This window comes from Streptomyces sp. WMMB303 (assembly GCF_029351045.1).
GTDB lineage: Bacteria > Actinomycetota > Actinomycetes > Streptomycetales > Streptomycetaceae > Streptomyces.
In genome coordinates, this window is record NZ_JARKIN010000001.1 from 5,345,687 (window position 1) to 5,403,357 (window position 57,671).

At 73.1% G+C, this 57,671-nt stretch carries 39 protein-coding genes, 1 pseudogene and 1 riboswitch (2 of these 41 running past the window's edge); of the genes and pseudogenes, 11 read left to right on the forward strand and 29 right to left on the reverse strand.

All coding sequences use genetic code 11. The features are described from left to right. On the forward strand, positions 1-493 hold the 3' portion of the coding sequence (locus tag P2424_RS23425) for a peptidoglycan recognition family protein (RefSeq protein WP_276477701.1). The gene continues 308 nt to the left of window position 1, outside the view; only the last 493 of its 801 coding nucleotides appear in the window; its start codon lies beyond the left edge, outside the window; its stop codon occupies positions 491-493. 43 nt (positions 494-536) lie between these two features. Here the strand turns inward: P2424_RS23425 and P2424_RS23430 are convergent, their stop codons facing one another. Further along, positions 537-1,724: a cysteine desulfurase family protein gene (locus tag P2424_RS23430; RefSeq protein WP_276477702.1), complete on the reverse strand. Its 1,188-nt coding sequence runs from the start codon at positions 1,722-1,724 to the stop codon at positions 537-539. A gap of 1,064 nt (positions 1,725-2,788) precedes the next feature. On the opposite strand from P2424_RS23430, the gene P2424_RS23435 reads away from it, so the two are divergent. Continuing rightward, positions 2,789-3,448 carry a hypothetical protein gene (locus tag P2424_RS23435; RefSeq protein WP_276477703.1) on the forward strand — a complete coding sequence of 220 codons (660 nt, stop codon included), beginning with the start codon at positions 2,789-2,791 and terminating at the stop codon, positions 3,446-3,448. A 49-nt stretch (positions 3,449-3,497) separates the two neighbouring features. Here the strand turns inward: P2424_RS23435 and P2424_RS23440 are convergent, their stop codons facing one another. From P2424_RS23440 to P2424_RS23485, 10 genes are all read right to left on the reverse strand, one after another. Next, a complete protein-coding gene (locus P2424_RS23440; RefSeq protein WP_276477704.1) occupies positions 3,498-3,974 on the reverse strand; it encodes a DNA starvation/stationary phase protection protein in 477 nt (158 codons plus the stop codon). A 122-nt stretch (positions 3,975-4,096) separates the two neighbouring features. Next, entirely contained in the window at positions 4,097-4,951 is an 855-nt protein-coding gene (locus P2424_RS23445) for a thioesterase family protein (protein WP_276477705.1), read from the reverse strand. A 23-nt stretch (positions 4,952-4,974) separates the two neighbouring features. Then, positions 4,975-5,682 (reverse strand): trimeric intracellular cation channel family protein, encoded by a 708-nt coding sequence (locus P2424_RS23450; protein ID WP_276477706.1) that lies wholly within the window; start codon positions 5,680-5,682, stop codon positions 4,975-4,977. A 116-nt stretch (positions 5,683-5,798) separates the two neighbouring features. After that, on the reverse strand, positions 5,799-6,905 hold the full coding sequence (locus tag P2424_RS23455; protein WP_276477707.1) for a dipeptide ABC transporter ATP-binding protein: 1,107 nt from the start codon (positions 6,903-6,905) through the stop codon (positions 5,799-5,801). Positions 6,906-6,931: 26 nt separating this feature from the next. Continuing rightward, a complete protein-coding gene (locus P2424_RS23460; protein ID WP_276477708.1) occupies positions 6,932-8,155 on the reverse strand; it encodes an ABC transporter ATP-binding protein in 1,224 nt (407 codons plus the stop codon). Beyond that, complete coding sequence (locus P2424_RS23465; RefSeq protein ID WP_276477709.1) at positions 8,152-9,150, reverse strand: ABC transporter permease; 999 nt, start codon at positions 9,148-9,150, stop codon at positions 8,152-8,154. Before P2424_RS23465 ends, P2424_RS23460 begins: the two co-directional genes overlap by 4 nt. A gap of 160 nt (positions 9,151-9,310) precedes the next feature. Continuing rightward, on the reverse strand, positions 9,311-11,062 hold the full coding sequence (locus tag P2424_RS23470) for an ABC transporter substrate-binding protein (protein ID WP_276477710.1): 1,752 nt from the start codon (positions 11,060-11,062) through the stop codon (positions 9,311-9,313). Between the two features lie 68 nt (positions 11,063-11,130). Next, positions 11,131-12,129, reverse strand: a complete 999-nt coding sequence (locus P2424_RS23475; protein ID WP_276477711.1) for an ABC transporter permease — start codon at positions 12,127-12,129, stop codon at positions 11,131-11,133. Between the two features lie 316 nt (positions 12,130-12,445). Beyond that, the gene (locus tag P2424_RS23480) at positions 12,446-13,246 is read right to left on the reverse strand and encodes an enhanced serine sensitivity protein SseB C-terminal domain-containing protein (protein WP_276477712.1); all 801 of its coding nucleotides are present in this window, start codon (positions 13,244-13,246) and stop codon (positions 12,446-12,448) included. Positions 13,247-13,440: 194 nt separating this feature from the next. Next, positions 13,441-14,238 (reverse strand): enhanced serine sensitivity protein SseB, encoded by a 798-nt coding sequence (locus tag P2424_RS23485; protein WP_276477713.1) that lies wholly within the window; start codon positions 14,236-14,238, stop codon positions 13,441-13,443. A gap of 179 nt (positions 14,239-14,417) precedes the next feature. Between P2424_RS23485 and P2424_RS23490 the strand changes: the two genes are divergently transcribed. Further along, entirely contained in the window at positions 14,418-14,966 is a 549-nt protein-coding gene (locus P2424_RS23490) for a hypothetical protein (protein WP_276477714.1), read from the forward strand. A 184-nt stretch (positions 14,967-15,150) separates the two neighbouring features. On the opposite strand, the pseudogene P2424_RS23495 reads toward P2424_RS23490, so the two are convergent. After that, positions 15,151-15,786, reverse strand: a pseudogene (locus tag P2424_RS23495) (AAA family ATPase); the annotation flags it as partial. 152 nt (positions 15,787-15,938) lie between these two features. Continuing rightward, positions 15,939-16,050, forward strand: a riboswitch (glycine riboswitch). A gap of 182 nt (positions 16,051-16,232) precedes the next feature. Here P2424_RS23495 and gcvT point away from each other — a divergent pair. The 4 genes from gcvT to P2424_RS23515 all read left to right on the forward strand — a co-directional run bounded on the left by gcvT (position 16,233) and on the right by P2424_RS23515 (position 20,691). After that, the gene (gene gcvT / locus P2424_RS23500) at positions 16,233-17,360 is read left to right on the forward strand and encodes a glycine cleavage system aminomethyltransferase GcvT (protein WP_276477715.1); all 1,128 of its coding nucleotides are present in this window, start codon (positions 16,233-16,235) and stop codon (positions 17,358-17,360) included. A gap of 92 nt (positions 17,361-17,452) precedes the next feature. Beyond that, positions 17,453-17,833: a glycine cleavage system protein GcvH gene (gcvH, locus tag P2424_RS23505; protein ID WP_075001868.1), complete on the forward strand. Its 381-nt coding sequence runs from the start codon at positions 17,453-17,455 to the stop codon at positions 17,831-17,833. A gap of 67 nt (positions 17,834-17,900) precedes the next feature. Next, on the forward strand, positions 17,901-19,175 hold the full coding sequence (gene glyA, locus P2424_RS23510) for a serine hydroxymethyltransferase (RefSeq protein WP_276477716.1): 1,275 nt from the start codon (positions 17,901-17,903) through the stop codon (positions 19,173-19,175). Between the two features lie 133 nt (positions 19,176-19,308). Next, entirely contained in the window at positions 19,309-20,691 is a 1,383-nt protein-coding gene (locus P2424_RS23515; protein WP_276477717.1) for an L-serine ammonia-lyase, read from the forward strand. Between the two features lie 162 nt (positions 20,692-20,853). On the opposite strand, the gene P2424_RS23520 is transcribed toward P2424_RS23515, so the two are convergent. Together P2424_RS23520 and P2424_RS23525 are read right to left on the reverse strand one after the other, a co-directional pair. Then, entirely contained in the window at positions 20,854-21,666 is an 813-nt protein-coding gene (locus P2424_RS23520; RefSeq protein WP_276477718.1) for a hypothetical protein, read from the reverse strand. A 48-nt stretch (positions 21,667-21,714) separates the two neighbouring features. Beyond that, positions 21,715-22,242, reverse strand: a complete 528-nt coding sequence (locus P2424_RS23525) for a hypothetical protein (protein WP_276477719.1) — start codon at positions 22,240-22,242, stop codon at positions 21,715-21,717. A gap of 386 nt (positions 22,243-22,628) precedes the next feature. Between P2424_RS23525 and P2424_RS23530 the strand changes: the two genes are divergently transcribed. After that, complete coding sequence (locus P2424_RS23530) at positions 22,629-22,901, forward strand: hypothetical protein (RefSeq protein ID WP_276477720.1); 273 nt, start codon at positions 22,629-22,631, stop codon at positions 22,899-22,901. Continuing rightward, complete coding sequence (locus P2424_RS23535; RefSeq protein WP_276477721.1) at positions 22,898-23,290, forward strand: PIN domain-containing protein; 393 nt, start codon at positions 22,898-22,900, stop codon at positions 23,288-23,290. Before P2424_RS23530 ends, P2424_RS23535 begins: the two co-directional genes overlap by 4 nt. A gap of 230 nt (positions 23,291-23,520) precedes the next feature. Here the strand turns inward: P2424_RS23535 and P2424_RS23540 are convergent, their stop codons facing one another. The 3 genes from P2424_RS23540 to P2424_RS23550 form a co-directional block, all read right to left on the reverse strand. Further along, on the reverse strand, positions 23,521-25,101 hold the full coding sequence (locus P2424_RS23540; protein WP_276477722.1) for a sigma-70 family RNA polymerase sigma factor: 1,581 nt from the start codon (positions 25,099-25,101) through the stop codon (positions 23,521-23,523). Positions 25,102-25,279: 178 nt separating this feature from the next. Further along, entirely contained in the window at positions 25,280-25,954 is a 675-nt protein-coding gene (locus P2424_RS23545) for an NAD(P)H-binding protein (RefSeq protein ID WP_276477723.1), read from the reverse strand. Beyond that, the gene (locus P2424_RS23550; RefSeq protein WP_276477724.1) at positions 25,951-26,985 is read right to left on the reverse strand and encodes an EamA family transporter; all 1,035 of its coding nucleotides are present in this window, start codon (positions 26,983-26,985) and stop codon (positions 25,951-25,953) included. The genes P2424_RS23545 and P2424_RS23550 overlap by 4 nt, the downstream gene beginning before the upstream one ends. Positions 26,986-27,063: 78 nt before the next feature. Here P2424_RS23550 and P2424_RS23555 point away from each other — a divergent pair, with 78 nt between their 5' ends. After that, on the forward strand, positions 27,064-27,954 hold the full coding sequence (locus tag P2424_RS23555; protein ID WP_276479095.1) for a LysR family transcriptional regulator: 891 nt from the start codon (positions 27,064-27,066) through the stop codon (positions 27,952-27,954). An 84-nt stretch (positions 27,955-28,038) separates the two neighbouring features. On the opposite strand, the gene P2424_RS23560 is transcribed toward P2424_RS23555, so the two are convergent. Next, positions 28,039-29,019 carry a cation diffusion facilitator family transporter gene (locus P2424_RS23560; protein ID WP_276477725.1) on the reverse strand — a complete coding sequence of 327 codons (981 nt, stop codon included), beginning with the start codon at positions 29,017-29,019 and terminating at the stop codon, positions 28,039-28,041. 328 nt (positions 29,020-29,347) lie between these two features. Then, positions 29,348-30,199 (reverse strand): potassium channel family protein, encoded by an 852-nt coding sequence (locus P2424_RS23565; RefSeq protein WP_276477726.1) that lies wholly within the window; start codon positions 30,197-30,199, stop codon positions 29,348-29,350. Positions 30,200-30,444: 245 nt separating this feature from the next. Between P2424_RS23565 and P2424_RS23570 the strand changes: the two genes are divergently transcribed. Then, on the forward strand, positions 30,445-31,113 hold the full coding sequence (locus P2424_RS23570) for a class I SAM-dependent methyltransferase (RefSeq protein ID WP_276477727.1): 669 nt from the start codon (positions 30,445-30,447) through the stop codon (positions 31,111-31,113). Between the two features lie 117 nt (positions 31,114-31,230). On the opposite strand, the gene P2424_RS23575 is transcribed toward P2424_RS23570, so the two are convergent. The 10 genes from P2424_RS23575 to P2424_RS23620 all read right to left on the reverse strand — a co-directional run. Further along, the gene (locus tag P2424_RS23575) at positions 31,231-32,328 is read right to left on the reverse strand and encodes an HAD-IIIC family phosphatase (protein ID WP_276477728.1); all 1,098 of its coding nucleotides are present in this window, start codon (positions 32,326-32,328) and stop codon (positions 31,231-31,233) included. A gap of 42 nt (positions 32,329-32,370) precedes the next feature. Then, positions 32,371-33,522, reverse strand: coding sequence for an acyl-CoA dehydrogenase family protein (locus tag P2424_RS23580; protein WP_276477729.1), 1,152 nt, complete (start codon positions 33,520-33,522; stop codon positions 32,371-32,373). After that, entirely contained in the window at positions 33,515-33,820 is a 306-nt protein-coding gene (locus P2424_RS23585; protein ID WP_276477730.1) for an acyl carrier protein, read from the reverse strand. Before P2424_RS23585 ends, P2424_RS23580 begins: the two co-directional genes overlap by 8 nt. Next, on the reverse strand, positions 33,817-34,653 hold the full coding sequence (locus P2424_RS23590) for a 3-hydroxyacyl-CoA dehydrogenase family protein (protein ID WP_276479096.1): 837 nt from the start codon (positions 34,651-34,653) through the stop codon (positions 33,817-33,819). Before P2424_RS23590 ends, P2424_RS23585 begins: the two co-directional genes overlap by 4 nt. A gap of 62 nt (positions 34,654-34,715) precedes the next feature. After that, positions 34,716-36,773 carry an acyltransferase domain-containing protein gene (locus P2424_RS23595; RefSeq protein WP_276477731.1) on the reverse strand — a complete coding sequence of 686 codons (2,058 nt, stop codon included), beginning with the start codon at positions 36,771-36,773 and terminating at the stop codon, positions 34,716-34,718. A gap of 51 nt (positions 36,774-36,824) precedes the next feature. Further along, positions 36,825-40,265 (reverse strand): ACP S-malonyltransferase, encoded by a 3,441-nt coding sequence (gene fabD, locus P2424_RS23600; RefSeq protein ID WP_276477732.1) that lies wholly within the window; start codon positions 40,263-40,265, stop codon positions 36,825-36,827. Then, positions 40,262-46,276 carry a non-ribosomal peptide synthetase gene (locus tag P2424_RS23605; protein ID WP_276477733.1) on the reverse strand — a complete coding sequence of 2,005 codons (6,015 nt, stop codon included), beginning with the start codon at positions 46,274-46,276 and terminating at the stop codon, positions 40,262-40,264. Before P2424_RS23605 ends, fabD begins: the two co-directional genes overlap by 4 nt. A 51-nt stretch (positions 46,277-46,327) precedes the next feature. Further along, positions 46,328-49,888, reverse strand: coding sequence for a beta-ketoacyl synthase N-terminal-like domain-containing protein (locus P2424_RS23610; protein WP_276477734.1), 3,561 nt, complete (start codon positions 49,886-49,888; stop codon positions 46,328-46,330). A gap of 17 nt (positions 49,889-49,905) precedes the next feature. Next, the gene (locus P2424_RS23615; protein ID WP_276477735.1) at positions 49,906-57,411 is read right to left on the reverse strand and encodes an SDR family NAD(P)-dependent oxidoreductase; all 7,506 of its coding nucleotides are present in this window, start codon (positions 57,409-57,411) and stop codon (positions 49,906-49,908) included. Next, a protein-coding gene (locus tag P2424_RS23620) for a beta-ketoacyl synthase N-terminal-like domain-containing protein (protein ID WP_276477736.1) crosses the window boundary here: on the reverse strand, positions 57,411-57,671 show its 3' end. The gene runs 3,930 nt beyond the window's last position; the window shows 261 of its 4,191 coding nt (coding positions 3,931-4,191); its start codon lies beyond the right edge, outside the window; it ends in the stop codon at positions 57,411-57,413. Before P2424_RS23620 ends, P2424_RS23615 begins: the two co-directional genes overlap by 1 nt.

Here is a 57,671-nt window from a genome sequence, read left to right on the forward strand (position 1 = left end):
GTGGGTCGCCGCCGCCGACGCGAACATGCGCCGCAGCGACCGGCCCGCCGACTACGGCATCGACCGGGTGATCGTGCATGTCACGCAGGGCAGCGCGGCAGCGGCCGTGAAGGTCTTCCGGGACCCCGAGCACCAGGCGGCGGCACACTACATCGTCTGCCAGGACGGGCAGATCATCCAGATGATCCGCGAGCTGGACGTCGCCTTCCACGCGGCGAACAAGGAGTACAACGAGCGCAGCATCGGCGTGGAGCACGAGGGCTGGATAGACCGCCCGCAGGACTTCACGGACGCCATGTACCGCTCCTCGGCCAGGCTGACGGCGGGGATCTGCTCCCGGTACGGCTTCCCCGCCGACCGGCGGCACATCATCGGCCACAACGAGGTCCCGGGGGCCGACCACACCGATCCGGGGCGGCACTGGGACTGGGACAAGTACCTGCGGATGGTCCGCACCGAGATGCGGGTGGAGAGCACGCTCCGGGACAAGTGACCGCCGGGGTGAGTGGCCCGGCGTGCGGCGTCGTCCGGTGCGCTCAGCTCAGCCCCGCCGTGCGGGCCCGTTCGACGACCGGGCCGATCGCCTGCGCCAGCGCGTCCACGTCCGCCTTGGTGGTGGTGTGGCCCAGCGAGAAGCGGAGGGTGCCCCGGGCGAGGTCGGGATCGGTGCCGGTGGCCAGCAGCACATGGCTGGGCTGGGCGACGCCCGCCGTGCAGGCCGAACCGGTCGAACAGGCGATCCCCTGCGCGTCCAGGAGCAGCAGCAGCGAGTCCCCCTCGCAGCCCGGGAAGGAGAAGTGCGCGTTGGCCGCGAGCCGCCCGGCCGGGTCCGGGTCGCCGTTGAGCACCGCGTCCGGTACGGCGTGGCGGACCGCCGCCACCAGCGCGTCCCGCAGCCCGCCCACCTCGCGGACGAAGTCGGCCCGCCGCTCGACGGCGACCTCGCCGGCCGTGGCGAACGCGGCGATGGCGGGGGTGTCCAGCGTGCCGGAGCGCACGTGCCGCTCCTGGCCCCCGCCGTGCAGCAGCGGCACCGGCGCGTACTCCCGGCCCAGCAGCAGCGCGCCGACTCCGTAGGGGCCGCCGGTCTTGTGGCCGGTGACGGCCGTCGAGGCGAGCCCGGACCCGCTGAAGGAGAGCTCGAGCTGGCCGAACGCCTGCACCGCGTCCGAGTGCAGCGGCACGTCGAACTCGGCGGCGACCTCGGCGAGTTCCGGTATCCGGGTGACCGTGCCGATCTCGTTGTTCGCCCACATGACGGTGGCCAGCGCGACGTCGGAGGGGTCGCGTGCGATGGCCTCGCGCAGCGCCTCGGGGTGCACCCGGCCGTACGCGTCCACCGGCAGCCATTCCAGGCGGGCGCCCTCGTGCTCGGCCAGCCACTCGACGGCGTCCAGCACGGCGTGGTGCTCCACCGGCCCGGCCAACACCCGGGTGCGCCGGGCGTCCTGGTCCCGGCGGGCCCAGTAGAGCCCCTTGACGGCGAGGTTGTCCGCCTCGGTCCCGCCCGCGGTGAAGACCACCTCGCTGGGGCGCGCTCCGAGCGAGGCCGCGAGCGACTCGCGGGCCTCCTCCACCGTGCGCCGGGCCCGCCGTCCCGCGCCGTGCAGCGAGGAGGCGTTGCCGACGACCGCGAGCTGTTCGGTCATCGTCCGCACCGCTTCGGGCCACATGGGCGTGGTGGCGGCGTGGTCGAGATAGACGGGGTGGGCGGAGTCAGCCATGGTTCCCCAATCCTACGGTTCCCCACGGGGCGCACGACCGGCGCGTGGCAGCGCACCCAGCGGCCGGGCGTCCGCGGGCGCGGGAGGGGTGCGGCGCGTGCCGTTCTGCTGATGGGATCGGCACATGGACGAGACGACACCGCCATGGGACCAGTGCGGAACGGGCGCGGATCAGCAGGATCCGGTCGGCTGCCGGGGCATCCGCGTCGGCACGTACAGCGCGTGCCTGACACATCTGGAGGCGGAGGAGAGGGACGCCGCGCTGGCGGACCTGCGCCCGGGCGCCGACCTGGACCTGCGCGGCACGGACCTCGGCGCGCCGTTGCTGAACCGGATATCCGCAGCCCTGCGGCCGGACGCCGGCGCGGGCCCCCGGTTCGGCGCGGTCTCCTTCGCGGGGGCGCGGTTGGCCCCCGGCGCCGGCTTCCGCTCCGCCGTCTTCGAGGGCGACGCCGATTTCATTCGGCCACCTTCACCGGCTACGGCGACTTCAGCTCGAGCACCTTCACCGGCGGCGCGGACTTCAGCTCGGCCGCCTTCACCGCGGGCGCCGTCTTCGGTTCGGCGGCGTTCCACGGCAGAGTCCATCTCATCGACGCGCACTTCGCCGGCAGTGTGTCCTTCCGCAGGGTGTCGTTCCACTCGCCGGTGCAGCTCGGCCCCCTGGTCTGCGCCGAGGCGGTCTTCCTGGACGACGCGGTGTTCCGGGGCAGGGCCGACCTGTGGTTCTCCGCCGCCCGGGTGTCCTGCCGGGTCGTGCGCTTCGAGGGACCCGCGGAGCTGCAGTTGCGCTATGCCTCCCTGGACCTGACCGGAGCGGCCTTCCAGCACCCGTGCACCGTGACCGGTGACCTGAACCGGAGCCACGCGCTGCGCGGCGAGGACGAGCTGGCCTCGCGTACGGACCCCGGCGCCTCCGTCGGCTCGCTGCGCGGGGTGGACGCCTCGATGCTGCTGCTGTCGGACATGGATCTGAGCGAGTGCGCCTTCGTGGGCACCCACCATCTGGACCAGCTCCGGCTGGAGGGGCGCTGGGACCTGGGCACGACTCCGCGGGGTGTGCGGTGGCAGCGCGGCGTACCCCGCTGGTGCACCAGGCGGCAGGTGCTCCAGGAGAAGCGACGCTGGCGCACCCTGCCGGGCCGCCGGCCCGCGCGGCACGACTGGGCCCGCCACCGGCCTTTCCCGACGCGGTACCGGGTCTCGCCGCGCTCACGACCACCTACCGGCAGCTGCGCAAGTCCCGGGAGGACGCGAAGGACGAACAGGGAGCCGCGGACTTCTACTACGGCGAGATGGAGATGCGCCGCTACAGCCGCAGCCGACGGCATGCCGAGCGCTGGCTGCTCACGCTCTACTGGGCCGTTTCCGGCTACGGGCTGCGGGCGTCCCGCGCGGTGGCCTGGCTCGGCGCGACGATGCTGGCGACCGTACTGCTGACGATGGCCTTCGGTCTGCCCGACACCCCCGCCCACGCCTATCGTGCCGCGTCCGGCCTGACCGGGACGCGTGCGCCGGAACTCCGCCGCCCGCTGCCGGACCGGTTCACCGCGGAACGCGCGGAGCGGGCGGTGGACGTGGTGCTCAGCTCGGTCGTCCTGCGTTCCGGCGAACCCGAGCTGACCCGCGCGGGCAGCTACCTCAACATGACCGCCCGCCTCACGGAGCCCGCGCTGCTGGGTCTGGCCGTGCTCGCGGTGCGCGGCCGGATCAAACGCGGCTGACACCCGGCGGACCCCGCCCCCGGAGGGCGGCCCCGGGGGCGGCCCGCTCTCAGCCCCGGTTCTCCGCCTGGAACATCCAGTGCTCCTTCTCCAGGACGGCGGTGAGCTGGATGAAGACGTCCTCGGTGACCGGGTCGACCGGGCCGACGGCCTTCATCCGCTCCCGGGCCTTGGTGATGACGGCGCCGAGGGCTTCGACCATCAGGCGGACCGCGTCGTTGTCGGGGAGCCAGCCCTCCTTGACGGTGTTGACGGCGCTGCCGGCGGCGACGGTGGTGGAGCGGCCGTCGGGGCTGATGCCGAGCGCGGAGGCCCGCTCGGCGACGGTGTCGGAGTACTGGCGGGCCGTGTCGACGACCTCGTCGAGCTGGAGGTGGATGGAGCGGAAGCGCGGCCCCACCACGTTCCAGTGGATCTGCTTGGCGGCGAGGGAGAGGTCGATGAGGTCCAACAGCGTGCCCTGCAGCGCCTCTGCGACGGTCTTGAGGTCCGACTCCGGAAGCGTGCTCTTCACTGTGTAGGTCACGTGCGTCGCTTTCTCTCGGGCAGGCAAACGTTCCCGACCTACGTAAGCACATCACACCAAAAGGGGCATCGAGGCGCCCGTGCCGGTCACCCGGGCCGCCTCCGTCGCCCGCCCCGCCGGCGCTATGCGCGCGCCAGTTGCCGGGACTGGGCGACCAGGCGGTCGGCGGAGTCCCACACCTCGGCGTCCTCCTCCAGGAATCCGCCCGCCAGGTTGCGGGTGGTGATGGCGATGCGGAGCGGACCGGGCGCCGGGCGGGCGCGCACGTGGACGGTGAGCTCGACGGTGGGCACCCAGCCGGTGAGCCCCAGGTCGAAGCCGGTGGGCGGCAGCGCGTCGACCGCCATCAGCAGCGAGAGCGGGTCCGGGTCACGCCCGTCGGCGAGGCCGAGCCAACCGCGGATCTCACCGCGCATACTGGGCGCGCCCAGCGCCCAGCCGCAGGTCTCCGGGTCGAGGCGCAGGTCGAGCCGGCGCCCCATCTCGGGCACGGCGGCGTCGCCGCCGGGATGGTCGGTGGCCCGGAAGCACTGCTCCTGCGGTGGGACGGCGGGCGGCTTGGCGCTGGTGCGCACCTCGCCGCGGAGCGCGTCCAGTTCGCCGTAGGTGGCCAGGACCCGGATGCGCTCGACCTCGGTACCGCTCTCGTCCAGCTGGAAGAGCCCGGCCGAGGCGGTGGAGACGGTGCGCCCGCCGCGGGCCACCGAGGTGCGGACGGTGGCGGGGCCCGCGGTGGTGGCGGTGAGGTAGTGGGCCGTGACCGTGAACGGGTCCGGGTGCGGCAGGGCCTGGCGCAGGGCGCGGCCCACCACGGCCAGCAGGTAGCCGCCGTTCAGGGCGGTGCCGATGGCCCAGCCCGGGGAGAGCTGCGCCTCGTGGACGCCGGGCCGCAGGGTGCGGACCGCGGTGTCGCGGTCGAACTCGCTGCTGTCGGCAGGGGCGGCGGATACGGCGGTGCAGGACGGTGCGTCGGACATGGGGCGACGGTACACCGAATTTGTTACTGCTCGGTAGGGGGTTCGGTGGGGGGCGGTTCCGAGGTGCCCCCCGCCGCCTCCGCGTCCACCGTCGCACTGCTGCGCTTCCATGCCCGCGGCGCCCGCCAGTTGTAGTGCAGGGCCAGCAGCCGCAGCACGAAGGCCAGCAGCGCCGCGCCCAGCGCCGTACTGGGGCGTACCGCGTCCAGGTGGATCAGCAGCGCCACGGCGCTGGAACCGATGACCGCGGGGACCGCGTAGACCTCCCGGTCCCAGCGCAGCAGCGAGGGCACCTCGTTCGCCAGCACGTCGCGCAGCACGCCGCCACCCGCCGCGGTGGCCAGCCCCATCACGACCGAGGAGGTCAGACTGAGCCCGTACTCGTCGGCCTTGAGCGTGCCCGTCACGCAGAAGAGTCCCAGCCCCGCCGCGTCGAAGACGTTGACCGCCTTGTTGATCCGCTCCACTTCCGGATGGAGGAAGAAGACCAGCACCGCCGAGACGAGCGGGGTGAGGAAGTAGCCGAGATCGGTGAAGGCCGCCGGGGGTACGGCACCGATGACCACGTCCCGGAAGAGGCCGCCGCCCAGGCCCGTGACCTCGGCGAGGACGGCGATACCGAAGACGTCGAAGTTGCGGCGGACGGCCAGCAGCGCCCCGGAGACGGCGAAGACGAAGATGCCGGCGATGTCCAGCCAGTGTTGGAGCGGAGGACTGAAGAGGGATTCCACCGCTCCTTTGTATCCGGACCGTCCACGGCACCGCGCCCCGGCTCCCGCCGGGCGCCGCCCCGAAGGCCGCGGAGGCCGGCGCCGGAGGGGCTGTGGAACCAGCCCCTCCGGTGGGCTCAGCGCTTGGCGGTGGTCGCCCCGCTCAGCAGCGCGGTGTCTCCCGGCTCCTGGTCCGGCGCGTTCTCCGGGTGGTGGCAGGCCACATTGTGGCCCGTCGCCAGCGGGATCAGCGGCGGCTCCTTGGTCTTGCAGACCTCCGTGGCCTTCCAGCAGCGGGTGTGGAAGCGGCAGCCGGACGGCGGGTTCATCGGCGAGGGCACATCGCCCTGCAGCAGGATCCGCTCCCGGCTGTCCGCCGCCTTGCGCCGCGGGTCGGGCACCGGGACCGCCGACATCAGCGCCTTGGTGTAGGGGTGCATCGGCGTGTTGTAGAGCGACTGCCGGTCGGTCAGCTCCACGATCTTGCCGAGGTACATCACCGCGATCCGGTCCGAGACGTGCCGGATGACGGACAGGTCGTGCGCGATGATCACGTAGGTGAGGCCGAGCTCCTCCTGCAGATCGTCCAGGAGATTGACGACCTGCGCCTGGATGGAGACGTCCAGCGCCGAGACCGGCTCGTCGGCCACCACCAGCTTCGGGCTGAGTGCCAGGGCCCGGGCGATGCCGATGCGCTGCCGCTGCCCGCCGGAGAATTCGTGCGGGTAGCGGTTGTAGTGCTCGGGGCTGAGCCCCACCACTCCCAGCAGCCGCTGGACCTCCTTCTTGACACCGCCCTCCGGCTGCACCCCCTGGAGCTTGAACGGCGCGCTGACGATGGCGCCGACCGTGTGCCGGGGGTTCAGCGAGGAGTACGGGTCCTGGAAGATCATCTGCACGTCGCGCCGCAGCGGACGCATTCCGCTGACGCCCAGATGGGTGATGTCGCGGCCCTCGAACTCGATGGAGCCGGCGGTGGGCTCCAGCAGCCGGGTGATGAGCCGGCCCATGGTCGACTTGCCGCAGCCCGACTCGCCCACGACGCCGAGGGTTTCCCCGGCGCGGACCTCGAAGTCGATGCCGTCGACCGCCTGCACCGCACCCACCTGCCGCTTGAAGAGGCCCTTGTGGATGGGGAAGTGCTTCTTGAGGCCGCTGACCTTCAGCAGCGTCTCGCCCTGGCCCGGCGCCGCCGCGGAGTCGGCCGTCGGCTCGGAGCCCGGGGACTTCACGGGTTTCGTCATCGGCTCGTCGTCCTCACTCACGCCGCTCACAGCTTCGGGGCAATCTCTTCGTTCCAGATCCGCTCCCGGTCCTCCTGCGCCATGTGGCAGGCGGCCAGGTGCCCGTCCTTGACCTCGCGCAGCTCCGGCCGGACGGTGCGGGTGATGTCGTCCCCGGGGACGTCCGCGTACGGGCAGCGCGGGTTGAAGGCGCAGCCGGACGGGACGTTGATGAGGCTGGGCGGCGAGCCCTTGACGGGGATGAGCCGGTCGGCCCGGTCCCGGTCGATGCGCGGCATGGAGCCCAGCAGGCCCCACGTGTAGGGGTGCTGCGGCTCGTAGAAGACCTGCTCGGCGGTGCCGTACTCGACACAGCGCCCGCCGTACATCACCAGGATGTCGTCCGAGAGCTCGGCGACGACGCCCAGGTCGTGGGTGATGATGATGACGGCCGAGCCGAACTCCTGCTGCAGATCCCGGATCAGGTCCAGGATCTGCGCCTGGACCGTCACGTCCAGCGCCGTGGTGGGCTCGTCGGCGATCAGCAGTTCGGGGTTGTTGACCAGCGACATCGCGATCATCGCCCGCTGCCGCATCCCGCCGGAGAACTCGTGCGGGAAGCTGTCGACCCGCTTGCCGGGCTCGGGGATGCCCACCCGGTCCAGCAGCTCGATCGCGCGCCTGCGCGCCGTCTTCTTGTCGACGTCGTGGTGGACGCGGTACGCCTCCACGATCTGGTGGCCGACCGTGAAGAAGGGGTGCAGCGCGGAGAGCGGGTCCTGGAAGATCATGGAGATCTCGCGGCCGCGCAGCTTGCGCACCGTCTCCGCGTCGGCGGTGAGCAGTTCCTGGCCGTCCAGCCAGATCTCGCCCGAGAGCCGTGGGCGCTGCCTGCCGTACTGGCCGACCGTGTGCAGGCCCATGATGCCGAGCGAGGTGACGGACTTCCCGGAGCCCGACTCGCCGACGATGCCGAGGGTCTTGCCCTTCTCCAGCGAGAAGGTGAGCCCGTCGACGGACTTGACCAGGCCGTCCTGGGTGGGGAAGTGCACCCGCAGGTCCCGCACCTCCAGGAAGGAGGACGGGGGCCGCTGGTCCAGCTCGGGCTCGCCGGGCGCGGTGCCGGAACCGGTCAGGTCCGCTGCCGTGCCCTGCTCGGGGATCGCGGCCCCGGCGGCGCCGGAGACGGCGGCCGCCTGCGGCGCGTCGGCGCGGGTGGCGTCCGTGCCGGACTCGGTTTCCTTGTGGGACGTGTGCTCGTGGTCGGTCATCCCAGCCTCACTCGTGGGTCGATCACGCCGTACAGCAGGTCCACGATGAGATTCGCGATGACGACGGCGGTTGCGGTGATGAGGGTGACGCCCAGGATCAGCGGGAGGTCGCGATCGGTGATCGCCTTGAGCACGGCCTGCCCGAGTCCGGGGATGCTGAAGGTGGTCTCGGTGAGGATCGCGCCGCCCATCAGGGCGCCGATGTCGATGCCGAGGAGCGTGAGAACGGGCGTCATGGTGGAGCGCATGGCGTGCTTGCCGATGACGACCGGTTCCTTGAGCCCCTTGGCGCGGGCGGTACGGATGTAGTCCTCGCCCATCACCTCCAGCATGGTCGCCCGGGTCAGCCGGGCGTACATGGCGCCGAAGAGGAAGGCGAGGGTGACCCAGGGCAGGATCATGCCGCTGAACCACTTGACGGGATCGTCCCCGAACGCGGTGAAGGTGTTGCTCACCAGGTCGAGCTGGTAGGCGAACACGGCCAGCGAGATCAGACCGGTGAAGTAGACGGGCAGCGAGACGCCGGCCAGCGCGCCGGTCATGGCGAGCCGGTCCCAGAGGCTGCCCCGCTTGAGTGCGGAGAGCACGCCGACGGCCAGGCCGATGATCAGCCAGATGACGGCAGCGCCCAGCGCCAGGGAGAGGGTGACCGGAAGCCGGTCGGTCAGCACCGGCCAGATCTCCTGCTCGGTACGGAAGGAGTATCCGAAGCAGGGGGCGGAGCAGTGCGTCGTGTCGCCACCGGAGGTGTAGTCCCGGCCGACGAGAATGCCCTTGAAGAACTCGAAGAGCTGGACCAGGACCGGATCGTCCAGCTGGAGCTTCTCGCGAACGGCTTCGACGCTCTCCTTGTCGGCCTGCTTACCGACGAACATGGTGGCCGGGTCGATCCCCGACCACTTGGGGATCAGAAAGAAGATGCAGAAGACCGCCAGGATGATGACGACCAGCATCACTGTGACGGCGAACAGCCGCCTGATGAGGTATGTGAGCACTGCTCTCCGGCCGCCCGGCGGCGGCCCGGCCGCTCCCCGGTCGGGAGTCGGCGGCCGGGCCGCCCGTAGCGGCCTTCACCTGCCCTTCGTGCCAGCGGCGGGTGGCGCCGTCAGATGGTGATGTCGGTGGCGAACTCCGGGGGTCCTAGGACCCCCGGGGTCACTTGACGCCGAGGGACGCGAAGTCGTACCAGCCGCTGAAGGAGTCGGCCGCGTAGACGTTCGTGAGCCGGTCCGAGCGCCACTGGACGACCTTCAGGTAGGTGAGCGGCAGGTAGTAGCCACCCTCCATCACCCGGTGGTTGACCTCGGCGTACTTCTCGGCTGCCTTCGCCGGGTCGAGCTCGGCGATGGCGTCCTCGAGACCCTTGTCGATCTTCGGGTCGTCGATCAGCGCGTAGTTGTTGTTGCCGTTGTCACGGATCTTGGAGCTGTGCCACAGCTCGATGCCGTAGCCCTGGCCGCTGGGGAAGTCGGGGCCCCAGCCGTAGAGGATCATGCCGTAGCCCTTGCGCTTGACCGTGGCCTGGTTGCCGACGATCGAAGAGCCCTGCGAGCCGTCGAACTCGTCCAGCTCGACCTTGATGCCGACCTTCTTCAGCGAAGCCTGGATGGCCTCGGCGGACTTCACATCGGCCTTGTCGGTGTTGCGCACGGCCAGGGTGGTCTTGAAGCCGTTCGGCTTACCGCACTTCTTGAGCTCTTCCTTGGCCTTCGCGACGTCGGCGGCTCCGCCGTTCTTGCGGATGCCGTACTGGTCGTCGTTCTGGTCGGCGCCCGGAACGGTGGGCGGCAGCATGTTGACGGCCAGCTCGCCACCGGCGGTCGGACCACCGCGGGCGGTCTGCACCGACTTGTGGTTGGTGCCGTAGATGGCGGCCTTGCGGCAGTGGATGTTGTCGAAGGGCTTCACGCTCTGCGGGAAGGCCACGTACGAGATGAACCCGGTCTGCGGGTTGTCCACGTTGCCCTTGTGCTGCTTGAGGGCGGTCTGCCGGCCCTGGACCTCCATACCGCGCTGGTTGAGGTCGAGGTCCGCGTCACCGTTGATCAGGCGCTTGTCGCGCTCGTCCGGGTTGGTGAGCAGCGTGACCTTGACCTTGTCCGGAAGCGCCTTGCGCAGCGTGTCGCTGTTGCGGTCCCAGTGCTTGTTGCGGACGAGGAGCAGCGACTTGTTCGGGGTGTACGACTTGAACTTGTACGGACCCGAGGAGAAGGGGCGCAGCGTGTACTTGGACTTGGTGTCCTTGTCCTCGCGCACCGGCGAGTTGGTCGGCATCGCCAGCATCTGCTCGAAGTCGCCGTTGGCCTTCGGCAGGTGGAACTCGATGGTCTTGTCGTCGGGCGTCTTGATGGCGTCGAAGCCGCCCTTGTCCTCGTAGGGACCCTTCCACTTGCCGTCCGGGTCGAGGACGTCCTTGATGTAGGTCGGGCCGCCGGAGAGGGTCTTCTGGGCCCACTGGCGCTCGATGCCGTACTTGACGTCCTGGGAGGTGATCGGCTTGCCGTCCTCCCACTTCAGGCCGTTCTTCAGGGTGTACTTGTAGACCTTGCCGTCCTCGGATATCTGCGCGTTGTCCGTGGCCAGGTCGGGCTTGAGGTCCAGGCTCTTCTTGCCCGGCTTGGGGGTGTAGCTCACGAGCTGGCGGCTGTAGAACCGCGAGAAGTCGAAGACGAAGCCGTAGTACATGCGGGTGGTGTCCCAGGAGTCGGCGTCCTGGACACCCACGAACTTCAGGGTCCCGCCCTTTTTGCTGGAGGCGTTGGCGACCTTGTTGACGCCCGCGTTGTACTCGCCGCCGCCCTCCTTGTCGCTGTCGCCCCCGCCGCAGGCCGAGGTGGCCAGCAGCGTGGCGGCGGCAACAGCCGAGAGCGCGGCCAACCGGCGCCTCGATGTGCGTAGGGGTTTCACGTCTCGCAACCTCCGTGATAGGTCACGGCCCGCACGGGCTGGGCGGGGCCGGGGTCTGGGATGGGGGATCAACGGGTGCCCTTCGGGTCCAGTGCGTCGCGTACGCCGTCACCGAAGAGGTTGAAGGCGAGCACCGTGATGAAGATGGCGACGCCGGGAATGATCATGTACATCGGGTCGGACTCGTAGTACGTCACCGCGTCCGAGAGCATCGAGCCCCACGAGGCGGTCGGCGGCTTGACGCCCACACCCAGGAAGCTGAGCGCCGCCTCGGTGAGGATGTTGGTCGGGATCATCAGCGTCATGTAGACGGTGATCGGCGCGACCAGGTTGGGCAGCAGTTCCTTGCCGATGATGTAGCCGCGGCCGGCGCCCAGGCTGCGGGCGGCCTCGATGTACTCCCGCTCGCGCAGCGAGAGCACCTGGCCGCGCACGATCCGGCCGATGTAGGGCCAGCCGAAGAATCCGATCACCAGGATCATCACCAGCAGCCGTACGCCCGTGCCGGTCAGACCGAGCAGGTCGTTGGGCATGACGGAGATCAGGGAGATGATGAACAGCAGCTGCGGGAAGGCCAGCAGCATGTCCATCACCCGGCTGATCAGCGCGTCCAGCCAGCCGCCGAAGTAGCCGGCGAGGGTGCCCAGGATGGTGCCGAAGATGACGGCGACGAAGGCCGAGAGGAAGCCGACCAGGATCGAGACGCGCGCTCCGTAGACGATCCGGGTGAGGATGTCGCGACCGCTGACCGGCTCCACACCGAGCAGATGATCGGCGGACATCCCGCCCAGCGCGCCGTTGGGGGTGCTGAAGAGCGGATCGATCAGGTCTTCGTGGCGCTCGTTCGGCGACTGTCCGGTCAGCGCGGCGAGCACCGGGGCGAAGATCGCGAGCAGCACCAGCAGCAGCACGATCGTGCCGCCGAGCAGCGCCACCTTGTCCCGCTTGAGCCGCTCCCAGGCGATCCGGCCGAGGGAGCGACCCTCGATCGCCTTCTCGGCCTCGCCGGGTGCCGGCTCCACGGCCGCGGTTTCCGCGATCGTTTCCTCGTGCAGTGGTGCCGTCATCGTGTTGGGGACCCCTTCTCGACCGGCAGTTGACCAGTCCACGCACACCGCTGTAGCGGTCAGAGTTCAGAAGACTTTCGAAAGCCGTTGTGGTCGGGAGGCCGGCTGTGGCCTTCCGGTGGCTTATGGCTCGGGAGTCTTCATCGCGCTCAGGATCAGTCGCCAGACCTGCCGGGGAATGGATGCGCAACTGTGATGTGACGCGTCATGTTCCGTTATGCGGACGGATATTGACGTTGAGCGGTGTGGGGGCCGGAATTTTGTCCTGATCTGGACCATCTGCGGATCCGGAAATACGTCCGGATTCCGCCCCCGCTCAGAAGGCGCGGGGGTAGCCGTAGCCGGCACCGGGAGCCGGTGACCCGGAGGCGTCGTATCCGGCCGGAGCGTGTGCGTCCCGGTCGAAGAACGGCCGGGACTGGCTGCGCATCCACATCGCCACGGGGTCGTAGTCGTCCGCCATCGCGACGCTGGAGACGGGGAGCCCGTCGGGTGCCGCGAGCACCGACTGGGCCATCATCCGGCGGGCCGCCTCGATCGAGGCGGGGGCGCTGTCGTACAGGTCGAGGCCGATGGCCAGGTACGGGACGCCCAGCGCGGGCCGCACCCAGGCGCGGCGCAGCGAGCGGACGACGGGTGTCCGGTGGGCGTTCTGCGTCAGCAGCGCATAGAGCTGCGGGATCTCCAGGGTCGGCTCGCTGATCCGCAGCGGCCCGGCGGGAAGCTGGTCGAGGCCGACGGCGATCCGCCGCAGATCCAGCCAGGGGATGCCGACGCCGCCGCCGGGAGCGTGCGGATTCAGCCAGATCCCCCAGCGATCGGCGAAGAGGGCCGCGGCGATCTCCCGTCCGGCGACGACCTCGTGTGCGCGGTTCCAGCCGGAGGCCGCCAACTCCTGGGCCGAGGTGACACAGGGCGCGTAGCCGTACCCGGCGACGTCCATGTTGCCGTACTGCGCGTCGGGGGATCCGGCCTGCCCGTTCCACAGCAGCATCCACACCTGGCTGCCGGCGAGCGCCTGGAGCAAGGACTCGTAGTCTTCGTAGGTCTGGTAGGTGCCGTGCCCGCCGGGCGCCACCCGCCGCAGCAGCGTCTCGACGCTCTCACCCGCGCTCACCTGGGCCGCCTTTCCACCTCTGCCGCCGTTCCTGGCTCGTCGCCCCGCACCGCCATCCAACCAGCTTACGAGCGGACCGGGACATCGGTACTCGTACTCAGCTCGGGCCCGGCAACCGGTGCGCGCCGCTCCGCGTCCGGGCCGCGGGGCGGCACCTCACCGGCAGCGCGCCCCACCACCGCCCCCTGCCGCGCTCAGCGGTGGGTCTCCCGGTCGTAGAACGGGCGTACGCACTGCCGCAGCCAGTCCACGACCGGGTCGTCGGCCGCGTCGAGCAGCACCATCTGGACCGGCCAGCGCACCGGCGCCACGTGCAGCGCTCTGCCGAGCGCGTCGTGGGCCGCCTGCCGGGCCTCCGGATCGAGGAGGTCGAGTTCCATCCCCACGAACAGACCGGGCGGATCGCCCTCGGTGCTGGCGAGGCCCCGGCGCGCGGTGCGTACGGACGGGAGCGCGGCGAACTCCGCCGAGACCGCGGCGAGGAAGGCGAGCGGATCGTCCTGCCAGTCCGGCTCGAACAGCCGTACCCGGGCGCCCCGCACCGCTCCGGTGGCGGCCTGCTCGGCGGGGGTGTTCGCGCACAGTTCCGCGACGGCCTCGGCGTTCAGCGGAACCCCCACCGTCCCCTCCGGGTTCACGGCGATGCCCACCCCCGCGGGGAGGCCGCGCGCGAACTCCCTGACCGGTGCGACGGTGAAGGACACATGGGCGCCGACGACGCTCAGGAACTGCTGTTCGGAGCTGAAGACCGGCACATGAACCGCGCCGTCCAGCTCGATGGTCGGCAGATCCAGTTCCCGGCTCTCCCGGCCGCCGCCTTCCGGAAGCGGGATCCAGACGCTGCTGCGGCCCAGCACCTCCAGCAGCCGGGCGCCCGCGTGCGGCACCTGGAGTGAGGCGGCCAGGGCTTCCTCCAGCTCGTTGCCGGGCCAGCCGCCCCCGTGCCCGGGCCCGAAGTGCTGCGGCTGCGAGGGCTGCGAGGGAACTGTCATAGGGCAAGCCTATCCATGATCCCCGCCCGCCCGGAGGGGCCCCGGAGTACCGGTCGGACCCCCTGGACGAACCGGGACGAACACGAACAGCGACCCTCCGGTTGCGTTCCGCATCTGATGCTCGAAAGGTGGTTTGCGTCCCATACGTGCCAACCGGCACGCCCATCGGAGGAGTACACATGCGTGTGAACAGGATCGCCGTCACCGCCACCCTGGCCGGCTCGCTCGCCCTCGGCGCGGCGGGCGCGGCCGCAGCCGCGCCGGTGGCGGGCCACGCCCCGGGGCAGCGGCCCGGCATCCAGCAGCCCGCCGGACCGGAATCCGGGACGGAGCAAGCCAAGCCGAAGCCGTCGGACGACCAGGGGATGGGGCAGTCGGCACCGCAGCAGAAGCCCGCAGCTCCCCAGCAGGACCCGATGGCGCAGCACAAGCTCCCGAAGCCGCCCGCGCCCGGCGAGAAGCCGTCCGGCCAGCAGAAGCCGACCGAACAGCAGAAGCCCGCGAAGCCTGCCAAGCCGTCGAAGCCGTCGGAGTCTTCGGGGTCGGCCGAGGACCAGCAGCAGTCCGCGAAGCCCGCCGAGCCCGGGAAGCCCGCCGAACCGACGAAGCCCGCCGCTCAGCAGCCGCCGCGGCCGCAGGCGCCCGGCAAGCCCGCTCTGGGCCAGGGAGGGCAGCAGTCCCCCGCGCAGCAGCTCGTCAAGCCGGTCACCCCGGCAGCGGGCCGCTGACTCCGGTCACCCCCTGAACCCGGTCACCGGTGTCCCCGTCCGCGGCCCCGGCGCCCCTCGCGGGTGCCGGGGCCGCGGGCGTCCGCTCGGCTCCCGGTGCCGGCACGGAGGGCGGCGCGGTCGGCCTCGGACCCGACCCCGGCCACGGGGAGAGCGCCATCGGTACCGCCGTCGGCAGCGGCTCGAAGAGCACGGACCGCACGCCCCGGGCCGCCTCCCGGTCCAGCAGCACCGAGGAGACGCAGCCGCGCGGCAGCCGTCCGGCCTCGGCGGCGGCCCGCAGCGCTCCGACGGCACGCAGATGCCGCCGGAAGGCGTACCCGGTCACCCGTCTGCCCCGCACGGTCTGCCCGGCCAGCGCGTCCCCGGCGGGGACGTCGAGCAGCAGCAGATGGAGCGAGCGCCCGCGCCGTACCGCGTCCCGTGCCAGCCAGCGGCGGACCCAGCTCTGCGTGCCGCAGTCGTGCACCACGACGGCCGCACCCGAGCCCAGCGCCGAGCGCAGCGCCGCGTAGTGCGCGATCCGCACCAGGGGCCGGTAGGCGCCGTACGGCAGCCAGTGCGGCATCCGCGCCTCCCAGCGCTCGCGGGCGTCCTGCGAGTCGATGCGCACCACGTCGGGCCGGGCCGGGACCGCGCGCCGCATCAGGGTGGACTTGCCGCCGCCCGGCAGCCCGGAGACCACCACCACGTCCCCCGCCGGATAGCGCAGCGTCCACGGCCCGGCGCTGCGGCGCAGATCGTGGCGGACCTGGGCACGGGCTGCGGGGCCCGCTCGCGCGCCCCTCGGTACGGCTCCTGCACGGCACGGGCTGCCCACTGGATCTCCCTCCCCTGGCGGCTGTTCGGCCGCCGCCCCAAGTATGTAAAGAAGGAGTAATGCGGTTCAAGGCGAACAGCTGCTCCGCGGGGGCAGCCACAGCCCGCCCACCCGTGCCATGATGTGCGCATCCAAACTGCATACCGGCCGTTCGAACCCGCGCGGGAGAGTCCCCGGCATGCGTGTGCAGTACGCGCAGGCCAGGGCGCCGAAGGAGCAAGATCCTCCCTTGAATCTCTCAGGCCCCGTTACCGCGCAGGCTAGGCAGATCTGAAAAGCGGACCGTCGCGCTCCCGCCCGGCGCGGACCGGCGGTCCCACCCAAGGTGCAAGCCGGGCTCCAGCCGTTCGGGAGCTGTCGGCGAACCTCTCAGGTTCCGATGACAGATGGGGAGGACATCCACGTCATATCCCCTATGGGGACCCATCGGGACTCTGGGAGCCTGCATGACTGAGCCACCGGCCATCCGCAAGACCGCGCTGGACGCCACGCACCGCGCGCTGGGCGCCACCATGACCGACTTCGCGGGCTGGGACATGCCGCTGCGCTACGGCAGCGAGCGCGAGGAGCATCTGGCCGTGCGCTCGACCGCCGGCCTCTTCGACCTCTCGCACATGGGCGAGATCACCCTGACCGGGCCGCAGGCCGCCGAGCTGCTGGACCACGCGCTGGTCGGCAATCTGTCCAAGCTGGCGGTCGGCCGCGCCCGCTACACCATGATCTGCGACGAGGACGGCGGCATCCTCGACGATCTGATCGTCTACCGGCTGGACGACCAGGAGTACCTGGTCGTGGCCAACGCCGCCAACGCGCAGACGGTGCTGGACGCGCTGATCGCGCGGCAGGACGGCTTCGGTGCCGAGGTGCGGGACGACCGTGACGGCTACGCGCTCATCGCGGTGCAGGGCCCCGCGGCCGCGGGCATCCTCAAGCAGCTGACCGGCTTCGACGTGGACGGACTGCGCTACTACGCCGGTGAGCGCGACATGGTCGCCGGCAAGTCGGCGCTGATCGCCCGCACGGGATACACCGGCGAGGACGGCTTCGAACTGTTCGTCTCGCCCGACGACGCCGTCGCGGTCTGGGAGGCGCTGACCGAGGCGGGCCGGGAGGCCGGGCTGACCCCCTGCGGGCTGAGCTGCCGCGACACGCTCCGCCTGGAGGCCGGCATGCCGCTGTACGGGCACGAGCTGTCCACCGCGCTGACTCCGTTCGACGCGGGGCTGGGCCGGATCGTCAAGTTCGAGAAGACCTCGAACGAGGGACGCTTCGTGGGCCGGGACGCGCTGGCGGCGGCCGCCGAGAAGGCCGCGACCGCGCCGCCGCGCAAGCTGGTCGGGCTGGTGTCCGAGGGGCGCCGGGTGCCGCGCGCCGGTTACCCGGTGGTCGCCGACGGCGCGGTTGTGGGCGAAGTCACCTCCGGGGCGCCGTCGCCGACGCTGGGCAAGCCGATCGCCATGGCGTACGTGGACGCGGCACACGCCGAGCCCGGCACGGAGGGGGTCGCGGTCGACATCCGGGGCTCCCACGAGCCGTACGAGGTCGTGGCGCTGCCCTTCTACAAGCGGGCCTGAGCACCCGCCGTCGCCGAAGAGCGCTCCGCACCCCCGTCCCACCTGCCAAGACCGTGTTCACCGCAGCTTTCGCATCCGGGAGAATCAGACTCATGAGCAACCCCCAGCAGCTCCGCTACAGCAAGGAGCACGAGTGGCTGTCGGCCGCCGATGACGGCGTCGCGACGGTCGGTATCACCGAGCACGCCGCCAACGCCCTCGGCGACGTCGTCTTCGTCCAGCTCCCCGAGGTCGGTGACACCGTGACCGCGGGCGAGACCTGCGGCGAGTTGGAGTCCACCAAGTCCGTCAGCGACCTCTACTCCCCCGCCTCCGGTGAGATCACCGAGATCAACCAGGACGTGGTGGACGATCCGGCGCTGGTCAACTCCGCCCCGCTGGAGGGCGGCTGGCTGTTCAAGGTGAAGGTCGACGCGCTGCCGGACGACCTGCTCTCGGCCGACGAGTACGCCGCATTCGCCTCGGGCAACTGAGGCGTCCGCCTCGGGGGACCGAGGCTGCTTGCCCACCCCGCCGCCACTTCCCAGGGACGGTTCTTCCATGTCGCTTCTGAACGGCTCTCTCCACGAGGTCGACCCCGACGTCGCCGCCGCCGTCGACGCCGAGCTCCACCGCCAGCAGTCCACCCTCGAGATGATCGCCTCGGAGAACTTCGCTCCGGTCGCCTCCATGGAGGCCCAGGGCTCGGTCCTCACGAACAAGTACGCCGAGGGCTACCCCGGCCGCCGCTACTACGGCGGCTGCGAGTACGTCGACGTGGTCGAGGACCTGGCCCGCGACCGGATCAAGGCGCTGTTCGGCGCCGAGGCCGCCAACGTGCAGCCGCACTCCGGCGCCCAGGCGAACGCCGCCGCGATGTTCGCGCTGCTCAAGCCGGGCGACACCATCCTGGGCCTGGATCTGGCGCACGGTGGGCACCTCACCCACGGCATGAAGATCAACTTCTCCGGCAAGCTGTACAACGTCGCCGCCTACAAGGTCGACGAGCAGACCGGCCGGGTCGACATGGACGAGGTCGAGCGGCTGGCCGAGGAGCACCGCCCGCAGCTGATCATCGCGGGCTGGTCCGCCTACCCGCGCCAGCTCGACTTCGCCGCCTTCCGCCGGATCGCCGACAAGGTCGGCGCGCTGCTGATGGTGGACATGGCGCACTTCGCCGGCCTCGTCGCCGCCGGGCTGCACCCGTCCCCGGTGCCGTACGCGGACATCGTCACGACCACCACGCACAAGACCCTCGGCGGTCCGCGCGGCGGGGTGATCCTGTCGAAGAAGGAGTACGCCAAGAAGATCAACTCCGCGGTCTTCCCGGGCCAGCAGGGCGGCCCGCTGGAGCATGTGATCGCCGCGAAGGCCGTCGCCTTCAAGATCGCCGCCGGCGACGACTTCAAGGACCGCCAGCGGCGCACCCTCTCCGGCGCACGGATCCTCGCCGAGCGCCTGCTGCGCGAGGACACCGTCGGCGCCGGCGTCTCGGTGCTCTCCGGCGGCACGGACGTCCACCTGGTCCTGGTCGACCTGCGCAACAGCGAGCTGGACGGGCAGCAGGCCGAGGACCGGCTCCACGACGTCGGCATCACCGTCAACCGCAACGCCGTCCCCAACGACCCGCGGCCCCCCATGGTGACTTCCGGCCTGCGCATCGGGACGCCCGCGCTGGCGACCCGCGGCTTCGGGGACGAGGACTTCGCCGAGGTCGCCGACATCATCGCCGAGGCCCTGCTGCCGGGCTTCGACGACACCAAGGGCAAGGCACTCGCCGCGCGGGTCACCGCCCTCGCGGAGAAGCACCCGCTGTACCCCACGCTGGGCAAGTAGTCCTCCGCAGGACTCCCGGAGCCCCCGGCGGGGCTCCTTCCCCGCCGGAGGGGCCGCACCCCGGCCCCTCCGGCACCCACCGCTCCGCACCAGAACACAACCCGCTGGCCCGCCAAGGGCTTGGAGCCGCACCATGGCAATCTCGGTCTTCGACCTGTTCTCGATCGGCATCGGCCCCTCCAGTTCCCACACCGTGGGCCCGATGCGCGCCGCCCGCATGTTCGTGCGCCGGCTGAAGAACGAGGGCGCGCTGGCGCACACCGCCTCCGTGCGCGCCGAACTGTTCGGCTCCCTCGGCGCGACCGGCCACGGCCACGGCACCCCCAAGGCCGTCCTCCTGGGGCTGGAGGGCGAATCCCCGCGCACGGTCGACGTGGAGAGCGCCGACGACCGCGTGGCGCGGATCCGCACGGAGGGCCGGCTGCGGCTGCTGGGCGCCGAGATAGGCGACACGCACGAGATCCCGTTCGACGAGCGCGCCCAACTGGTGCTGCACCGGCGCCGCTCCCTCCCGTACCACGCCAACGGCATGACGCTGTTCGCCTACGACGAGGCCGGCACACCGCTGCTGGAGAAGACCTACTACTCGGTGGGCGGCGGCTTCGTCGTGGACGAGGACGCCGTCGGCGAGGACCGCATCAAACTGGACGACACCGTCCTGCGGCACCCCTTCCGCACCGGCGACGAACTGCTGCGCCTCACCCGGGAGACCGGCCTGTCGGTCTCCCGCCTCATGCTGGAGAACGAGAAGGCCTGGCGCACCGAGGAAGAGATCCGCGCCGGGCTGCTGGAGATCTGGCAGGTGATGCGGGACTGCGTGGCCCGCGGTCTGAGCCAGGAGGGCATCCTGCCCGGCGGCCTCAAGGTGCGCCGCCGCGCCGCCACCTCGGCCCGTCAACTGCGCGCCGAGGGCCAGGTCGAGGCGCACGCCATGGAGTGGACCACCCTCTACGCCATGGCCGTGAACGAGGAGAACGCGGCGGGCGGCCGGGTCGTCACCGCGCCGACCAACGGCGCCGCCGGCATCATCCCCGCCGTCCTGCACTACGCCCACCACTTCGTCCCCGGCACCGACGACGACGCCGTGGTCCGCTTCCTGCTGGCCGCCGGCGCCATCGGCATGCTCTTCAAGCAGAACGCCTCCATCTCCGGAGCCGAGGTCGGCTGCCAGGGCGAGGTCGGCTCGGCCTGCTCCATGGCCGCCGGCGGCCTCGCCGAGATCCTCGGCGGCAGCCCGGAGCAGGTGGAGAACGCCGCCGAGATCGGCATCGAGCACAACCTCGGCCTCACCTGCGACCCGGTCGGCGGGCTGGTCCAGATCCCCTGCATCGAGCGCAACGGCATGGCCGCGGTCAAGGCCGTCACCGCGGCCCGGATGTCCCTGCGCGGCGACGGCCGCCACCACGTCTCCCTCGACAAGGCCATCAAGACCATGCGCGACACCGGCGCCGACATGAAGGTCAAGTACAAGGAGACAGCCCGCGGCGGCCTCGCGGTGAACGTCATCGAGTGCTGAGGGCACCACTTCCGAGCAGGTGATCCGCGTCTTTCAGCGCTGTCACGGGCGCACTCTTCCGTACGGCGGAACGTTCCTCGGAAGTTCCTGGGACGGGATTCCTCCTGCTGGCCTGTCCACTTCGCACGACAGCGCTTCCACCGGTCGCCGCCCTGTCTCAGCTCAAGAGGAAGGAGCGGTACCGCGAAGCGAGACCGCAGCCAATGATGCGGTGACCTCGAATGGAGCCGAGTGTCCGGTCGCTCGCAGCGCGTCCCCGGTGACTTCGGTGAGCCACACCGCCACGTCCGGTGTCCACTCCCGTACGTGGAAGACGAACCCTGCGGCCCTTCGCGCGCCCTCGATCAGTGCGCGGGTCCTCGCCCTTCCCGGCAGGGGGGAGGAGTCCGCCGAGGGGAGGATCTCCACTGCCGCCGCCCCGCCCAGCCGTTCCTGGACGGCCCTGTGCACACGGGCGGTCTCCGCGGAGGAATCCCACGTCACGGGCGGGGCCGCGGAGACCGTCACGTTGATGGCGATGGACGTCGACGGTGAGGCCAAGGAAAACCATTCCCGCATGTCGTCCAGGTCGTCGGAAGCGTCCCCCGAGGTGATCTGCAAGGGGAGATACGAATGCAGCGCGGTGAAAGTCACCGCCCCCACCCGTGTGAGGGCGTCGACAAGCGTGCGCGTCATGGCGAGGACGGGAAGACGCGGGTAGCGGGCATCCTCGTCGGGAATATCGGCCCGCGCCCACGCGAGTTCCCTGATCTCGTCACCGCCGGACCAGTCGCCGCCCTTGTCGCAGTCGAGCCAGCGGTCGGGAACGTGAAAGAGTTTCTTCCCGCTCGCGGTCCGCCAGCCGTATGGGGCGTACCATCCGTATGCGTCCGCCCGTACCAGCGCGAGATCCAGCACTTTCTCGCGGAACGCATCCTGATGACCGTCCTCGAGCCAGGGATGCCGGTCGAGGGTTCCGTGTACTCCGACAGTCATTCCACTGTGCATGAAGATTTCCCCCAACCGGCTTTCCAACGGGTCAGCTCAGACGCCACAACGCAGCTTCACGGTCTTGGTGTATGCCTTTTCGGGCGAGTCCCCCACGCCGATGATGTCGACGTCGATCAGGCTACGCCACTGGCGGGTCTTATGGTTGTTACAGCCCTTGCGGGCGGTTGTGCTCGGCTTTCGACTCCTGGACTTCGCGGACTTGATGTTCTTCACGCCCTTGGCAACGGTGTGCCATTTCTTGCCGCTTTTTGTCCTCACCTGCAACCAGACGGTGACTTTGGCCTTGCTTCCCGGACCGCTGAACTTCCGCCACCAGCCGTGCGCGGACGCGGTTCGGGGCTTCGAGCTCGAGACATGAACCTTGTCACCATAGGTGCGGAAGATCCCTGCTCCGGCGGCATTCACTCCACCGGCTTCACTCTCGGACCCTGCCTCAGACGTATCCGGCGCGGAGGTGCGGCCGGCCCTGGAACTGTCTGATTCGGCACAGGCCGGGACCGTCGCTCCCACCGTCAGCAGTGCCGCCACGGCAACGGATAACGCCGCTGTTCGAACGCGCATGGAATCCCCCTTTGTCGGCTGTACGTTCCCCGCCCGGGATCCAACTGCACTGCCCCCGCCCTCGCAACCGTTTAAAACTGAATATGCGCTCTGCTCCTGGAGCGACGAGTCGAGGTGAATCCCGCTGCGGCGCGGCGTCGTCCTGCACCCGAGCCGGCAGCACCCGGCGGATTTCGGACCCTGGAGTGCCCCGGAGCCGTGCGGGGGCGGGTCTCGTCCGGCCAGGAGGTGCCTCCCGGGGCCGAGGAGCCCGGCGATGTCGTGGGGCTGGTAGCACTCGGCGGGGTCGAAGGAGTCCTGCCGGTCCGCGGTGAGGTCGCGGGGCTGCGCTGCTGCGAGTCGGACATCCCCGTGGCCATTAACAAGTTTTTTGTTAAACTCGGCTCATGGATACTTCCTCCGCTCCCGGCGAAGGCCCCGTCCGTCCGGTCTCCGTCTCCCTCCACGAGGGCACCATCGCCGCGCTCAGGGCACGTACCGGCAAGGGGGGCATGTCCGCCTACGTCGAAGCGATCATCCAGCGGCAGCTGGAGCGGGACCGCGTACGCGAGCTCATCGAGGATGCCGAGACCGAGCACGGCCCGGTGGACCACGCGGCGGTCGAGAGCAAGCGGGCCATCCTGCGTGGTGACTCGCCCGACGCGGCGGACGCCGCGTGAGCGGGACCCTCGTCCTGGACTGCGAGGGGCTCTCCGAGCTCGTACAACGCTCGCCTGAAGTCACCGAATGGCTGGCTGCGGCAGAGGCCGAGGACATCCGCGTGGTCTCCAGCTCCGTCACGCTGGTCGAAGCCCGTCACCCCAAGATCCACCAGGCCCGCTTCGACTTCGCCGTCTCCCGCGTCAACGTCGTTCCACCCACTGAGCGCATCGCCCGGCACGCCAGCAGACTCCTGGCCGCTGCCAACCTGCACGGCCACAAGTACGCCCTCGACGCCATCGTGGCCGCCACCGCGCTCGCCTCCCCCACCCCCGTGACCGCCTTGACGTCGGACCCCGAGGACCTTCGCATGCTGTGCGGCACCGGCGTCCGGATCGTCAAGGTCTGACTTCCCCGGCAGCGCCTCCCCACACGGCACGGCCCTCCGGTCGTAGTCGCCATCTCGCGCGGCCCGCGGTCGGTCGGCGGAGGATTCCACCATGGCACCGGCCCCGCCCACGAGGAGACGCCAGGACGTGACCGGCACGAGAGGCCCAGGCCCCGCAACGGCCTCGGCCTGTGCCGGGCCCGGTTTCGCGGCGGACTCGGCAGTCCGGCCGGCGTGCCGTGGCGTCGGGCTCAGCCCTTCGCCGCGAAGGCCTGGGTCCACCAGGGGCCGCCCTGTGCGTCGTGGTAGCCGACGCCGATCTCCTTGTAGGAACAGTTGAGGATGTTGGCCCGGTGTCCGGGGCTGTTCATCCAGCCCTCCATCACCTGGGCCGGGGTGCGCTGGCCGCGGGCTATGTTCTCGCCGACGGTGCTCCAGCGGTAGCCGGCCGCGGTGATGCGGTCGCCCGGGCCCTTGCCGTCGGGGCTCTGGTGGGAGAAGTAGTCGCGGGCGTCCATGTCGCGGGAGTGCCCGAGCGCGGCCTTGTCCAGGGTCGCGTTGCTGCTGACGGGGCCGCATCCCTTCTTGGCCCGTTCCGCGTTGACCAGGCTGGTCACCTGCTGCGCGTAGCCCCCGCCGGCCGGGTCGGCGGGCGGGGGCGCCGGGGTGGCGGGTTCACGGCGCGGGGTGCGGCGGGGCGCGGTGCGGGACGGCGAGGGGTCGGCCGACGTGGTCCGGGGGGAGGCGGAGGGCGAGGGGGAGGCGGACGAGGAGCTCGGGGACGGGCTCGCCGACGGGCTGGGCCGGGAGAGGGACCGTATCCCGTCCTCGGAGCGGGTCGGCGAAGCGGTGTCGCGGTCCTCGGGCGGGTCGGGGATCAGCAGGAAGGCTCCGGTGCCGCCCGCCGTCGCCAGCACGGCGGCGACGGCGAGGGCCGTGCGCCGTCGGGCGCGCCGCCCGCGCTGCTGCGCCCGGCGTGCTGACGCCCGGCCGGGCGCGGAGCCCAGGGAGTGTCCGGCCGCGGTCGGCTCGGCCGCCACCTCCGGGTGTTCCAGCCCCCAGCGGGCGCACAGCGCGGCCGACGCGGGGACCAGTGCGAGCCCGACGAGCAGCCGTTCGGCGGGGACGAGGCCGGACGAGTGGCCGGAGCAGACGGTGCACTCGCGGGCGTGCCGGGCGATCCGCTTGCGCCACAGCCCGGACGGTTCGCCGTCCCACCCTTCGAGGAGCGACTGGAGGAGCACGCACGAGGATTCGGCCGCCAGGGCCCGGACGACGACCCGGCCCACCTCCAGCTGCGCCTTCATCCGCTGGACGCGTACGGCGGTGTGCTGGGGGGTGATCTCCAGCGCGGCCGCGACGTCCGCCCTGGTGAGTTCCCCGGTGCTCTCCAGCCACCACAGGGACAGCAGTGTCCGGTCGTCCGGCTCGAGCCACCGGGTGGCCTCGGCCACCTCCCGGCACTGGCCGGAGAGTCCGAGCCGGGTGATGGTCGCGTCGACGAAGTCGGCGCGGGGGTCGGGGAGGCCGCGGATCTCGTCGGTGTCCTGCAGCACCCCCGGGTCCTTCCGCCGGTGGCCGCGTATCTGGTTCATGGTGATGGCGGCCAGCCAGGACCTGAAGCGGCCGGGATCCCGCAGGGTGTGCAGCTTGGCGAGCGCGTGCAGCATGGTCTCCTGCGTGACGTCGTCCACGTCGGCATCTCCGGGCAGGCTCCGGCCGACGATGTTGTGGACCAGCGGCAGGGACTTCGCAGCGACCAGTTCCCGTGCCCGTTCGTCCCCGGCCTGCGCCGCCTCGATCACGGCGGCGTCTATGACACTGCTGCTCACGTTCTCTCCACTCTCCCTCTCGGCTCGGACATCTGTCCCCACCTCTATGGAGACGAGCGGATCGGACTTCTATAACAGAAATCTCTGCGCCGAGGCCCGGAGAGGACGGGCGGAAGGGGAGGGAGCGGCCGCGCGGACGGGTCCGGACCGGGGAGCGTCGTCCCCGGTCCGGTGGTGGTCAGTCCGCTTCGCGGTGGACGACCGTGATGTGCCGGTCGGGTCCGGGGGACTCCAACTCGTCGAGCACGGCCACCGCCAGGTCCTCGGCGCTGATCCACGGGCGGCCGTCGTCGGCGGCCAGCATGGTGTCGGTGCCGCGCCGGTAGCGGCCGGTGCGGTCGCCGGGCTCCAGCAGGCCCGGCGGGCTCAGGTAGACCCAGTCGGCGTGGGTGCTCTCCTGGCAGGCCCGCAGCTGGGCCACTCCGGCGGTGGCGACGGGCCGCAGTTCGGCCGGCACGTACCGGGGGTTGTCGGCCACCAGCAGTTCGGCGTCCTCCGGGCTGCGCAGCGCCCCGGCGCCGCCGACGACGAGGACGCGGATGCCGCGCCGCGCGGCGATCTCCAGCACCGTGCGCGTGGTGCCGACCAGGAAGTCCCGGTCGGCCGGCTCGGTCCGTACGGTCAGTACGACGGCGTCCGGTGCGCCGGGTCCTGGCGGGTCGGTCAGCACCTCGCCCAGGGCGTGCGCGTCGCTCACGTCCACCGCGACGGGTGTCACGTCCGGGTCGTCGCCCGCGGGTTTCCGGGAGACGGCGAGCACCCGGTGTCCGCGGTCCGCGGCCTCCCGGACCGCTCTGCTGCCGACCATTCCGGTGGCGCCGAGCACGGCGATCGTCATCGTCTTCGTCGTCATCGGGGTTGTCCTTCCGGTTGCCGGTCTTCCCGGGCTGCTTGCAGGGGATCTGGGGCGGTGTGCACCGGGGCGGCCCGGGGCCGGTCCTCCCGGACCGGGACCGCGGCGGGCGAGCCGCGGGTGCGGCGGCGGCCGAACAGGTCGGCGGGCGCGAACTGGGCGGCGAGCATGGCGATCAGGGCGAGGACGAAGCCGCCGGTCTGCGGCAGGCTCAGCGACTCGCCCATCGCGAAGCCGATGACGGTCGCGACCAGCGGGGAGAGCAGCACCAGCGGCGCCGACGCGCTCACCGGCAGGGTGGCGATGCCGCGGAACCACAGCGCGTAGGCGATCAGTCCGCCCATGCTGCCGAGCCACAGGTAGCCGGCGACGGCTCCGGCGTCGATCCGCTCGGGCACCCCTTCGACGGCGAGCGTGAGCGGGAGCAGCAGCAGGCCGCCGACCGCCAGCTGCCAGCCGGCCAGCGTCATGGGGCCGACGCCGGGGGGCCGCCCCCAGCGTTTGGTGAGGACGACGCCGCCGGCCATGGCGGTGGTGTGCCCGAGCCCGGAGAGCACTCCGACGGGGTCCAGCCGGGCCTGCGGGCCGAGTACCACGAGGCCGACACCGAGCACCCCGAGCAGGCCCCAGGCAAGGCGCCACAGCGTCGGCCGTTCGCTGAGCACCGCGATTCCCGCCGCGGCGACGAGCAGCGGCTGGGCGGCGCCGAGCGTGGCGGCCACGCCGCCGGGGAGGCGTTCGGCCGCCACGAACAGCAGCGGCAGGGCCCCGATGTTGAGCGTGCCGAGGACGACGGCCTTCCACCACCAGTGCCCGCGCGGGAGCACCCGGGTGAGGGCCAGTGCGAGCAGCCCGGCGGGCAGGGCGCGCAGCAGCCCGGCGAACAACGGGTGGCCGGGCGGCAGCAGTTCCGTCGTCACGACGTAGGTGGTGCCCCAGGAAGCGGGGGCGAGCGCGGTCAGCGCGACGGTTGCCGCCCGCTGCGCGGACGAGGGCGGCGCCCCCGGCGGCACCTCGGCAGGAGTGTTCATACGGGGAGTGTCGACCCGGCCTGGTCATGCATCCAAAGCATGGTTGCGATAACAACTATGAAGCGAAACGATTGCCATATGGATCTCCAGCAGCTCCGGTACGTCGTCGCTCTCGCCGAGACCCGCAACTTCACCCGCGCCGCCGAGCGGTGCCGGGTGGTGCAGTCCTCGCTCAGCCACCGGATCGCCGGGCTCGAACGGGAGCTGGGCGTCACGCTGTTCGCCCGGTCCAGCCGCCGTACCGAACTGACCGGTGCCGGGGCGGCGTTCCTCGTCGGCGCGCGCGAGTGCCTGGCGGCGGCCGACCGCGCGGTCGCCGACGCCGCCGCGGCGGGCGGATCGGTCCGCGGCCGGCTCGCGGTCGGCATGATCCGGACCACCGCCGCCGTCGACGTGCCCGAACTGCTCCAGCGCTACCGGGCCCGCTACCCGGAGGTGCGGGTGAGCCTGGAGGCGGGCAGCAGCGACGAGTTGGCGTCCGCGGTGCGGAAGGGCGAGCTGGACATCGTCTTCCTCGGCCTGCCGGAGGGCGAACAGCCGGCCGGTGTGGAGACCCTCGTCCTGGACCGCGACGCGCACGTGCTGGTGGTGCCGGCCGGACACCGGCTGGCGGGTGCGCCCCGCGTCACCCTGCACGAGGTCGCGGACGAGACGTTCGTGGACTTCCGGGACGGGTCGCCCGGCCGTGCCCAGACCGATCAGGCGTTCGCCGCCGCGGGGCTGGCCCGGGACATCGCCTACGAGGCGGGCGTGGCCGAGCTGATCACCCAGCTGATCGCCCGCGGGCTCGGCATCGCGCTGCTGCCGTCGGCGTTCGTGCGGCCGCTGGCCGCCGACGACCCGCAACTGGCGCTGGTCCCCGTGGTCGAGGGGCCGCGCCGCGTCGAGTATCTGGCGTGGAGCCGCTTCAACCCCAGCCCGGCCACCCGCGCACTGCTCGACGTCCTGGGGGTCGGGCCGCGGAGCTGAGGGACCGCCGAGGACGGTGCCGGCCGGCTCGGGAGACCGGAGCCGCTGGGTACGGGAGCCGCCGGGTGCCCAAGGGCGCGGGGTTCACTGCGGGGGTTCGCCGGGCCGGTGGGTGGGCCCGTGGGTGTCCTCGGTGCCGCGCCCGCCCTCGCTGCCGCACCCGCCCTCGCGCGGAGCCTCGGGACGGTCGTCGATCTGGAGGAGGGCACCGCTGTCGTCCTCGCCCAGGTGATCGACCTGCAGGGTGGTGTGCGTGATGCCCCAGTCCTGGCGGAGCTGCCGCTGGAGGGCGCGGCGCACCCCGTGGCAGTCCCCGTCCGGGACGACCAGGACGTGCGCGGAGAGGGCCGGGCGGTTGGAGGTGATCTGCCAGATGTGCAGGTCGTGCACCCCGGCGACCTGGTCGGCCGCCGCCATGCGGTCGCCGACCGTGTCCGGGTCGATGCCCGCGGGGGCCGCTTCCAGGAAGATCCTCCCGGAGGCGCGGATGAGCCCGCTGCCCGCCCGGAGCATCAGCGCGACCACCGCGAGGGAGGCCAGCGCGTCCGCGCGGGCGAACCCGGTGGTCAGGACGATCAGCCCGGCCACCGCGGTGCCGAGGAACGCGTAGAGGTCGTTGAGGAGGTGCTGGAAGGCCCCTTCGACGTTGAGCGAGGTCCGGTTGGCGCGCGAGACGCACCACGTCGCGGCGACGTTGACCGCGATCCCGGCCAGCGCCGTCACCAGGACCCAGCCGCCCTCGACCTCCGGCGGGCGGATCAGCCGGCGGACCGCCTCGTAGCCGAGCCAGACCGCCAGCAGCACCAGCGTCAGGCCGTTGGCCTGCGCGGAGAGGATCTCGGCGCGCTTCAGGCCGAAGGTGTAGCCGCCGCGTGCGGGCCGGGCGGCCAGCCGCATCGCCACCAGCGCCAGCACGAGGGAGGCCGCGTCGGTGAGCATGTGCGCCGCGTCCGAGAGCAGCGCCAGCGAACCGGCCGCGAGGCCGACGGCGACCTCGGCGGCCATGAAGACGACGATCAGCGTCAGCGCGCCCGCCAGCCAGCGGCGGTCGGCGTCCGCGCGCACCCCGTGTGCGTGTCCGTCGTCCCGGCGTCCGCCGTCCCGGTGTCCATGGTCCTGGCGTCCCTCGTCCCGGCGTCCGGGTTCCTGGCATCCGCCGCCGGGTCGCGCACCGGAAGTCGAAGGGTCGTGGTCCTGCACTGGCGTGCCTCCAGAGCGGTCGCCGCGGTGCGGAGCCGGGGAAGCCGGGCGGGATGGGCGACCCCGCGGCTCCGGACACGGACTCCGCGCCACCACCAGTATCAGCGCCGGCCGCCGCCGCGCGGGATTTCCACTCCGCCGGCCGGGGCGCCGGTCCGGGGCAGCCCGGCGCGCCCCGGGGGCCGGCCGCGGATCAGCCGGTCCGCGGCGCTCCCGGCCCGTCCTCCGCCGGGGCAGGGTCCTGCCCGGTGGCCTGCCGTCCCACGGAGGCGAGCAGGGCCCGCTGCTCCTCCAGCTGGCGCTGCTGGGCGCGGATCACCTCGGTCAGCTCGTGGATCTCCTGGCGGGTCGCGGTCCGCTCCTCCGTACCGGCCGACGAGACGCGTTCGATGAACCAGGAGGCGAGCGAGGCGGAGACCACACCGAGCACTGCGATCCCGGCGATCATCAGCAGCACGGCCACCAGTCGGCCGGTCGTGGTGACCGGCGAGTAGTCCCCGTAGCCGACCGTGGTCACAGTGGCGAAGGCCCACCAGACAGCGTCGGGAAAGCTGTCGATGGTGGCCCCCTCGACGCCGCGCTCGGCATCCAGCACGGCCAGCGCCCCGCAGAACATCAGCAGCCCGGTGGCTCCGGCGGCATAGGTGGTGACCTGGCCGCGCAGCGAGACGGAGGCCCTGCGGTTGAGCACGCTCATCACGGTCAGCACCCGCAGCATGCGCAGCGGCCGGAAGAACGGCAGCACCACCGTCGCCAGGGTGAAGAGGTTGCGCTTGAAGTAGACCCAGCGGTCCACCGCGCGTACCAGCCGGACCACGTAGTCGAGGGCGAAGAGACCCCAGGTGATCCAGCTCGCCCAGGTGCAGGCGGTCCGCCACCGAGGGCTCAGGTCCGGCTGCAGGATCGGCCACGCGTACGCCGCGAGAAAGACCAGCACCACGCCCATCAGCAGCACGTCGACCACCGGCAGCGGCTCGGGGGGCTCCGGCGAAGCCTTGTCGGCCGGGAATGCTGTCGGCTCCGAGGTGTCCGTGCGCTCGTTCATCACGCGCGCACGATACCCAGGCCCGCTGCGCGGCCGACGGCTGGTGCCCGCCGCCCCGGGTGCCCCGGCCCCCGGGCCTGTCGCCTTCCGGCCCGGGCCCCGGCCGCACCGCTCGGATCCCGCGCACTCCCGGTGACCGGGCACCGGAGGCCGGGAACGGGAACGGCTCGGAGGTGACGGGAGGGGCGGTGCCGAGTCGGGTGCTGTACGGCGTGTTGAGGGGCGGGGGAGGCTACGTTGAGGGCATGGCCACTCAGATAGCTGCCACCGAGGAACTGCTCGCCTACATCGAGTCCGTCTCCCGCCCCGAGGACGAGGTGCTGGGCGCGCTGCGCGAGTTGACCGCAGAACTGCCCGGGGGGACAGCGATGCAGGTGCCGGCCGCGGAGGCGCGGTTCCTGTCGCTGCTGATCCGGTTGACCGGTGCGTCGAGAGTGCTGGAGATCGGCACCTTCACCGGATACAGCACGCTGTGCATGGCGCGGGCCCTGCCGGACGGGGGCAGGCTGACCACGTGCGAGGTCAACAGGAAGTGGACGGACATCGCCGCCGAGTTCTGGGAACGCGCGGGGGTGGCCGACCGGATCGACCTCCGGCTCGGCGACGCGCACGAGACGCTGGCCGGGCTGCGACAGGAGGGCGGCGGCGGACGGGTCGACCTCGTCTTCATCGACGCCGACAAGAAGAGCTACCCCGCCTACTACGAGGCGTCCCTCGAACTGGTCCGGCCCGGCGGACTGCTGGTGCTCGACAACACCCTCTTCTTCGGCCGGGTCGTCGACCCGGCGGCCGACGACCCCGACACGGTCGCCATCCGCGAGGTGAACGAACTCCTCCGCTCCGACGACCGGGTGGAGCCCGTCGTGCTGCCCGTCGCCGACGGGATCACCCTGGCCCGCAAGAAGGACGCCTAGCGCACCGGCCCCCGCATCGGTGCGGGGGCCGGGCTTCTCGGGCGGCGGACCGGGGCCCGGGAAGCCCGGCCCGGTGCCCGCACCGGGCCGGGCTTCCGGGTGGTCCCGGGCGCCGGGTCAGTCCGCGGCCTGCTCCAGGACGGGGGCGGCCAGCGGCGGTGCGGTCAGCCGCAGGGTGCTCGGCGGGTCGCGGTGCTCGGCCACCAGGTGGAGCCGCTGCACGCCCTCGGCCCCGGCGGCCGGCAGCGGGTTGCGGCAGTCGCACTCCTGGTCGTCGAAGCCGGCGAACCGGTAGGCGACCTCCATCATGCGGTTGCGGTCGGTGCGCCGGAAGTCGGCCAGCAGGTGGACCCCCGCACCGGCCGCCTCGGTCGCCAGCCAGTTCAGCACCGCCGTGCCGACGCCGAAGGAGACCACCCGGCAGGAGGTGGCCAGCAGCTTGAGATGCCAGGCCGCCGGGTGCCGCTCCAGCAGCAGGACACCGATCGCGCCGTGGGTGCCGAACCGGTCGGAGAGGGTGGCGACGAGCACCTCGTGGTCGTCGTCGGCGAGGAGTGCGCGCAGGGCTTCGTCGGAGTAGTGCACACCGGTGGCGTTCATCTGGCTGGTGCGCAGGGTCAGTTCCTCCACCCTGCTGAGTTCGGCCGGGGTGGCGCGGAAGATCTGCAGGTCCAGGTCGAGGGTGCGCAGAAACTCCTCGTCGGGGCCGGTGAACTCGGCGCGTTCGGCGTCCCGGCGGAAGTTCGCCCGGTACATCGCACGCCGCTTGCCGGAGTCGACCGTCCTGGTGGCCGGGGTGAACTCGGGCAGCGAGAGGAGCTCCGCGGCCCGCTCGGCCGGGTAGCAGCGGACCTCGGGCAGGTGGAACTCGACCTCGGCGCGTTCGGCGGGCTGGTCGTCGATGAAGGCGAGGGTGCGCGGGGCGAAGTTGAGTTGCTCGGCGATCGAGCGCACCGATTCCGACTTCGGCCCCCAGCCGATGGAGGCGAGCACGAAGTACTCGGCGACCCCCAGTTCCTCCAGCCTGGCCCAGGCGGGCTCGTGGTCGTTCTTGCTGGCCACGGCCTGCAGGATGCCGCGCGCGTCGAGTTCGACGACGACCGCGCGGATCTCCTCGGCGAGCCGCACCTCGGCGTCCTCGGACAGGGTGCCCTGCCACAGCGTGTTGTCCAGATCCCAGACCAGGCACTTCACCGTGGTCGTGTGTTCGCTCACCGTCCGGTGTCCTCTCGGGTGGTTGCTGGGAGCCCGGGCTCCTCAGGTGTAGACGCTCAACGCGTGTTCGGCCAGCAGCAGTTCGCAGATCTCACTGCTGCCCTCGATGATCTCCATCAGCTTGGCGTCCCGGTAGGCGCGCGCGACCGGATGGCCGTCCCGGGCGCCCGCCGAGGCCAGGACCTGGACCGCGGTGGCAGCCCCGGCCGCCGCCTGCCGGGAGCTCACGTACTTCGCGAGCACCGTGGCCGACACCATCTCCGGGGACCGGGTGTCCCAGCAGTGGCCGGCGTGCGCGCACGCCCGGGTCGCCGTCTGTTCTGCTGCCAGCAGTTCGGCCACATGCCGGGCGACGAGCTGGTGTCCTGCCAGCGGCTTGCCGAACTGCTGCCGGGTGCGGGCGTGCCGGCCGACCGCGGCCAGGCAGCCGCGCAGGATGCCGACACAGCCCCAGGCGACGGACATCCGGCCGTAGGAGAGCGCGGTGCCGACCAGCAGTTCGGTGGACTGCCCGGCGCCGCCGAGCACGTCGCCGGCGGGCACCCGCACCCCGTCCAGTCGGAGGTGGGCGTGCCCGGCGGCCCGGCACCCCATCGGCTCGGGCACCCGTTCCACCGTGACGCCGGGTGCCGTCGCGGGCACCACGACCGCGGCGGCGCCGTCGCCGTACCGGCCGAAGACCACGAGCAGGTCCGCGTAGCAGGCAGCGGTGATCCAGACCTTCTCGCCGGTCACCACCACGCTGTCGCCGTCCGGTTCGATGCGGGTGGCCATGGCGGAGAGGTCGCTGCCCGCCTCCGGTTCGCTGAAGGCGACGGCGGCCTGCTCACCGCCCGCCAGCCGGGGCAGCAGCGCGCCGCGCTGCCGCCGTTCGCCGAGCCGCTGGACGGTCCAGGCGGCCATCCCCTGCGAGGTCATCAGACTGCGCAGGGAGCTGCACCGGCTGCCGACGAACGCGGTCAGCTCGCCGTTCTCGGCGCTGCTCAGCCCGGGGCCGCCGTAGCGCCGGGGGATCTGCGCGGACATCAGCCCCTGCGCGCCGGCCGTGCGGACGACCTCCTCGGGGATGCGTCCGGCACGATCCCAGGCGTCGGCCGAGGTCTCGTCGACCAGTTCGGCGGCGACGGCCCGGAGCCGGTCGGGTTCCGCCACGGGGCCGGCCGCAGGGCCGGCCATGGCCGTTCCGTCAGCCACGCCCGGCTCCGTCTCCGGCGTCCTCGTTCTCCCCGGCGTCCTCGGCGCGCAGCCGCTGGACGAGCGCGGTCATGGCCGTCACGGTGCGCATGTTGTCCAGCCGCAGGTCGCTGCCCGCGATCTCGACGTCGAACGCCTCTTCCAGGAAGACCACGAGCTCCATGGCGAAGAGCGAGTTGACCCCGCCGGAGGCGAACACGTCGGTGTCCACCGCGAAGGAGGTCTTGGTGCGCTCCTCCAGGAACCGGGAGATCCGCTCGGCGATGACGTCGGCGGTCGGCTCGGGCGTGGTGGTCATGACGGGTTCCCTCCGTAGTCGTAGAAGCCGCGGCCGGTCTTCCGGCCGAAGTCGCCTGCCCGGACCTTGTCCAGCAGGAGCTGATCCGGTTCGCAGCCGGGGTCTCCGGTCCTCTCGTGGAGGACTCGCAGCGAGTCGGCGAGGTTGTCCAGACCGATCAGGTCGGCGGTGCGCAGCGGGCCGGTGCGGTGGCCGAGGCCGTTCTCGAAGAGCGCGTCCACCGTCTCGGGGGGCGCGGTGCCCTCGCGTACCGCCCGGATCGCGTCGTTGATCATGGGATGCAGCACCCTGCTGGTCACGAAGCCCGGGTTGTCGGCGACCACCAGCGGGGTGCGGCCCAGCGCGGTCAGCAGCGAGACGAGCGCGGCCTCGGCCGGGGCGCCGGTCCGCCTGCCGCGGATCACCTCGACGGTGGGGATCAGGCAGGGCGGGTTCATGAAGTGGGTGCCGAGGAACTCCTGCGGCCGGGCCACGGACGCGGCCAGTTCGTCGATCGGGATGGACGAGGTGTTGGAGACCACCGGTGTCCCGGGGCCCACGAGTGCGGAGACCTCGGCCAGTGCGGCGGCCTTCACCTCGGCCAGTTCGGTGACGGCCTCGATGACGGCGGTGGCCGTCGCGCCGTCCTTCGCCGCGGTGGTGGTGGTCAGCTCGCCGGGTGCGGCGGCGTCCGGCAGCGCCCCCGTCAGCCGGGCCAGCTTCAGTTCCCGGCGGATCCGCCGCCGGGCCTGTTCGAGCCGGGCCTCGTCCACGTCGACGAGGGTGACCGGCAGCCCGGAGCCGATGCCGAGCGCCGCGATGCCGACGCCCATCACCCCGGCTCCCAGGATCATCAGCCTGTGGTCGGTCCGTTCCTCCGACACCACACCTCCAAGGAGTGTCTTGTCCCATCCGGTCATGAGCCGTTCGACCAGCTCAGTGCGGGCAGTACGACCCCGAGCGCGCCCGCCAGATCCCCGCGGTCCACCGCACGCCAGAACCCGTCCCCGGCCGCGCCCGGCGCGGCCCGGCCGGTTGCGGCCTCCGGTCCGGTCGTGGCGGCCCCGCGCGGGAACTCCTGCGGCAGCGGCCCGGAAGGCAGTTCGATCCGGCCGCGGGAGGCGCAGGCCTTCGCCCAGTCGACCGGCACCCCGGCCACCTGGGCCTCGGCCAGGGAGGTGAGCATGCGCTGCGCTGTGCTCTCCCCCATCCGCAGCGAGCCGACGGCCCGGACCTCGGTCCCGGTGTCCGCGGCGATGTCCGCCACCGGGGCGGTCAGCAGCGGATGCGCGGAGGGTTCGACGAAGGTGCTGAACCCCAGCCTCAGCAGGGTGCGCACCGCGCTGTCGAACTCCACCGTCCGGCGCAGGTTCTGGTACCAGTACTCGGTGTCGAGCGCGGCGGGGTCCAGGACGCGGCCGGTCACCGTCGAGCAGAGCAGGGTGTCGGTGGAGTGGTGGCGGAGCGGCCCGACCTCGTCGAGCAGGGGGCCGTGGAGCGCGTCGACCTGCGCCGAGTGGGAGGCGAAGTCCGAGACGATCCGGGCCACCCGGACGCCCTCGTCCACGAGTCGCGCGAACAGCTCCTCGATGGCGTCCGGGCTGCCGGCCACGCTGGTGGTGGCCGGTCCGTTGACGGCCGCGACGGCGAGCCCGCCGCCGAGCTCCGCCAGCCGTTCGCGGACCTGCGCGGCGGGCAGCGGCACGGACAGCATGGCGCCCTTGCCCGCCAGTGCCCCGGCGATGAGGCGGCTGCGCGTGGCCACCACGCGGGCGGCGTCCGGCAGCCGGAGCGCGCCCGCGACATGGGCTGCGGCGATCTCGCCCTGCGAGTGCCCCAGCACGGCCGCCGGGACCACCCCGAAGGACCGCCAGACGGCGGCGAGCGAGACCGTGACGGTGAACAGCGCGGGCTGCACCACCTCGACCCGGTTCAGCGAGGCCGCGCCGCGGCGACCGCGCACCACGTCGACCAACGACCAGTCCACGTAGGGGGCGAACGCCTCCGCGCAGGCCAGGACGCTCTCCCGGAACGCCGGGGAGCTGTCCCACAGTCCGCCGCCCATGCCGCGCCACTGGCCCCCGGCGCCGGGGAACATCATCACCACGCCACCGGACGGCCGCGCGGTGCCGCGCACCACACCCTCCTGGTCGTGCCCGGCGGCCAGCGCGTCGAGCCCGGTCAGCAGCTCCTCGCGGTCCGCGCCCACCGCGACCGCGCGGTGCTCGGCGGCGCCCCGGCCGGTCGCCAGGGCGTGTGCGACGTCGTGGCTGTCCAGTTCGGGGCGCTCGCGCAGATACGCGGCGAGCAGCCGCGCCTCGGCCCGCACCCCGGTCTCCGAGCGGCTCGAGAGCGGCCAGGGCACCGCACCGCTCAGCACGGGCCGACCCTGGTCATGGGCCTGCGGGTCCGCGGCGGTGGCGGTCAGCTCGGGGGCGGCGGCCGGCGGCTCCCGATCCGCGGCCGGGGCGGCACGGGCGGTGGAGGCCGACGGCGGCGCCTGGAACCGCCGTACGGCCACGAGCAGTTCGGTGACCCCGGGGGGCGCGGCTCCGCTGCCGGTGGCGAGTTCGAGCAGGCACAGGCCCGGCTCACCGGCGGCCCGCGCGTCGGACAGCCGTCTGAGGAGCAGCCAGCCGCCCGGCCGCGCGGTGGTACCGGCCACGGCGGTGCGCGCGATGCCGCCGCGCAGCCAGGAGAGCGCCGCCGCGACGGCGTTGCGCAGCGGCGGGTTCCCGGACGGCAGGCGCCCGACGGGCGCACCCGGCAGCGGGTCCTCGGCGGCGCCGTGCGGCCCCTCCAGGAACACCGCGGCCGCGCCGGGGTCCGGTCGGCCCGGCGCAGCGGGCCCGGGCCCGAGGGCGGCCGGGACCGTGCCCCGGAACGCGTCCGGCGCGCCGGACACCCCGAGGACCGCGATCGGGTCACCGCCCGCCGCGGTGCCCTCGGGTACGGGTGACAGCACGAAACTCACTACGGGAAACCTCCGGGAGAACGGAACCGCCGCACCGGGACCGGCGGCCGGTCAGCGGACGGGCTCGCGCCGTCGCGCGTCGAGCAACTTCACAGTGCCGCCGAGCAGATGTTCGGTAATCGTATCGATGTTGCGGCGCTGCCAGGGTTCGAGTTCGGTACCCCGCACCCAGTCGTTGAAGGCACCCATCGCGGGACCGCAGGGGATGTGGTAGTCGACCTTCCGGGTGGCGTCGCCCTGCCGCGCCAGGGACAGCCCCTGGACGAGGTAGCTCCGGAAGACCGCGGCCATGTCCTGCTTCGGGCTGCCGCTCGGCCCGACCTCGGAGAGCACCTCGGCGAAGGGACGGCGCAGGTACCGCCGCTCGATCTCGTCCCGGGTACCGGAGTCGATGTCCTGCCAGCGGTCGTGAGCACGCCAGAGCTGGTGCAGCTTCGCCGCCTTGGCCGGGTAGAACACCCCCTTGCGGACGACGGTGTTCCGCACGCCCAGCTCGAACATCTCGGGCCAGGGCGCGTCGTCCACGTCGTGTACGGACAGGCTCTGCAGGATGTCCTTGGTGTGCGGGCTGGTGGCCGCCTCGACGGTGCACTGGTTGACCGATCCCGTCAGCAGGAACTCCGCGCCCATGAACAGCGCGGCGGCAGCCGCCTCGGGCGTACCGATCCCGCCCGCCGCGCCCACGTGCACCCGCTGCCGCGCACCGGCGGTCAGCCGGTCGCGCAGCCGCAGGACCGAGGGCAGCACGGTGGCCACACTCGCCGGGCTGCTCAGCCACCCGGCACCGGCCTCGACCACCAGGTCCGTCGCGACGGGGACCGAGCCGGCACCGGCCGCCTCCTCATGGGTGAGGTGTCCGTGCTCACGCAGGTGCCGCACCACGTCCGCGGGTGCGGGCGAGAGCAACTGCTCCGCCAGGTCCGTGCGGTTCACCTTCGCCAGCACCGCTCCGCCCTTGAGCCGGAACTTCACCAGCGCGGGGGTGATCTCCAGGTGGCCGGACGCCTCCACCACCCGTACCCCCAGCCGCAGATACAGCTCCGCCAGCGCCAGCTCCCGCTCGGGGTCGGCCTGCTGGTAGGGCAGCGCCGCCCCGTAGGGGTTGTCCCGGCCCAGCCCGGCGACCACCGTGCCGAGTCCGCTCTCCACCTCGGCGGGGGTGAGGCCGCCCGCACCGTAGAAGCCCATACCGCCCGACTTGGCGAGCCGGGAGAGCAGATCCGGGCCCGAGACCCCGCCGTACATCGAGCCCGCGAGGCAGGCGTGCCGCAGTCCGTAGCGCTCGCGGAACGAGGCGGCGCCGAGATTGGTGAACTCCGCGGTCCCGTCCGGGTCCGCCCATCCTGCCGTGCTCGCCGCTCCGGCCCCGGCCGGGGCCGGAGCGGCCGGACGGGCACCACTCGCCCCGGGAGCCGGATCCGCCGGTTCGGGGGCCGGAGCGGCCCCGGGTTCCCCGGCGGCCGCGGGAGCTTCCCGCGGTCCGTCCGGGGGGACGGGCGCGGGCTCGTGCGCGGGACCGCTCGCGGACCCGGCTTCCACCCGGGACACCTCGGGTACGGCGGCCGGTGCGGCGGCCGCGGGCGGACCGGCAGCGGGCGAGTCCGCCACCGGCGCCTCCGCGGACGCCTGTTTCTCGATCCGGGCCACCAGGTTGCGCAGCACCCGGCCCGGGCCCAGCTCGACGAACTCGAACGGGCCGCGCTGCCGCAGATACCGGACCGAGTCGAGCCACCGGACGGGGTGGTCCATCTGCCGGGTGAGCCGGTGGACGAGTCCCGCCGCGTCGTGCGGCCGGGCGTCGACGTTGGCGATCACTGGGATCCGCGGTTCCTTCAGCGGGAGGCCGGCGAGGAACCGGCCGAACTCCTCGGCGGCTTCGGAGACGAACGGGGAGTGCAGCGCGCCGCCCACCCGCAGTCTGCCGTAGCGGGCCCCGGCCGCCTCGGCCAGCGGCTTGACGGCGTCCAGGCCGCTGTCGGAGCCGGCCAGCACGATCTGGTCGGCGGCGTTGATGTTGGCGATGTGGACGTCGTCGATCCCGGCGATCAGCGACTCGACGGCCGGCAGGTCGCAGCCGACGACGGCGGCCATCGAGCCGGTGGCGACCTGTCCCATCAGCTCCCCGCGGCGGGCGACCATGCGCAGTCCGGTCTCGAAGTCGAAGACTCCGGCGGCGAACAGTGCCGCGTACTCGCCCAGGCTGTGCCCCACCAGGTAGTCCGGCGGGGCCGGATCCTCCGCCAGGCGCGCCAGATAGGCGAGTGCCGAGACGGTGTAGAGCGCGGGCTGGGTGTACTCGGTCTGCCGGAGCCGGCCCTGCGGGTTGTGCTCGCACAGCTCGCGGACGGAGTAGCCGAGGACGGCGTCGGCAGTGGCGGTCTCGGCGGGGAACCGGTCGAACAGCTCGGCGCCCATGCCCTGGGACTGGGAGCCCTGGCCCGGGAACCCGTATACCTTGGCGACCTGCATCGAAGCTCCTTCCGCCACAGGCGGGGCGGACTGGACGGACGGGGCGGGCCGGACGGCCCTCGGTACGGCGCCGGCCGCGGGCCGGAAGGTGTCCCGGGCCTTGGCGAGTTGCCGGCTGTCGTGGCCGAAGATGCTCAGCAGCGGATACGAGCGGCCCCGCGCGGGGCCCAGCAGTGCGGTGGTCAGGTTGTGCAGCGTGCTGGAGGGGCCCAGGTCGAGGTAGCGGTGCGGGCCGGTCCGCTCCAGGCCCCGGACGGCGCGTTCGAACTCGATCGGACCGGACACCACCTGCCAGTAGTGCTCGGCCGTCGGACGCGCCACCGGCTCCCCGGTGGCGCAGGAGACGAGGGGGATGCGCGGCTCCCGCAGCTCCAGGCCTGCCAGCAGCTCCTGGCAGGCCGCCCGGCGGGAGTCCAGCAGCCGCGAGTGGAAGGCGTACTCGACCGAGACGCGCTGGCAGGGCACCTCAGCGGCGCGCAGCGCCGCCTCGGCGGCCGCCAGCCCCTCCTGGGCCCCGGAGACCACGAAGTGCTCGGGACCGTTGCGCGCGGCCAGGTCGGTGTGGTCCCGCAGCGCGGGCATCCGCTCATGCAGGCCGGGGTCGGCGAGCACGGCGAGCATCCCGCCGGGGGGCAGCCCCTCCAGCGCCCTGGCCTGCTCGACGACCAGTCGCAGGCACTCCGGGACGGTGAGCACGCCGGAGACCGCGGCCGAGGTGAACTCGCCCAGGCTCGATCCGAGGAGCAGGTCGGGCACGATGCCGTCCGCGCGCAGCATTTCGACCGCGGCCAGCTCGATCATCACGATCGCCGGATGGGTGACCAGGGTGTCGACGAACGGCTCCCCCACCCGACCGCCGTGGTAGAGCTGGGCCACCACCGAGCGGCCGAGCAGTTCGGCGACCATGGTGTCGAGACGGTCGAGTTCGGTGCGGAAGACCGGCTCCTGGTGGTAGAGGCTCTCGCCCATCCCGAAGTGCTGGGAGCCCTGGCCGGAGAACATGAAGACGGTCGGGGTGCTCACTGCTCACCTCCGGCGAGCGCGAGGATGTCCTTGATCACGAAGCGCCCCTCCCGGAAGCCGGACACCGGGCCGGCGGGGGCCGTGGCCCGGCGCGCCGCGGCCAGCAGGTCGCGCACCGGGGCTTCCCCGGCGTCCAGCAGGGCCCGCATGACCTCCGCGTAGGCACCCAGGAGGAAGCTGACGGTCTCGTCGGTGAACAGGTCCCGGTAGTAGGACATGTGCAGGGTCATGGTGCTGGTGGGGAAGACGTCGACCCGCAGCGGGAAACCCATCCGGGTCACGTAGTACCCCGGCGGGAACCGCTCGGAGGTGTCGATCCCGACGTTCTGGAAGACCAGGTAGCTCTCGCAGGGCAGTTGGCCGGGCGGCAGTTCGCCGTGTGCGAGGGCCTCGTCGAGCACCGTGTACTCGTGGGCCGCGACCTCCGCCATGTCGGCCATCACCCGGCGCAGCAGTTCCGGGAGGGGCTCGGCGCCGTCGATCCGGGTGCGCAGCGGCAGGATGTTCAGCGTGGGCCCGACCATGGTGTCCAGGCCCTCCAGCGCGGCGGAGCGGCCGTTGAGCAGCATGCCGTGCGCGACGTCGGCCCGGTCGCCGTCCCCGGTGAAGGCTCCGACGGTGAGCGCCCACCCGGCCTGGAACAGCGTGTTGAGCGTGGTCTTCCGTTCCGGGACCAGGGCCCGCAGCCCGGCGGCGAGGTCGTCGGGCAGGCTGATCCACTGGCGGCCGTAGCCCTCCTCGGCTCCCACCTTGTTGCCGGGAACGGCGGGCGCCAGCGCCACCGGTTCCCTCAGTCCGGCCAGTGCGCGGCGCCAGTGGTCCGCCTCGGCCGCGCGGTCGCGTGCGCGGGTCTCGGCGACGAAGTCGGCGAAGCGCAGGCCGGTCTCGGGTGCCGGGGTCTGCCCGGCCGTCAGATCGGCGATCACCGCATCGAACTGGCGGGCGATGATGTCGTAGGACCAGCCGTCCAGGCACAGGTAGCTGAGGCTGGTCACCATCAGGCAGTGCTCCTCGTCCAGGTCGGCGACGAAGTAGCGCAGCCCCCCGGGTACCGCCGGGTCGACCCCGCGCTCCCGGTCGGCCGCCAGGTGGCGCTCCAGCTCGGCGTCCTGCTCGCCGGGGGACAGCTCCCGCCAGTCGGCGTACTCGAACTCGACCCGGGGTTCGCGGTGCACGACCTGCATCGGCTCCTCGACGCCCTCCCAGACGAAGGAGGTGCGCAGCGCCTCGTAGGCGCGGGCCAGTTCGGTCGCCGCCGCGCTGAACACCGCCGGGTCGACCATCCCGCGCGGCATGGGGGTGAGCCGGTGCACCTGGAAGGCGCCGGTGGTGGGGTGGTCGAGCAGGGTGCGCAGCGCCCACGACTGGAACGGCGCCAGCGGGTGGACGGCTTCCACGGCAGGGTCGGCGCGCAGCCGGTCCAGCACGCCGGCGGCCGGATCGCCGCCGGCGTCCACGGCGTCCGCCGGCCCGGCGGACTCGGCTCGATCCGGTTCGGCCTCCGCGGTGACGGCCGCGGCCAGCTCGCCGAGGGTGCCGTGCTGGAAAAGCATCTGCGGGGTGAGTTCGATGCCGCGTTTGCGGGCGGCCGTGACGACGCGGATGGTGTGGATCGAATCACCGCCCAGCTGGAAGAAGTTGCTGCCCGCACCGACCCGGCCTGCGCCCAGCACCTCCTGCCAGATCTCGGCGAGGGCGCGTTCGGTCCCGGTGGCCGGTTCGACCACGTCCTCGGTGTCGTCGGCGAGCTCGGGCAGCGGCTCGGGGAGGGCCGTGCGGTCCAGCTTGCCGTTGGTGTTGATCGGGAAGCGGGTCAGCGGCACATACGACGAGGGCACCATGTAGTCCGGCAGCCGGTCCTTCAGGTGCGCGCGCAGTTGCGGCAGGAGCGCAGCGGCGGTGTGGGCGAACGCCGGGTCCGTCGAGGTGTCCTCCGCGCGGATGTGCTCGGCCGGCCGGTCGGCGATCCACTGCCGGGCCGTGCCGGGAGTGGCGAGCAGCACCGTGTAGCGGCCGTCGTCGGCGCCCGGCGTCCAGCTGAGCCGGGCGGTGCGGCCGAGCCGTCCGGCCAGCCGCCACCAGCGCTCCGGGTGCACCGCGCCGCCGTCGGAGGGCCCGGCGCCGTCGGCGGGCAGTGCCGGTGCCGGGTCCTCGGGACCGGCCCGGTCGAGCGCGGCGCGCGCCGCGACGACGTCGGCCAGCCGCGCGTTGGGCACACCGCGCACCACGACCGCCTCCGGGTCGCGGGTGCGGATCAGCTCCTCGACGGAGGCGAGGGTGGTCCCGTCCGCCGCCCAGTCGAGCACGGTGCCGGGCACCTGCTGGGCCACCGGCGCTCCGGTGTGCAGGACGGCGTCGTAGCGGTAGCGGTTCATCTCGTTGTCCCGCTCACCGCGCCGCAGCTGCGTCTCGACCCGGCTGATTTCGGGATGGTCGCGGCGCAGCAGGTCGAAGAAGGCGGGATCCAGGACGAGTTCGCGGTCCTGCGCGGCGGCGTGCCGGATCCGGGTCCGCGCCTGGGCGGCGCCGGGTGCGGCGTCGGCGCGGCGCAGCTCGACGTCGGCGTGGAAGGTGTCGAACACCTGGAGCGCGCGTACGTCGCCGACGAACACCGTGCCGCCGTCGGCGACGACCCGCAGCGCTCCCGCGATCACCTCGCGCAGATAGGCCGGGTCGGGGAAGTACTGGACCACCGAGTTGATGACGACGGTGTCGAACTGTCCGGTTGCGAACGCGGTCAGGTCGTGGGCGGGCAGCACGTGCAGCTCGACGCCCGACAGGTCGGGCCGGGGCTCGACCACGGTCTCGCGCAGGTTCCGGACGGCCGTCGCGGACATGTCGGTGCCGTGGTATTCGGCGCAGTGCGGGGCGATCCGGGACAGCAGCAGGCCCGTGCCGCAGCCGATCTCCAGCACCCGCTCCGGGCCCAGCTCCAGCACGCGGTCGACCGTGCTGGTCGTCCATTCCCACATGTCCATCGCGGACAGCGGCGCGCCGGTGTAACTGCTGTTCCAGCCGCGGATGTCGAAGCCCGGTTCGACGGCCGGGCCCTCGTCGTAGACCCGGTCGAACACCTCGCGCCACTCCACGCCGCGGTCGCCGTCACCGGCGGCGTCGACGGTGTCGGTGGCTCCGTCGGCTTCGGTGCCGGGGTCGGCGTCGGCGTCCCGCTGGGGGATCACGTAGGCGACGAGCCGGTTGCCGTCCGCGTCGGGAAGGACGACGGCCTCCCGTACCCCGCGGTGCTCGGCGAGCGCCGCGCCGACCTCGCCCAGCTCCACCCGGTGCCCGCGGATCTTGACCTGCTGGTCGGCGCGGCCGATGTACTCCAGTTCGCCACCGGGCAGCCAGCGCACCAGGTCCCCGGAGCGGTACTCGCGCCCGCCGGGGCCCTCGACGAACCGCTCGGCGTTCAGCTCCGGGCGGTCCAGATAGCCCAGGGTCACCCCGTTGCCGCCCACGTACAGCTCGCCGCGCACCCCGATCGGGCTGGGCTCACCGTAGCCGTCCAGCACCCGCGCCGACAGGTCGGGCATGGGGACGCCGATGGGCGACCCGGACGAGGCCCACTCCAGGTCGGCCCGGGTGATCTCGCGGTAGGTGACGTGCACGGTGGTCTCGGTGATGCCGTACATGTTGACCAGCCGGGGCTGCCGGTCCCCGTGCCGGTCGAACCACGGGCGCAGCCCCGGTACGTCCAGCGCCTCGCCGCCGAAGACCACCAGGCGCAGGGCCAGTTCGCCCGGCGGCGCCGCCTCCTCGGCCGCGATCAGGTGCCGGAAGGCCAGCGGCGTCTGGCTGAGGACGGTCACCCGCTCCTCGCGCAGCAGCCGGAGGAAGTCCTCCGGCGAACGGCTGACCGCGTGGGGGACGATGACGAGGGTGCCGCCGTGGGTGAGGGCGCCGAACAGCTCCCACACCGACATGTCGAAGCTCGCGGAGTGGAACAGGGACCAGATGTCCTGCGGACCGAACCCGAACCAGTGGTCGGTCGCCGCGAACAGCCGAGTGAGGTTGGCGTGGCTGACCTGCACGCCCTTGGGCCTGCCGGTGGATCCGGAGGTGTAGATGACGTACGCCGGATCCTGCGGCCCCGCGCCGGGCAGCCGCCCCGGTGCCGCCGCGGGCGGATGACCCTCGACGGTCACCACCGCGGCGCCGCCGGCCGCGAGACGGTCGGCCAGGTGCCGCTGGGTGACGACGATCCGCGCCTTGCTGTCGTCGAGGAGATACCGGATCCGCTCGGCGGGGTAGGCCGGATCGATCGGCACATAAGCGCCGCCCGCCTTGAGGATGCCCAGCACGCCCGAGACCAGCTCCGGTGCCCGCTCGGTGGCCAGCGCGACCAGCGTGCCGCGCCCCACGCCCCGGTCGCGCAGGACGCGGGCCAGCGCGTCGGACTGCTCGTCGATCTCGCGGTAGGTGAAGCCGGTGCCCTCGTGCCGTACCGCCACCGCGTCGGGTGCGCGGCGTGCGTGCTCGGCGAACAGCTCGTGGGCCGGCTCGGCGGGCACGGGAACAGTGCCGGACTGCGGCCCCCACTCGTCCTCGATCCGTGCCCGCTCCTGGTCGGTCATCACCGGCAGCCGGGCGATGGTGGTGCCGGCGTCCCGCCCCACGGCCTCCAGCACGGTGCGGTAGGCGGCCAGCAGCCGGTCGACGGTGGCGTGGTCGAACACCGCGGAGTTGTACTCGACCTCCACCAGCAGGTCGTCGTTGCGGTCGACGATGCTGATCCACAGGTCGAACTTGGAGGTGGCGTTGCGTACGCCGGAGATGCGCTCGACGGTCAGTCCGGCCGGGGAGCGCAGCGGCCGCGCCGGCAGGAAGTTGAAGCAGACCTGGAAGAGCGGGTTCTGGCTGAGGTAGCGCTCGGGCCGCAGATCCTCCACGATCGCCTCGAACGGGACCTCCTGGTTGCGCTGCGCGCCGGAGGCGCCCTCCTGCACCGCGGCCACCAGGTCGGCGAAGGTCTGCTCACCGCTGACCTGGGTGCGGTGCACCAGGGTGTTGACGAAGAAGCCGATCAGCGGTTCGACGTCGGTGTGGGTGCGGTTGGTGACCGGTGAGCCCACCGGGATGTCGCGCTGCCCGGTCCAGCGGTGCAGCAGTGCCTGGAGCGCCGCGAGCAGCACCGTGTACAGGCCGACGCCCTGCTCGCGGGCCAGCTCCTGGAGCCCGTCGCGCACCGCGCCGGGGAAGACCAACTCGGCGTCGCCGCCCTCGAAGTTCTGCACGGCGGGGCGGGGCCGGTCGAAGGGCAGTTCCAGGTGCTCGGTGATGCCGGAGAGCCGCTCCCGCCAGTAGGAGAGCTGGTTCTCCAGCCGTTCGCCGCTCAGGTGCTCCCGCTGCCAGAGCGCGAAGTCGGGGTACTGGATGGGCAGTTCCTTGAAGGGGGACGGCCGGCCCGCGTCGTAGGCGTCGTAGAGGGTCAGCAGCTCCTCCCAGAACAGCCCCAGCGACCATCCGTCGACGACCACGTGGTGCGCGTTGAGGAAGACCACCCAGCGCTCCTCGGCCAGCCGGAAGAGCACGACCCGCAGCAGCGGCCCCTCGGCCAGGTCGAACGGCTCCCTGGCGAGTTCGGCGATCCGGGCGTCCAGCCGCTCGGGTTCCGCGCGCAGGTCGTGCGTGACGACCGGGACGGTCAGTTCCTCGGCCACACGCTGCCACGGTTCGCCGTCCTCGTCCGGCAGCGTGGTGCGCAGCGCCTCGTGCCGGCGCACGATCTCGTCCACGGCGCGGCCGATCAGGTCCGGGCGCAGCGGGCCGCTGATGGCGAAGGTCATCACCACGTTGTAGGCGGGGCTGCCGGGCACCATCTGGTCGAGGAACCACAGCCTGCGCTGCGCGAACGACAGCGGGGGCCGGACCCCCGGATCGCGCCGGGGAATGCCGCCGCCCGCCGCTGACCCCGGCTGCCGACGGCCCCCGGCCAGCTTGGCCAGCAGCGCCCGCTTCTGCGGCGACAGCCGATCGCTGCCCGCGCCGGCCTTCTCGTCCAATGACATGGGGAGTGCTCCTTCTGCCGAGTTCGGTGGGGTGGGGGCCGGGGGCGTGGGTCAGGCGAGCATGTCGGCGACGACGCTGTCGGGGAGTTCGTCGATCCGGTCGACCAGTTCGGTCTCGACGAGCCGGGCCATCGCGGCCACCGTCCCGGCCTCGAACAGCCCGCCGAGGTCGAGTTCGATCGGGAAGTGGTCCCGCAGCCGCGAGATGACCTGCGTGGCGAGGATCGAGTCGCCGCCGAGCTCGTGGAAGTCGTCCGCCGGCGCCACCGAGGCCAGCCCGAGCACCTCGGCAACCGCCTCGGCCACCATGGCCTCCAGCGCGCCGCCCTCCGCCGTGTCCGGCGCGGCCCTACCGCCCTCCGGTGCCGGAGCCGGCGCGACACGCCGGTCCGAAGGCGCCGCAGCCGTCGCGGCCGCGGGCTCGACCGGTGCGGCGACGTCGGTGGCACCCGCGTTCTCCGCCAGCAGTACCGACTCCAGCGCCCGGTCCTCGCGGGTGGCCAGCAGCGAATAGGCCCGTACCGAGCCCAGTCCGGCCCGCTCCAGCGCCTGCCGCCACATCGGGGCGCTGAGCAGCGGCCCGTTCGGCAGCCGGGTGTCCTCGAACGACCACCAGCCCGGCATCAGCCCGAACGTCAGGGTCGGGAACGGCTGCACCCGGGTGACCTCCAGCAGGATCAGGATGCCGCCGGGCCGCAGCAGGGACCGCGCGTTGGCCAGGGTGCGGTCGATGCGCGCGGTGGCGTGCAGCACGTTGGTGGCCAGCACCACGTCGTACTCGCCCCCGGCGAACCCCTGGGCCGCCGCGGGCCGTTCGATGTCCAGTACGGCGGTGTCCAGGAAGTCGTGCTCGCTGCCGTAGCGGTCGGCCCCGTAGCGGGTGAAGCCGCGGGAGATGTCGGTGTAGGTGTAGCGCAGCCGGTCGCTGTACGGGGCCAGTGCGGGCAGCACCGAGGCCGTGGTGCCCCCGGTGCCCGCTCCCACCTCCAGTACCGCCACCGGCACCTCGGGGTCGCGCTCCAGCCGGGCGGCCGTGTAGTCGGCGACCAGCCGGGCGACGAGCGCGTTGGCGTCCTGGTCGCTGTGGTAGACGCCCTCGACCGCGGTGAAGGACCCGTCGGGGAACAGCACCTCGTGTGCCTTGCGCTTGCCGGTCAGCACGTCCGGATAGGCGTCCAGGCAGGTGGTGAGCAGCTTGGCGAAGCCCGCCATCTCCGGCCTGCGCTCCAGCAGCCCGCCGGTGAGGCGGTCCACCTCGGTCTCCTCCCACTGGAGGGTGGTCGCCGCGCACAGCTCGGTGGTGACGAAGCCGTCGCCGTCCTCGGCGAGGTGCCCGGCGTCGGCCAGGATCCGCACCAGCCCGGCGAGTTGCCGGTGGTGCTCGGCCACCACGCCGAGCCGCCCGATCAGTTCCCGGACGGTGTACCGTTCCCCCGCCGCGGCGAAGACGCCCATCCGGCGCAGCGACGCCAGCAGCAGCTGCTCGCACAGCGCGGCCAGCTCGTCCGCCAGCTCCTCGGCCTCCAGCGCGGCCCGCAGGCTGGTGCGGTCCGGGTGCTCCGCGAGGTGCGCGGCCGCGGCGGCGTCCAGCTCCGGCAGCACGGACGGCACTCCGGGCGCGGTCTCCTCGACGGGTTCGGCGGGCTGCCCGGGACCTCCGCCGCGGGCACCGTCGGCCGAGGAGGCCGGGGACATCGGTGCCGAGCCGTCGGTGGGGCGTTCGATGGGGGTGCCGTCGGCCCACACGTGCGGGTAGCGGTGGCGCTCGAAAGGGTAGCCGGGCAGTCCGATCCGGCGCGGCGCCGCACCCAGGTGCAGCCGCGCCCAGGCCACCGGCTCGCCGGCCGCCCACTGCGCGGCGGGCTCGGCCAGCGGCGGGGCCAGGCCTTCCGGTTCGGTGCTCTCCCCCGCCGCGATTCCCTCGAGCCGGTCGGCCAGCTCGGCGGTGGAGTCGGCGACCACGGCCGCCCGCTGCGCCATCGCCTCCCGCCCGACCTGGAGGGTGTAGGCCACATCGGCGAGGTCGGCACCGGCCAGCGGGCCGCGCAGCGCGGTGGCCAACTCGGCCGCCTTGGCCCGCAGCCGCTCCTCGCTGCGCGCCGAGAGCGGCACCAGGTGCCGCCCGGCGGGGGCGACCGGCGGCCGCGCGGGAGCGGGGAGGTCGGAGAGCACCAGGTGCGCGTTGGTGCCGCTGTAGCCGAAGGAGCTGACGGCGGCGTGCCGGCGGCCGTCCGGCCCCGGCGCCCACGCGGACTCCTCGGTGGCCACCCGGACCGGCGCAGCGGAGAAGTCGATGTGCGGGCTGGGGGTGCTGAAGTTCGCCGCGGGCGGCACCACTTGGGCCCGCATGCTCAACAGCACCTTGATGACACCGAGCACACCGGCGGCGCCCATGGTGTGGCCGATGTTGGCCTTCACCGAGCCGATCGGGCAGTACCCGGTACGGTCGGTGAGCCCGTCGAAGGCGGAGGTGATGCCCGCGATCTCGATGGGGTCGCCCAGCGTGGTGCCGGTGCCGTGCGCCTCGAAGTAGCCCAGGCCCTCCGCCGCGACGCCGCTGCGGCGCAGCACGCCGCGCAGCAGTCCGGCCTGCGCCTGGGTGCTGGGGGCCGTGATGCCGGAGGTGCGGCCGTCCTGGTTGGTGCCGCTCGCCCGGATCACCCCGTGCACCCGGTCGTTGTCCCGCAGCGCGTCGGAGAGCCGTTTGAGGACGAGCATGCCGACGCCCTCTCCGACCAGCATGCCGTCGGCGGCCGCGTCGAAGGGGCGGCACCTGCGGGTGCCCGAGACGGTGCCCAGGCTCTGCATGGTGAGGAACACACCCGGATGGTTGGCCGTGTAGACGCCGCCCGCGAGTACCAGGTCGGTCTCGTCGGACAGCAGCAGCCGGGCGGCCAGGTCCAGGGCCACCAGCGACGAGGAGCACGCGGTGTCCATCGCCAGGGCCGGGCCGGCCAGATCGAGGTGGTAGGCCAGCCGGGAGACCATCACGCTGGTGTCGGAGCCGAGCAGCGAGTGCGCGTTGTACTCGGCCTGGGGCGCCAGCCCGGTGGTGCCCACGACGGTGCCGACCCGCTGCCCGCGCAGGGTGGCGGCGTCGATCGCGGCGTCCTCCAGGGCGTGGTAGCTGGACTCCAGCAGCACCCGCTGGGCCGCGTCCATGGCCGCGGCCTCGGTGGGCGCGATCCGGAAGAACCCCGGGTCGAACGCGTCGGTGTCCGGCATCGCTCCGTAGCGGGGCAGCGCCGCGCCGGGGAACGCTTCCTGGAACATCCGCACCGCGACCGGGTCGTCGATCTCCCGGGTGACGTCGCGGCCCTCCCGCACCAGGTCCCAGAACTCCTCCGTACCGGCGGCGCCGCCGGTACGGCAGTGCAGCCCGACGATCGCCACCTCCTCCTGGGGGCCTTGCGCGGCCAGCACCGACTCCACGTGTGCGGCGAGCCGGCCGGTGTCGGGGTGGTCGGCGACCACCCCGCTGGAGAGGCTCGTCCCCAGCTCCGTGTTGATCGCCTCGACCAGCGAAACCGACCTGGCCAGGTCAAGTCCCGCGAGAGTGGTCAGGTTCAGCTTCGCCGCGGCCTCCTCGACCACGCGCACAACCTCGGACATGTCTCTCCCTCCCGGTTTCAGGCGCCTGCCCACTCGGTCAGTGCGCGGTGGTTGGCCCGGTCCCTGTCCTCCGCGGCCCTCGCTGCCGCCTTGCACAGCCGCAGCAGCACCGGGCGGGTCCACCCGCGGCGGGACGGCTCGGCGAGCCCGTCCTGCTCCAGCAGCGGGTCGAGCACGGCCGGCGGTGCGGTGACCGTCTCGACGACCAGGCGGGCCGAGCCCAGCAGCGACACCCACGAGTCGATGCTGGGCACCAGCACCCCGGCCGCCCGGTCGTCGAGGTCGCCGCGGAGCGTGCCGATATGGTCGGCGAGCAGCATCCGGCCGCCGTCGATCAGTGCGGCGTCGATCCGGGCGAGCAGGTCCCGCTTGCGGCGTACGGTCACCAGCCGGCCCAGGGCGACCACCAGGTCGTAGGTGCCGGGCAGGGCCTCGTCGGGGTTCGCGGGCAGGGAGTGGAGCACCGCCGTGCCCTCCCGGTCGGCGAGGGCGGCGAGTTGTTCGCCTCCGCCGCCGCCCACGTCGGCGATCGCGCCCACCGCGGCGAGGTGCTCCGGGGCCAGCAGCGCCTCCCAGGAGTCCCCGCCCGTCTCGGCTCCCCCTCGGGCGGAGTGCGGGGCGGCAGCGGCGGCGGGTATCCGGTCGGCCAGCAGCCCCAGCAGGTGGCCCGCCAGGGCGCCCGCCGTCGCCTGGTCGAAGACCAGGGTCACCGGCAGCCGCAGGCCGGTCGCCTCGTCGAGTCGGTTGCGCAGTTCCACCGCGGTCAGCGAGTCGAATCCGAGCTCGGCGAAGCCGCTGTCCGCTTCGATGTGTTCGGGCTCGAAGCCGGGCAGGACCGCCGCGACCTCCTGGGCGACCAGCGCCAGCAGCAGGGCCCGGCGCCGGTCCGGCGCGGCACCGGCGAGCTGCTCCAGCAGCGGACCGGAGGAGCCGGGAGCACCGGTGTCGACCGCGGCGGCTGGGGCGTCGTCCACCGCCGCGGGGGCAGCGGCGTCCACGGCGTCGGTACCCGGCGCCGGGTCGGCGGCGCCGGACGGCGGTGCCGTGTCCGCAGCCCCGGGTGTTGCCGTGCCGGCGGCGGGGGGTGCCGCGGGTCCGGGGGCGGGGGCCGCGGCGTCTTGGCGGACCAGGCTGCGCAGCACCGGGTGCACGGGGGCGGCCCGCAGCGCGGGGAGGTCCAGCCGCATCGGCACGGCCAGCTCCGCCGGGCCGGCCACGGCCGCGTCGAACAGTGCCGCGCCCTCCTGGTCGGACAGCATCCGGAAGCCGCTGCGGACCATCATGGCGGTGGCCCGCTCGTCCTCCAGCAGGTCCCGGGTGAGGTCGCTGACGCTGGCCCACAGTCCGAACGCGACGGACAGCCCCGGCAGCCCGTCGGTGCGGCGGCGCCGGGCGAGCGCGTCCAGGAACGCGTTGGCGGCCGCGTAGTTGGACTGCCCCGGGTTGCCGAGCACTCCGGCAGCTCCGGAGAAGGTCACGAAGACGTCCGGATCAGCGGCGCGGGTCAGCTCGTCGAGGACGACGGCCGCGTCCAGCTTGGCCCGCAGCACCGGCGCGAGCCGGGCGCGGGTCTGGCCGGCGAGCATGCCGTCGTCCAGCGCCCCGACCACCTGCACCACCCCGGTGAGCGGGTGGTCGGCGGGGATGCCGGCCAGCACCTCGGCCACCTGGTCCCGGACGGTCGCGTCGCAGCGCGCCAGCCGGACCTCGGCCCCCAGCGCGGTGAGTTCGGCGGCCAGTTCGCGGGCGCCGGGCGCCGAGTCGCCGCGCCGGGAGGCGAGCACCAGGTGCCGCACACCGTGTGCGGTGACCAGGTTCCGCGCGATCACCGAGCCCAGCGTGCCGGTGCCGCCCGCGACGAGGACGGTGCCGCCGGGGGTGAAGGTACGGGGGATGGTGAGCACGATCCGGCCGATGTGCCTGCCCCGGCTCATGGTGCGCATCGCGTCCCGGGCGCGGCGGACGTCGAGCACGGTGCGGGTCGGCGGCGGCAGCACGCCGCGCTCGAACAGCGGCAGCAGTGCGTCGAACATGGCGCCGATCCGCTCCGGTCCCGCCTCGACGAGGTCGAACGCCTGGTAGCGGACGCCAGGATGGCTCGACTCGACGTCCTCGGCGGGCCGGATGTCGGTCTTCCCCATCTCGACGAACCGCCCGCCGCGGGGCAGCAGTCGCAGCGAGGCGTCGATGTGCTCGCCGGTCAGCGAGTTGAGGACGACGTCCACGCCGCGGTTGCTGCTCTCGGCCGCGAACGCGGCGGCGTAGCCGGTGTCGCGCGAGGAGCGGATCAGCGAGGCGGGCACGCCCATGGCCCGCACCTCGGCGTGCTTGGCGGGAGCCGCCGTGGCGAACACGTCGGCGCCCAGATGGTCGGCGAGCCGCACCGCGGCGCTGCCCACCCCGCCCGCGGCGGCGTGCACCAGCACCGACTCACCGGCCCGCAGTCCGGCCAGCTCGACCAGTCCGTAGTAGGCCGTCAGGTACGCCACGGGCGCGGAGGCGGCCTCCGCCCAGGTCCAGCCGGCCGGGATGTGCCGCACGGTGCGCGCGTCGGTCACACAGACCGGTCCGATACCGCCGGGCAGCAGGCCGAACACCCGGTCGCCGACGGCCAGTCCGGTGACGCCGGGGCCGACCTCGGTGACCACTCCGGCGCCCTCGGCGCCGAGCACCAGGTCACCGGGGTACATGCCGAGTGCTCCCAGCACGTCGCGGAAGTTGAGCGCGGCGGCGCGGACGGCGACCCGTACCTGTCCGGCGGCGAGCGGCCGTGCGGCGTCCGGCGCGTGGACCAGCGCCAGGTTCTCCAGGGTGCCGGGTGCCGTGGAGTCCAGCCGCCAGGTCGGGGTGTCGGGCACTTCCAGGCCCGGGTCGTCGGCGGCCCGCACCAGCCGCGGCACCAGCACCCGGCCGCCGCGCAGCGCGATGTGGAACTCGTCGGCCGCCAGCGCCGCGTCGAGGGCCGCGGGCACGCCGGCGACCGGCGCGTGCCGGTCCAGCTCCACCAGCACGAGCCGGCGCTGGAACTCGGACTGCGCCGCCCGGAGCAGTCCCCAGGCGGGCGCGTTCGCCAGGTCGGGCACCGGCTCTCCCGGCTCGACGGCGATGGCGCCCCTGGTCAGCACGACCAGCCGGCGGCCGCGGTTGGCCGGGTCGGTCAGCCAGTCCCGCACCGTGTCCAGCAGCGCGCCGGTGGCCTCGTGCGCGGCGGGCACGAGCGCCTCGCCGGTCACCGGGAGGTCGCCGGGGCCTTGCAGCGACAGGACGGCGAACTCGCCGCGTTCGACGGTCCGCACCACCTGGCCGATGCCGTAGGGGTCGGGGCCGAGCAGCGACCAGCTGCCGGTGGACGGGCCGCCGCCCGCGGCCGGGGCCGCCGCCTGCGGCAGCGGCTCCCATGCGAGGGTGAGCAGCGCGTCCCGGGCCGGGTCGGGGCGCTCGCCGGTGGCCGAGCGCAGTACCAGGCAGTCGAGCTGGGCGACGGGCTTCCCGTCGCCGTCGGCGAGTTGCAGCGCGACGCCGGAGCCGTCTGCTCCGGTCAGCCGTGCCCGGGCCCGTCCTCCGGCCCCGGGGCTGTGCACCGACATCCCGGTCCAGGCGAACGGCAGCAGCCCGCCGCCGCCCTCCATCCAGGTGCCGAAGCCCATCGCGTGCAGTGCCGAGTCCAGGAGGGCCGGGTGCACTCCGTAGCGCCCGGCTTCGGCGGCCTCGGCCGCGGGCAGTTCGACCTCGGCGAACACCTCGGTACCGCGCGCCCACACCGCACGCAGGCTCTGGAACGCCGGGCCGTAGGTGTACCCGGCGGCGTCCATGGCGGCGTAGTAGTCCGCGACGGGAAGCGGCTCGGCTCCCGGCGGCGGCCACTGGACGAGGTCGAAGTCCGGTGCGCCGCGCAGCGGGGCCAGCGTGCCGGTGGCGTGCCGCGACCAGGGCCGGTTCGCGGCCGCACCGGCGGGGCGCGAGGTCACCTCGACGGCGCGCGTGCCGTCCGCCGCCGGGGGCGCGAGCACGAGCCGTACGGCGGTCTCCTGCCCGCCGGTCAGGTCGAGCGGCGCGTGCAGGGTCAACTCCGTGATCCGCGCGGTGTCCACGGCCTCGCCCGCGCGTCCGACCATGTCCACCAGCGCGGTGCCGGCCAGCAGCACCCGGCCGTTGACCAGATGGTCGCCGAGCCATGGCTGGGCCGTCTGGGAGACGCTGCCGGTGACGGTCAGCGTGCCGTCCGAGCCGGTGACCGCTGCGGCGAGGTCGAGCAGCGGGTACCGGGCGGTGTCCCCGGAGGAGCCGGCCGGTGCGGCCGGTACGGCCGCGGAGACCGATGCACCGGCCGGTACGGGGGTCGGTGCGCCGACCGGGGCGGGTGCCGGGGCCGCCGGGGCGAGGGCAGGCCCGGCCGACGTGGCGGGCGCGGCGGCGGCCGGGGGGTCGGTCCAGTAGCCGGTGGTGGCGAAGGGATAGGTGGGCAGTCCGCCGAGCCGCAGCGGCGTGCCCTGCGGATACAGCGAACTCCAGGCGAGCATGCCGCCTTCGGCCCACACCCGGGCCAGCTCCGGCAGCGGCCTGCCCTTGGCCCGCTCTGCGCGGACGGCGGACGCGGGGCGCTTGGCCTCCCCGGTGAGCACGGCGGCGGTGTCGCCCGCACGCCACCGCTCCAGCGCCTCCAGCACCTCCGTCAGCTGGTCGGCCACCACGGCCAGCCGGAACCGCATCGGCTCCCGGCCGACCTGGCTGGTCCAGGCGACCCGCGCCAGGTCCAGGTCGGGGTTGCGGCGCAGGAAGCCGGCCCAGTTCCCGACCGAGTCGGCGAGCTGCTGCGGAGTGCGGGCCGAGAGCACGAACAGGGCCGGTCCCGTGCTCCGCCGGACCTCCGTCTCGGGAGCCTCCTCGACCACGACATGCGCGTTGGCGCCGCCCGCTCCGATCCCGGTGATCCCGGCCCGCCGTACCTGGGTCCGCCCGTGCACCTGCGGCGGGTCCCAGGGCACCGGCTGGTCCGACAGTTCGAAGGGAAGCTTGTCGCGGTCGATCGCGGGGTTGATCTCCTGAGGCAGCCGGGTCGGGGGCAGGGTGCGCTCGGTGAGTGCCAGCACCACCTTGGAGAGCTGCGCCATACCCGAGGACGCCTCGCCGTGGCCGATGTTGGGCTTGACCGAGCCGAGCCGGAAGCGGCCCGAGGCCCCTTCCCGACCGCCGAACGCCTGGGTGACCGCGGTCATCTCGACCGCGTCGCCGATCTCCGTGCCGTTGACGGTGGTCTCCAGGTAGCTGACCGTGTCGCCGTCGACGCCCGCCCGCCGCAGCGCGGCGGTGATGACGGCGGCCTGCCGCTTGGGGCTGGGGCTGGTGAAGCCGACGGTGCGCCCGTTGTGGTTGACCGCGCTGCCGCGGACGACCGCACGTATGTGGTCGTTGTCGCGCCGCGCGTCGGCCAGCCGCTTGAGCACCACGACGCCGACCCCCTCGCCGGGCACGATGCCGTTGCCGCCGATCCCGAAGGCCGGGCACTCCGGCCGGTTCGACAGCATCTTGACTGCGCCCAACTCGGCGTAGGTGGAGGGGTGCAGATACAGGTTCACCCCGCCGACCAGGGCCATCGCGCACTCGCCGGAGCGCAGGCTCTGCACGGCCTCGTGCAGCGCGACCAGCGCCGAGGAGCAGGCGGTGTCCACCGGTTTGCTGGGGCCGCCGAGGTCGAGCTGGTAGGAGACGCGGTTGACCATGTCGCCGAACGAGGTGCGCGGCAGGTCGACCCCGCGGTCCGCTCCCAACCGGTCGAAGCCGAGCTTGGAGGCGCCCGCGAACACCCCGGTCGCCCCGCGGACCTTGGCGTCGAGGGCGTGCGGGCAGTACCCGGCGTCCTCCATGGCCTTCCAGCACTCCTGGAGGAAGATCCGCTGCTGGGGGTCGGTGTTCCGGGCCTCCTGCTCGGACATCCCGAAGAACTCGGCGTCGAACTGGTCGAAGTCCTCCAGGAACCCGCCCCACTTGGAGTGGCTCTTGCTGATGATCTCCATGCCCTGCGGATCGGGCGTGTAGTACTGCCGCCAGTCCCAGCGCCGGGCGGGTATCTCGCCGATGGCGCTGCGGTTGGCGGTGACCAGGTCCCAGTAGCTGCGCAGGTCCGGCGCCCCGGGGAAGCGCACGCTCAGTCCGACGATCGCGACGGGCTCCGCGGTGTCCGGTTCGGCCGGCCCGGCGTCCGCGGCGGGCCGCGGCGCGGGAGCGGGCGCGGCGGGCGCCGTGCCCGCGGCGGATGCGGGAGCCGCGGCAGCCGCCGGAGGCACGGACGAGGCTGCGGCCGGCGCGGCGGGCGCGCCCCGCACGGCGACCAGGACCGCCTCCGGCGCGTCGTCCTCGTCCACTCCGCAGGGCAGCGGGTGGACGCGGATCTCCTCGAACCCCGCCGCGGCCAGCGCTGCCCGCCAGGTGTCGGCCGAGAGCAGCGGCGCGTGGGGCAGCCGGTCCCGTGCCGCGCCCGGCTGCGGCCACCACTCGGCGGTCAGCCCGAAGAGCATGATCGAGGGTTCGGGGGCCGAGACGGCCTCGGTCAGCACCAGCGTGCCCCCGGGGCGGAGCAGGGCGGCGGCGTTGGCCAGGGCCGCGTCCGGGTCGGCGGCGGCGTGCAGCACGTTCGCGGCGAGCAGCACATCGGCGCCCCCGGCGGGCAGTTCCGGGCTCGCGGCGGCGACGGCGACATCGTGGACGGTGAACTCGGTGAAGCCGTACTCGCGGCCGAAGCGCTGCCTGCCGTGTTCGGTGAACCGGGAGGAGGGGTCGGTGTACGCGTAGCGCAGCCGGTCGCCGAAGGGCGCCAGTGCGGGCAGCGTCCGCGCGGCCGTCGCACCGCTGCCGGAGCCCAGTTCGACGACGGAGACTGCCGTCGCCGCCTCCAGCCGGGCGCGGGCCGCCTCGGCGGCCACAGCGGCGACGACGTCGCCGCTGTCCGGGGCGCCACCGCCCGGAGCGGCGCCGGGCGGCTCGGCTCCGGCGCCGTCGGGGAAGAGCACCTCGGCGACGGGACGGCGCCCGGTCAGCACCTCCGGGTAGGCGTCCAGGCAGCGGCGCAGCAGCCGGACGGTCGGCTCCGCGGTGGGGAACTCTTCCACCAGTCCGGCGACCATGGCGTCCGACTCGGCGCGGGAGAGCTCGCGCAGCGGATAGGCGGCGACCAGCCGCTCGCCCTCCCGGCGCAGCGTGCCCGCCGTGACGAGGATGTCCAGCAGCGCCTCGAACAGCCGCCGGTGCTGGTCGGCCACGCCGAGCGCAGCGGCCAGTCCGTCCGGTGTGCCGCCCTCGCCCGGCGCGGTGAAGGCGCCCATCCGCCGGAGGGCTCCGGCCAGCATCCGCCGGGCCAGCAGGGTCAGCGCGTCCGTGCCGCGCTGCACCGCGAGCCCGGCGCCGGGGTCGGCCCCGGCGAGCACGTTCCGGGCGGCGGTGTGCAGCCGCTGCGCGTGCTCGGCGGGACGCCGTCCCTGCGCGGTCCTTGCCGAACGTGCCGTCGTTGCCGTCGTCGGCGTGCTCATCAACGGTTCACCGCCTCGGCGTAGGGGGTGGCCGCGGCGATCCGGGCGCGGTTGCCCGCGCGCCCGGCCGCCGGTCCGGCCGTGCTGTCCTTGCGCAGCCGCAGCAGCAGATACGCCGCCGTACCGCGCTCCAGCGGCACGGCCAGGTCGGTGTGGAACCGCCACCGGTCCTTGGCCCGGGGGTCGAGGCCGGCGGTGTGCTGGTCGACGTCGAAGTCGGCGAGGAAGTGTCCGACGCGGGCGCTCGCGTCGACCGCGTC

Coding starts and splice junctions, on each gene's coding strand:
- P2424_RS23490 (WP_276477714.1), top strand. CDS start 14,418: ATGCGTGTGAACAGGATCGCCGTCACCGCCACCCTGGCCGGCTCGCTC.
- P2424_RS23515 (WP_276477717.1), top strand. CDS start 19,309: ATGGCAATCTCGGTCTTCGACCTGTTCTCGATCGGCATCGGCCCCTCC.
- P2424_RS23445 (WP_276477705.1), bottom strand. CDS start 4,951: ATGTCCGACGCACCGTCCTGCACCGCCGTATCCGCCGCCCCTGCCGAC.
- P2424_RS23455 (WP_276477707.1), bottom strand. CDS start 6,905: ATGACGAAACCCGTGAAGTCCCCGGGCTCCGAGCCGACGGCCGACTCC.
- P2424_RS23605 (WP_276477733.1), bottom strand. CDS start 46,276: ATGTCATTGGACGAGAAGGCCGGCGCGGGCAGCGATCGGCTGTCGCCG.
- glyA (WP_276477716.1), top strand. CDS start 17,901: ATGTCGCTTCTGAACGGCTCTCTCCACGAGGTCGACCCCGACGTCGCC.
- P2424_RS23585 (WP_276477730.1), bottom strand. CDS start 33,820: ATGACCACCACGCCCGAGCCGACCGCCGACGTCATCGCCGAGCGGATC.
- gcvH (WP_075001868.1), top strand. CDS start 17,453: ATGAGCAACCCCCAGCAGCTCCGCTACAGCAAGGAGCACGAGTGGCTG.
- P2424_RS23525 (WP_276477719.1), bottom strand. CDS start 22,242: ATGCGCGTTCGAACAGCGGCGTTATCCGTTGCCGTGGCGGCACTGCTG.
- P2424_RS23590 (WP_276479096.1), bottom strand. CDS start 34,653: ATGATCCTGGGAGCCGGGGTGATGGGCGTCGGCATCGCGGCGCTCGGC.
- P2424_RS23550 (WP_276477724.1), bottom strand. CDS start 26,985: ATGAACACTCCTGCCGAGGTGCCGCCGGGGGCGCCGCCCTCGTCCGCG.
- P2424_RS23475 (WP_276477711.1), bottom strand. CDS start 12,129: ATGACGGCACCACTGCACGAGGAAACGATCGCGGAAACCGCGGCCGTG.
- P2424_RS23570 (WP_276477727.1), top strand. CDS start 30,445: ATGGCCACTCAGATAGCTGCCACCGAGGAACTGCTCGCCTACATCGAG.
- P2424_RS23545 (WP_276477723.1), bottom strand. CDS start 25,954: ATGACGACGAAGACGATGACGATCGCCGTGCTCGGCGCCACCGGAATG.
- P2424_RS23555 (WP_276479095.1), top strand. CDS start 27,064: ATGGATCTCCAGCAGCTCCGGTACGTCGTCGCTCTCGCCGAGACCCGC.
- P2424_RS23610 (WP_276477734.1), bottom strand. CDS start 49,888: ATGTCCGAGGTTGTGCGCGTGGTCGAGGAGGCCGCGGCGAAGCTGAAC.
- P2424_RS23430 (WP_276477702.1), bottom strand. CDS start 1,724: ATGGCTGACTCCGCCCACCCCGTCTATCTCGACCACGCCGCCACCACG.
- P2424_RS23565 (WP_276477726.1), bottom strand. CDS start 30,199: ATGAACGAGCGCACGGACACCTCGGAGCCGACAGCATTCCCGGCCGAC.
- P2424_RS23520 (WP_276477718.1), bottom strand. CDS start 21,666: ATGACTGTCGGAGTACACGGAACCCTCGACCGGCATCCCTGGCTCGAG.
- P2424_RS23530 (WP_276477720.1), top strand. CDS start 22,629: ATGGATACTTCCTCCGCTCCCGGCGAAGGCCCCGTCCGTCCGGTCTCC.
- P2424_RS23615 (WP_276477735.1), bottom strand. CDS start 57,411: ATGAGCACGCCGACGACGGCAACGACGGCACGTTCGGCAAGGACCGCG.
- gcvT (WP_276477715.1), top strand. CDS start 16,233: ATGACTGAGCCACCGGCCATCCGCAAGACCGCGCTGGACGCCACGCAC.
- P2424_RS23460 (WP_276477708.1), bottom strand. CDS start 8,155: ATGACCGACCACGAGCACACGTCCCACAAGGAAACCGAGTCCGGCACG.
- P2424_RS23485 (WP_276477713.1), bottom strand. CDS start 14,238: ATGACAGTTCCCTCGCAGCCCTCGCAGCCGCAGCACTTCGGGCCCGGG.